General features: G+C 55.7%; 48 protein-coding genes. 21 read left to right on the top strand and 27 right to left on the bottom strand.

Going from position 1 to position 57671, the window contains the following annotated elements:
• The 3 genes from CMO10_RS17815 to CMO10_RS17825 form a co-directional block, all read right to left on the bottom strand.
• Positions 1-1385 (bottom strand): aldehyde dehydrogenase (locus CMO10_RS17815; protein ID WP_297024689.1); only part of this gene is annotated, 1385 nt, incomplete at its 3' end.
• 94 nt (positions 1386-1479) lie between these two features.
• Positions 1480-2028 carry a cupin domain-containing protein gene (locus CMO10_RS17820; RefSeq protein WP_044826816.1) on the bottom strand — a complete coding sequence of 183 codons (549 nt, stop codon included), beginning with the start codon at positions 2026-2028 and terminating at the stop codon, positions 1480-1482.
• A 41-nt stretch (positions 2029-2069) separates the two neighbouring features.
• The gene (locus tag CMO10_RS17825) at positions 2070-3452 is read right to left on the bottom strand and encodes a glutamine synthetase family protein (protein WP_297024690.1); all 1383 of its coding nucleotides are present in this window, start codon (positions 3450-3452) and stop codon (positions 2070-2072) included.
• 305 nt (positions 3453-3757) lie between these two features.
• Between CMO10_RS17825 and CMO10_RS17830 the strand changes: the two genes are divergently transcribed.
• From CMO10_RS17830 to CMO10_RS17845, 4 genes are all read left to right on the top strand, one after another.
• The gene (locus tag CMO10_RS17830; protein ID WP_297024691.1) at positions 3758-5128 is read left to right on the top strand and encodes an aspartate aminotransferase family protein; all 1371 of its coding nucleotides are present in this window, start codon (positions 3758-3760) and stop codon (positions 5126-5128) included.
• Positions 5129-5275: 147 nt separating this feature from the next.
• Entirely contained in the window at positions 5276-6625 is a 1350-nt protein-coding gene (locus CMO10_RS17835; RefSeq protein ID WP_297024692.1) for an NAD(P)/FAD-dependent oxidoreductase, read from the top strand.
• Between the two features lie 120 nt (positions 6626-6745).
• Complete coding sequence (locus CMO10_RS17840; protein WP_044826820.1) at positions 6746-7231, top strand: group III truncated hemoglobin; 486 nt, start codon at positions 6746-6748, stop codon at positions 7229-7231.
• A gap of 344 nt (positions 7232-7575) precedes the next feature.
• Positions 7576-8322, top strand: a complete 747-nt coding sequence (locus CMO10_RS17845) for a cysteine hydrolase family protein (protein ID WP_082049417.1) — start codon at positions 7576-7578, stop codon at positions 8320-8322.
• A 17-nt stretch (positions 8323-8339) separates the two neighbouring features.
• Here CMO10_RS17845 and CMO10_RS17850 read toward each other — a convergent pair whose 3' ends face one another.
• From CMO10_RS17850 to betI, 5 genes are all read right to left on the bottom strand, one after another.
• The gene (locus CMO10_RS17850) at positions 8340-9656 is read right to left on the bottom strand and encodes an NAD(P)/FAD-dependent oxidoreductase (protein WP_297024693.1); all 1317 of its coding nucleotides are present in this window, start codon (positions 9654-9656) and stop codon (positions 8340-8342) included.
• 235 nt (positions 9657-9891) lie between these two features.
• Positions 9892-11484 carry an L-serine ammonia-lyase, iron-sulfur-dependent, subunit alpha gene (locus CMO10_RS17855; protein WP_297024694.1) on the bottom strand — a complete coding sequence of 531 codons (1593 nt, stop codon included), beginning with the start codon at positions 11482-11484 and terminating at the stop codon, positions 9892-9894.
• Positions 11485-11623: 139 nt separating this feature from the next.
• Positions 11624-13309: a choline dehydrogenase gene (gene betA, locus CMO10_RS17860; protein ID WP_297024695.1), complete on the bottom strand. Its 1686-nt coding sequence runs from the start codon at positions 13307-13309 to the stop codon at positions 11624-11626.
• Positions 13310-13382: 73 nt separating this feature from the next.
• Complete coding sequence (gene betB, locus CMO10_RS17865; protein ID WP_297024696.1) at positions 13383-14840, bottom strand: betaine-aldehyde dehydrogenase; 1458 nt, start codon at positions 14838-14840, stop codon at positions 13383-13385.
• A 65-nt stretch (positions 14841-14905) separates the two neighbouring features.
• The gene (gene betI / locus CMO10_RS17870; RefSeq protein ID WP_044826826.1) at positions 14906-15496 is read right to left on the bottom strand and encodes a choline-binding transcriptional repressor BetI; all 591 of its coding nucleotides are present in this window, start codon (positions 15494-15496) and stop codon (positions 14906-14908) included.
• A 387-nt stretch (positions 15497-15883) separates the two neighbouring features.
• Between betI and CMO10_RS17875 the strand changes: the two genes are divergently transcribed.
• The 3 genes from CMO10_RS17875 (at position 15884) to choV (ending at position 18992) form a co-directional block, all read left to right on the top strand.
• Entirely contained in the window at positions 15884-16843 is a 960-nt protein-coding gene (locus tag CMO10_RS17875) for a choline ABC transporter substrate-binding protein (RefSeq protein ID WP_297024697.1), read from the top strand.
• Between the two features lie 101 nt (positions 16844-16944).
• Entirely contained in the window at positions 16945-17793 is an 849-nt protein-coding gene (choW, locus tag CMO10_RS17880) for a choline ABC transporter permease subunit (RefSeq protein ID WP_297024698.1), read from the top strand.
• 2 nt (positions 17794-17795) lie between these two features.
• Positions 17796-18992: a choline ABC transporter ATP-binding protein gene (gene choV / locus CMO10_RS17885; RefSeq protein WP_297024699.1), complete on the top strand. Its 1197-nt coding sequence runs from the start codon at positions 17796-17798 to the stop codon at positions 18990-18992.
• An 80-nt stretch (positions 18993-19072) separates the two neighbouring features.
• Here the strand turns inward: choV and moaD are convergent, their stop codons facing one another.
• Positions 19073-19324 (bottom strand): molybdopterin converting factor subunit 1, encoded by a 252-nt coding sequence (moaD, locus tag CMO10_RS17890; protein ID WP_297024700.1) that lies wholly within the window; start codon positions 19322-19324, stop codon positions 19073-19075.
• 85 nt (positions 19325-19409) lie between these two features.
• Positions 19410-20354 carry a LysR family transcriptional regulator gene (locus CMO10_RS17895; protein ID WP_297024701.1) on the bottom strand — a complete coding sequence of 315 codons (945 nt, stop codon included), beginning with the start codon at positions 20352-20354 and terminating at the stop codon, positions 19410-19412.
• A 172-nt stretch (positions 20355-20526) separates the two neighbouring features.
• On the opposite strand from CMO10_RS17895, the gene CMO10_RS17900 reads away from it, so the two are divergent.
• The 10 genes from CMO10_RS17900 (at position 20527) to CMO10_RS17945 (ending at position 31024) form a co-directional block, all read left to right on the top strand.
• A complete protein-coding gene (locus CMO10_RS17900) occupies positions 20527-21399 on the top strand; it encodes an ABC transporter permease (RefSeq protein WP_297024702.1) in 873 nt (290 codons plus the stop codon).
• 15 nt (positions 21400-21414) lie between these two features.
• Positions 21415-22212: an ABC transporter permease gene (locus CMO10_RS17905; RefSeq protein WP_297024703.1), complete on the top strand. Its 798-nt coding sequence runs from the start codon at positions 21415-21417 to the stop codon at positions 22210-22212.
• 128 nt (positions 22213-22340) lie between these two features.
• Positions 22341-23495 (top strand): extracellular solute-binding protein, encoded by a 1155-nt coding sequence (locus CMO10_RS17910; protein ID WP_297024704.1) that lies wholly within the window; start codon positions 22341-22343, stop codon positions 23493-23495.
• 105 nt (positions 23496-23600) lie between these two features.
• A complete protein-coding gene (locus tag CMO10_RS17915; protein WP_297024705.1) occupies positions 23601-24698 on the top strand; it encodes an ABC transporter ATP-binding protein in 1098 nt (365 codons plus the stop codon).
• A gap of 37 nt (positions 24699-24735) precedes the next feature.
• Positions 24736-26112: an aminotransferase family protein gene (locus CMO10_RS17920; RefSeq protein WP_297024706.1), complete on the top strand. Its 1377-nt coding sequence runs from the start codon at positions 24736-24738 to the stop codon at positions 26110-26112.
• On the top strand, positions 26109-27038 hold the full coding sequence (gene kce, locus CMO10_RS17925; RefSeq protein ID WP_297024707.1) for a 3,5-dioxohexanoate:acetyl-CoA acetone transferase: 930 nt from the start codon (positions 26109-26111) through the stop codon (positions 27036-27038). Before CMO10_RS17920 ends, kce begins: the two co-directional genes overlap by 4 nt.
• Positions 27039-27106: 68 nt before the next feature.
• A complete protein-coding gene (locus CMO10_RS17930; RefSeq protein ID WP_297024708.1) occupies positions 27107-28150 on the top strand; it encodes a histone deacetylase family protein in 1044 nt (347 codons plus the stop codon).
• A gap of 11 nt (positions 28151-28161) precedes the next feature.
• Complete coding sequence (locus tag CMO10_RS17935) at positions 28162-29307, top strand: NAD(P)/FAD-dependent oxidoreductase (protein WP_297024709.1); 1146 nt, start codon at positions 28162-28164, stop codon at positions 29305-29307.
• Positions 29308-29339: 32 nt separating this feature from the next.
• Positions 29340-30626, top strand: a complete 1287-nt coding sequence (locus CMO10_RS17940; protein WP_297024710.1) for a M20 family metallopeptidase — start codon at positions 29340-29342, stop codon at positions 30624-30626.
• Positions 30627-30676: 50 nt separating this feature from the next.
• On the top strand, positions 30677-31024 hold the full coding sequence (locus tag CMO10_RS17945; RefSeq protein WP_044826837.1) for a RidA family protein: 348 nt from the start codon (positions 30677-30679) through the stop codon (positions 31022-31024).
• Between the two features lie 78 nt (positions 31025-31102).
• Here CMO10_RS17945 and CMO10_RS17950 read toward each other — a convergent pair whose 3' ends face one another.
• Positions 31103-32335 (bottom strand): bifunctional alpha/beta hydrolase/OsmC family protein, encoded by a 1233-nt coding sequence (locus tag CMO10_RS17950; protein ID WP_297024711.1) that lies wholly within the window; start codon positions 32333-32335, stop codon positions 31103-31105.
• Between the two features lie 102 nt (positions 32336-32437).
• Here CMO10_RS17950 and CMO10_RS17955 point away from each other — a divergent pair, with 102 nt between their 5' ends.
• Complete coding sequence (locus CMO10_RS17955; protein ID WP_297024712.1) at positions 32438-32947, top strand: GNAT family N-acetyltransferase; 510 nt, start codon at positions 32438-32440, stop codon at positions 32945-32947.
• A 59-nt stretch (positions 32948-33006) separates the two neighbouring features.
• Here the strand turns inward: CMO10_RS17955 and CMO10_RS17960 are convergent, their stop codons facing one another.
• The 7 genes from CMO10_RS17960 to CMO10_RS17990 form a co-directional block, all read right to left on the bottom strand.
• The gene (locus CMO10_RS17960; RefSeq protein ID WP_297024713.1) at positions 33007-33504 is read right to left on the bottom strand and encodes a thioesterase family protein; all 498 of its coding nucleotides are present in this window, start codon (positions 33502-33504) and stop codon (positions 33007-33009) included.
• Positions 33501-34442 (bottom strand): bifunctional Delta(1)-pyrroline-2-carboxylate/Delta(1)-piperideine-2-carboxylate reductase, encoded by a 942-nt coding sequence (gene lhpI / locus CMO10_RS17965; RefSeq protein WP_297024714.1) that lies wholly within the window; start codon positions 34440-34442, stop codon positions 33501-33503. Before lhpI ends, CMO10_RS17960 begins: the two co-directional genes overlap by 4 nt.
• A 127-nt stretch (positions 34443-34569) precedes the next feature.
• Positions 34570-35421: an alpha/beta hydrolase gene (locus CMO10_RS17970; protein ID WP_297024715.1), complete on the bottom strand. Its 852-nt coding sequence runs from the start codon at positions 35419-35421 to the stop codon at positions 34570-34572.
• A gap of 255 nt (positions 35422-35676) precedes the next feature.
• A complete protein-coding gene (locus CMO10_RS17975; RefSeq protein ID WP_297024716.1) occupies positions 35677-37146 on the bottom strand; it encodes a M81 family metallopeptidase in 1470 nt (489 codons plus the stop codon).
• An 87-nt stretch (positions 37147-37233) separates the two neighbouring features.
• A complete protein-coding gene (locus CMO10_RS17980; protein ID WP_297024717.1) occupies positions 37234-38289 on the bottom strand; it encodes a TRAP transporter substrate-binding protein in 1056 nt (351 codons plus the stop codon).
• Positions 38290-38387: 98 nt separating this feature from the next.
• Positions 38388-39668 carry a TRAP transporter large permease gene (locus CMO10_RS17985; protein ID WP_044826845.1) on the bottom strand — a complete coding sequence of 427 codons (1281 nt, stop codon included), beginning with the start codon at positions 39666-39668 and terminating at the stop codon, positions 38388-38390.
• Positions 39665-40186, bottom strand: a complete 522-nt coding sequence (locus CMO10_RS17990; protein WP_297024718.1) for a TRAP transporter small permease — start codon at positions 40184-40186, stop codon at positions 39665-39667. The genes CMO10_RS17985 and CMO10_RS17990 overlap by 4 nt, the downstream gene beginning before the upstream one ends.
• A 483-nt stretch (positions 40187-40669) precedes the next feature.
• On the opposite strand from CMO10_RS17990, the gene CMO10_RS17995 reads away from it, so the two are divergent.
• A complete protein-coding gene (locus CMO10_RS17995) occupies positions 40670-41554 on the top strand; it encodes a MurR/RpiR family transcriptional regulator (protein WP_297024719.1) in 885 nt (294 codons plus the stop codon).
• A gap of 13 nt (positions 41555-41567) precedes the next feature.
• On the opposite strand, the gene CMO10_RS18000 is transcribed toward CMO10_RS17995, so the two are convergent.
• Entirely contained in the window at positions 41568-46004 is a 4437-nt protein-coding gene (locus CMO10_RS18000; protein ID WP_297024720.1) for a translocation/assembly module TamB domain-containing protein, read from the bottom strand.
• A complete protein-coding gene (locus CMO10_RS18005) occupies positions 46001-48007 on the bottom strand; it encodes an autotransporter assembly complex protein TamA (RefSeq protein WP_297024721.1) in 2007 nt (668 codons plus the stop codon). Before CMO10_RS18005 ends, CMO10_RS18000 begins: the two co-directional genes overlap by 4 nt.
• A gap of 291 nt (positions 48008-48298) precedes the next feature.
• Here CMO10_RS18005 and CMO10_RS18010 point away from each other — a divergent pair, with 291 nt between their 5' ends.
• The gene (locus CMO10_RS18010; protein ID WP_297024722.1) at positions 48299-50269 is read left to right on the top strand and encodes a GNAT family N-acetyltransferase; all 1971 of its coding nucleotides are present in this window, start codon (positions 48299-48301) and stop codon (positions 50267-50269) included.
• Positions 50270-50310: 41 nt separating this feature from the next.
• On the opposite strand, the gene CMO10_RS18015 is transcribed toward CMO10_RS18010, so the two are convergent.
• The 3 genes from CMO10_RS18015 to CMO10_RS18025 form a co-directional block, all read right to left on the bottom strand.
• Positions 50311-51528: a peptidase C39 family protein gene (locus CMO10_RS18015; RefSeq protein WP_297024723.1), complete on the bottom strand. Its 1218-nt coding sequence runs from the start codon at positions 51526-51528 to the stop codon at positions 50311-50313.
• Between the two features lie 65 nt (positions 51529-51593).
• Complete coding sequence (locus tag CMO10_RS18020) at positions 51594-52007, bottom strand: protein tyrosine phosphatase family protein (protein ID WP_044826914.1); 414 nt, start codon at positions 52005-52007, stop codon at positions 51594-51596.
• A 159-nt stretch (positions 52008-52166) separates the two neighbouring features.
• Positions 52167-52391 (bottom strand): YgaP family membrane protein, encoded by a 225-nt coding sequence (locus CMO10_RS18025; protein ID WP_044826848.1) that lies wholly within the window; start codon positions 52389-52391, stop codon positions 52167-52169.
• Positions 52392-52712: 321 nt separating this feature from the next.
• Here CMO10_RS18025 and CMO10_RS18030 point away from each other — a divergent pair, with 321 nt between their 5' ends.
• Positions 52713-53195 carry a GNAT family N-acetyltransferase gene (locus CMO10_RS18030; protein ID WP_297024724.1) on the top strand — a complete coding sequence of 161 codons (483 nt, stop codon included), beginning with the start codon at positions 52713-52715 and terminating at the stop codon, positions 53193-53195.
• 68 nt (positions 53196-53263) lie between these two features.
• Here the strand turns inward: CMO10_RS18030 and pcaB are convergent, their stop codons facing one another.
• The 4 genes from pcaB to CMO10_RS18050 all read right to left on the bottom strand — a co-directional run bounded on the left by pcaB (position 53264) and on the right by CMO10_RS18050 (position 57617).
• Complete coding sequence (gene pcaB / locus CMO10_RS18035) at positions 53264-54601, bottom strand: 3-carboxy-cis,cis-muconate cycloisomerase (protein WP_297024725.1); 1338 nt, start codon at positions 54599-54601, stop codon at positions 53264-53266.
• Positions 54602-54745: 144 nt separating this feature from the next.
• The gene (pcaF, locus tag CMO10_RS18040; RefSeq protein ID WP_297024726.1) at positions 54746-55951 is read right to left on the bottom strand and encodes a 3-oxoadipyl-CoA thiolase; all 1206 of its coding nucleotides are present in this window, start codon (positions 55949-55951) and stop codon (positions 54746-54748) included.
• A 23-nt stretch (positions 55952-55974) separates the two neighbouring features.
• Complete coding sequence (locus CMO10_RS18045; protein WP_044826851.1) at positions 55975-56748, bottom strand: CoA-transferase subunit beta; 774 nt, start codon at positions 56746-56748, stop codon at positions 55975-55977.
• A gap of 14 nt (positions 56749-56762) precedes the next feature.
• Positions 56763-57617 (bottom strand): CoA transferase subunit A, encoded by an 855-nt coding sequence (locus CMO10_RS18050; protein WP_297024727.1) that lies wholly within the window; start codon positions 57615-57617, stop codon positions 56763-56765.
• Positions 57618-57671 lie beyond the last annotated feature (54 nt).

Below are 57671 nucleotides of genomic sequence, written 5' to 3' on the forward strand. Positions count from 1 at the left end.
CCACCGTCCCAGCAATTGACCCAGACAAGACCCGAACGCAGTTTCTTTGCGGTCAGATGTGCCTTGTTGATGTCACGCGTCCAGACGGCGGCTGCCAGACCATATGGCGTATCATTTGCGGTCTGAACAGCTTCTTTCCAATCCTTGACCGAAATAACCGACAGAACCGGGCCAAAGATTTCTTCCTTGGCAATCGTCATGTCGTTCTTGATGCCGTCAAAGACGGTCGGCTCGACATAATACCCACCAGATTCGGTGCGAACGCGTTTGCCACCGGTGCGCAGAACGCCACCTTCGCTGGAACCCTTTTCGATATAACCCAGAACGCGGTTCATCTGGCTTTCATCGACAATCGCGCCCATCTGGCTTTGCGGATCAAGCGGATCGCCCGGCTGCATTTTCGCACCAGCCGCGATGACTTTTTCGATGAATTCGTCCTTGATGCTTTCTTCGACAATCAGACGCGAACCAGCCGTGCAGACCTCACCCTGGTTATAGAAGATACCACCCGCAGCAGCCGCTGCCGCAGCATCCATATCCGGGCAATCGGCCAGAACGATGTTCGGGCTTTTGCCACCGCATTCAAGCCAGACGCGCTTCATGTTCGACTGACCGGAATATTGCAAGAACAGCTTGCCGACTTCACCCGAGCCAGTGAATGTTACGCAATCAACATCTTCATGCAGGCCAAGCGCCTTGCCCGCCGTCGGACCAAAGCCCGGAACAACGTTCAGAACACCTTCCGGCAAACCGGCCTCAACCGCGATTTCCGCGACACGAAGGGCGGTCAGCGGCGATTGTTCGGCAGGCTTAAGGATGATCGAGTTGCCCATCGCCAGTGCCGGACCAAGCTTCCAGACCGCCATCATCAGCGGAAAGTTCCACGGTACGACAGCCGCCACCACACCAAGCGGCTCGCGGGTGATCATGCCAATTTCATTCGGACCAGCCGGGGAGATTTCGTCATAAATCTTGTCGATGGCCTCGGCGTACCAGCGAATGCATTTGTAAGACAGCGGAATGTCATCGCGGGCCGCCAGCGTGATCGGCTTGCCCATATCAAGGCTTTCAAGCAGGGCCAGTTCAGCCGCATTCTTTTCAAGCAGGTCGGCAAAATGCAGCAGGATCGCCTTGCGTTTTGCAGGAGCGGCTTCCGACCAGCTGCCCTTTTCAAACACGGCGCGCGCAGAAGCCACCGCGCGGTTGACGTCTTCGACGTCGCATTCGGCAACCTTGGTCAGGATCGATCCGTCACGCGGGCTGATGCAATCAAATGTCTTGCCCGAGGCCGCATCAACATAAGCACCGTTGATGAAGGCCTTGTTGCGGAAATCAAGGGCTTTGGCCTGTGCGGTCAACTGTTCAAAATTCATCGGATTGGTCATCGCAAGTCTCCTGACGGATGGCGCGTTTGGATATCTTCAAGAATGATTTTGGCGCGGGGCAGCCTTTCAGGCACCCTCACCTAACGATCTGTCATCAATATGACGGAGGCGTCGCCGCACTGACGACTTCACATTCCCCGTCACCGACATTTCGAAAACGATGCGGAATTTCCGCATTGAAGTAATAGGCATCGCCGGGACCAAGCACCTTGACCCGTTCACCGACGGTGACTTCAAGTTTGCCGCGAACAACAACACCGGCTTCCTCGCCCTTCTGGACAATCAGGTTGTCACCGGTATCCCCGCCCGCGGGGTATGTTTCATGCAGCACGCGCAGGTTACGGTCCTTGCGCGATGCCCCGACAAGACGCATCGACATCGTCCCATCAGAGAGTTCAACAAGGTCTTCTTTCCTGAAAAAGATTTCTTCACCGGTATCCAGATCGATGGTGAAGAAATCAATCAGGCTCATGGGAATGCCGGCCAGAACCTTGGCCAGACTATCAACAGACGGGCTGACCCGGTTCTGTTCAATCGTCGAGATCGTGCTGTTGGTCACACCGGCACGGCGTGCCAGTTCACGCTGCGACAGCCCGTACATGCTGCGCACCGCCTTCAGACGATCCCCTACCTTTTGCGACATTCCCGTCTTTTCCCTATTGAACTTATTATTGTTTTGTTTGGTTAGACCGCGTCGAGATACCAGCGATATTCAAGCTGGGTCACCTCGGCGAAGAATTCGTCATATTCAGCACGTCGGCAGATATCAAAGACCTCGACAAAGCGTTCGCCAAGATAGTCTTTAACGATATCGCCTTCGACAAACCGGTCGAGGGCCGAAATCATGCTGCGCGGGACGATCTTGCCACCATGCTGTTCATAGCCGTTACCAACCGTCGGCTCACCCGGATCAAGCTTGTTCTTAAGGCCGTAATGCATCCCGGCCAAAACGCACGCCAGAACAAGATACGGGTTGGCGTCCGCCCCTGATACGCGGTGTTCAACACGTGCAGCCTTCGGGCTGCCTGCCGGAATACGAAGGGCCACGGTACGGTTATTCAGCCCCCAGTTCGGCGACATCGGCGCATAGGCCTTGTTCTGGAACCGACGGAAAGAGTTCGGGTTCGGCGCAAAGATCGCCATGCTTTCAAACATGCTTTCCTGCAGGCCACCAATCGCAAAACGCAGATTGTCCGAGACTTCCTCGCCGCCAACCGGTGACAGAACGTTATTGTCGTTCTCATCACGTAGCGACACATGGATATGCAGGCCATTGCCCGCCTGATCGGAATAAGGCTTTGCCATGAAGGTCGCGGTCACACCGTGATCCCAGGCAATGCCCTTGACCACGCGCTTGAGCTGCATGGCGTGATCAGCAGCCAGCATCGGATCAGTGACATGACCAAGGTTGATTTCAAACTGCCCCGGGCCCGCTTCGGCAACGATGGTGTCGGCCGGAATGCCCTGACGGTTAAGTTCGGCAACCGCATCATGCAGAACTTTTTCGAAATCCTCGATCTGTTGCAGGCCATAAACCTGCACACCATCGGATGCAATCCCCCCACCCAACGGCTGCGGCGGTAAGGGTTCGGCGGTTTTTTCGTTCTGATCGGCAAGATAGAATTCAAGCTCAAGGGCAACAGTCGGATAAAAACCGTCTGCGGCCATGCGATCAACGACGCCCTGCAAGACATTGCGCGGATCGGCAAAGAAGCGGGTGCCATCAAGGTTGTGCAGGTTCATCATCACCTGAGCCAGCGGCAATTCACCATACGGCACACGGCACAAGGTTCCCGGGATCGGTTTTGCCAGATTGTCCTGGTCACCGCTCGACCAAAGAAGGCCCGTACCTTCGGGGTTGTCACCGGTAATATCCACCAGGCACATGGAGCCCGGCAGGGTTACACCCTCGGTAAAGCTTTTAAGGAATTTCTGTTTGCTGATTCGCTTGCCGCGAAACACGCCGTTAATGTCGGGAATGAGCAACTCAACAAGTTCGACATCCGGATTTTCTTCAAAGAAACGTTGGGCAACTGCCCTACTGTCTTCGACGAACGACTTGTTCATCGTCATATACTCCCAGAAAAGGCCTATTCTTAATCAGCTGGCATCGTGCCGCGCCGGATTGCCCCGGTCAAGCCCCTTCGTTCGATATATCGTGCAAATCGTGCAACGCACAATTTGCAGGAGCGCCGTCGGAACGTCCGCACAGAGCGATCCATATCAACCGCCAGATAACAAAAACCAACCTTGAACTCCTCAAAAAGATAGTCGAAGAATCCTCTTGCAAAGGTGTTCAAAAAAACGAACACTAACGCCAGATGTTCAACATATCGCACGAAAGCAGAGCAGCCCCGCTGCCAGGAGACGTTATGAATAATTTCGACAAAACCGCCTATTGGCAGGACATTGATCAGGCCCACCACATCCACCCGTTCACCGATACGGCGGATCTGAACAATCGTGGGACCCGCGTCATCACACGTGCCGAAGGCGTCTTTATCGAGGATTCCAACGGCAAGCGCTATCTCGATGGCATGGCTGGCCTTTGGTGCGTGAATATCGGCTATGGCCGTAAGGAACTGGCCGAAGCTGCCTATAAGCAGATGCTCGAACTGCCCTATTACAACAACTTCTTCCAGTGCGCGAATACGCCGGCGATCGAGCTTTCCAAGGTTCTTGCCGAAATCACGCCAGAAGGCCTGAACCATGTGTTCTATGCCAACTCCGGCTCGGAAGCGAACGACACGGTTGTTCGTATGGTTCACCAGTACTGGAACCTTAAGGGCAAACCGGAACGCACCCATATCATCAGCCGCAAGAACGCCTATCACGGCTCCACCGTTGCCGGTGCGTCGCTTGGCGGCATGTCGGGCATGCATTCGCAGGGCGGTGCGCTGGTGCGCGACATCGTTCATATCGATCAGCCTTACTGGTACGGCGAAGGTGGCGATCATACCCCGGAAGAATTCGGTCTGATTGCAGCCCGCAAACTTGAAGAAAAGATCGAGGAAATCGGTGCAGACCGCGTTGGTGCCTTTATCGGTGAACCGATCCAGGGTGCTGGTGGCGTGATCATTCCGCCGTCGACCTACTGGCCGGAAATTCAGCGTATCTGCAAGAAATACGACATTCTGCTGATTGCTGATGAAGTCATTTGCGGCTTTGGCCGTACCGGCGAATGGTTCGGCAGCGACACCTTTGGCATCAAGCCGGACCTGATGCCGATGGCAAAGGGCATGTCATCGGGCTATCTGCCGATTTCAGCTGTGATGGTTGGCGATCGCGTGGCGGATGTCCTGATCAATGAATGCGGCGAATTCACCCACGGCTTCACCTATTCCGGTCATCCGGCATGCGCGGCTGTGGCCCTTGAAAACATTCGCATCATGCGCGAAGAAAAAATGGTCGAACGCGTCAAGGACGAGATCGCACCCTACTTCGCCAAGGCGCTTAAAACCCTTGAAGACCATCCGCTGGTCGGTGCGGTTGAAACGATCGGCCTAATTGCCGGCATGCCGCTGGTCGATGACAAGAAAACCCGCAAAGGTTTCGACAAGCCGGGAACGGTTGGCACCATGTGCCGTGATGCCTGTGTTGCTAATGGCGTGATCATGCGTGCATGTGGCGACCGCATGGTTCTGTCCCCGCCGCTTTGCATCACCAAGGAAGAAATCGACGAGCTGATCAAACGTGCGCGTGCTGCCTTTGACGAGACCGCGAAAAAACTCGGCAAAATGTAATCAACACCTGATTACAATCGCTTAACCAAATACCCGGCATGAGCTATCATCGCCGGGTATTTCGGTTATAAAACCCACTGAACGCCCCACATCATGCCTGCCCCACAGGCAACTTACATCAGCCCCAAACACCCAAAAGAGCCCACCATGCTAAAACGCATTTATCAGCCCGCCGCCTATCGCACCGACACCCTGCCTGACAGCTATTGGGTCGAAAGCGCATCGCCCCTTCCCGCCTGTGAAACCCTGCCCGAAGAAGGTCAGCTTAAAACCGACATCGCCATCATCGGCGGCGGCTATTGCGGCCTGTCGGCAGCATTGGAACTGGCAAAAAATGGTGCGGATGTTGCGGTGTTTGATGCCGGTCGATCCGGCTGGGGCGCATCCGGGCGCAATGGTGGTTTTTGCTGCATGGGTGGCAGCGGCAAGGGATTTGGCCAACTGGCAAAAACCTTTGGCGATGATGCGGTCAAACAGTTTGCCCGCCATCAGCGCGATGCCATCAACCTGGTTGAGCAACGCCTGAGCTCCTGGAACATTGACGCCGACCGCCATTCGAACGGCGAAGTGGTTCTGGCCCACAAACCCAACCGGGTGGCGGAGCTTAAGCACGAGGCCGAGGAACTCGCCCATTTCACCAACATCAAGACCGAGTTTCTGGATCGTGATGCATTGCATGAACGCGGGCTGCATGCCGCCGAAACCTATGGTGGTTTGCATGTCAAAGCGGGCTTTGGCATCAACCCGATGAAATATGTCGCCGGCCTGCACGAACAGTGCGTGCGCGCCGGTGTTCGGATATTCGAACAGGCCACCATCGAGCGGTTTGAGGAAAATGGCGATATCTATTGTCTGCATGCCGGCAACACTCGGATCAGTGCCAACAAGATCGTCATCGCCACCAATGGCTATAGCGCGGAAAACCTGCCTGACTGGATTGGCGGGCGCTTGATGCCGGTCTTTTCCGGCATCCTGATTACCCGCCCACTCCGCGAAGAAGAACTGGCCAATCAGGGCTGGACGAGCGATCTGATGGCATTTGATAGCCGCATCCTGCTGCATTATTTCCGCAAGCTTCCCGATAATCGCTTCCTGTTTGGTGGACGCGGCGGCATTACCGCGACGCCCAAGGCCTTCGCGGCGGGCAAACGCGACCTTCTTGATAATTTCAAACGCATGTTCCCGGCTTGGGCTGATGTCGCCTTTACCCATCACTGGAACGGGCTTGCCTGCCTGTCACAAAGCTGGCGACCCTATATCGGGCGGGTTCCGGGCCATCATGATGTCTGGACAGCCCTTGCCTGGCATGGCAACGGGGTTGCGATGGCAAGTCTGGGTGGCAAGCTTCTGGCGGAACGGATGCTGGGCATCAGCGATGACGAGGATATCGGCACCGTGATGACCACACCGATGGGCAAATTCCCGATGCCGGCATTGCGCCGCGTGGCACGTTCGATTGGCTATCGTTATTACGGCCTGCACGACCGGTTTGCCTGATCAGCCCGGTTCGTTTCGGCGATCTGTTTGCGTTCGGCGATAAAGTGACATATGTCATGTCCCGGGTTCGCTTTATGAATTAAAGCAATTCCAGTTGATGCGCAGAACAGGCCAAAAATCATGTCCGAAAAACAGCCAACCCTTGCCGAAATCAAGGAACGCCGTGAAATCGCCACGCGCCGTATCAAGGAAGATACCGGCATTGATACGGACATGATCAAAAACATCGTGCATGGCTTTTACGCCAAGGTGCGTGATGACGAACTTCTTGGCCCGGTGTTTGAGGAAAAGGTTGAGAACTGGGACCATCATCTTGATCGCATGGTGATGTTCTGGTCATCGGTGGCGCTTGCCACCGGGCACTATGATGGCCGCCCGATGCAAAAGCATTTGCCGCTCAAGATCACGCGTCATCATTTTGATCGCTGGCTGCAACTGTTTGCCCAGACACTGTCAGAATATTGCGATGAACCAGCCGCCAAACATTTCATGGAACGTGCGCTTCGTATTGCGTCGAGCTTTGAAATCGGCATTGCCGCACATAATGGCGTGATCCTGTCCAAGGGCGAACGATACGATCCGGTATCAAGCTGGGAACCAAACTGATCCCCGAACGTTACGTCATCAAGGCTATTTAACCACGCCGCCCGGATTAAGGGTTGCGAAGCCTTTTGTCAGTTACATTGACAAATTGAATCGATTGCGATTTCATTTGGTTATGGGGAATGCTGGAATACTGCGAAGATATAAATCTGATCGCGACGTCCGAAGGACGCGCCGCAATGCGGCACCCGGCATTCAAACAATCGGAGCTATCTGGCCAACCACCCCGACCCTTATCGGCTCGGGTGGTGCCGCGCGTGCGGCACGGTGCCAGCAATACGTTTTTCAGTCCGGTTGTTCCCGACATTTTCGACGAGACTTGAGACGACGAAACGGAGATACCGGACATGTGGTCAGTGATCACTCTTATTGTCATTTTGCTGATTGGCGTTATCGCCTACACGATTTATGGCCATCGCCATCATCTGACCCCAAGCAAGGGCAAAAAGATCAATCTTTCAGAACGCCCCAATAGCGCGCTTCTGATTGTTGACCTGCAAGAGGATTTCACCAACGCGACCGGCAAAAATGCCTATGCCCCTGATATGGTCGAAAAGCTGATTGCAGCGATCAATGATCTTGTTCAAACCGCCAATGCCAACGGATCGCCGGTGATTTCGATCCGCCAGACCTTCCGTGGCTGGTATATGAACTTCCTGATGAAGCTTCTGAACAAAGGCCGTGGCAACCCGAAATCCAAGGGGCTCGACCTTGATGCCCGCGTCAATGGTGATATCGACCATGATATCGTCAAATCCCGCGCCGACGGCTTTAGCGAGCCGGAGCTTGACCGTGTGCTGGATCGCCAGAAGGTCGGCAAGCTGATCATTGTTGGCCTGGATGGGGATTACTGTGTCAAGGCGACCATGCAGGCCGCCCTTAACCGTGGCTACGAGGTATCGTTTAGCGATGCCACGACGCTGGCACTCAAACCCAACAGCTGGAAGAAAACCAAATCCAAGCTGACCGCGGGCGGTGCGTCTGACGGTTTGGGTGTCTCGACACCGACAGCCGATAATGACGAAAACTCTGATCGCGCTGACGAACGCGAACGAGAGCGTGAGACCGAAAATCGCAGCCGCGACACAGCGTAATTCGCGGCTGCGGCGTCTTACAGCTTGTCGCGGATCGAATACCACAGCATGGCGGCGACCAGCATCGGGAAGCGCAACATCTTTCCACCCGGGAAGATCGGCGTTTTGATATTGGCCATGACGTCAAAGCGTTCCATCGTACCGACGACCGCATCGGCCATGATCTGCCCGGCAAGCGTCGCCATCGCCACCCCGTGACCGGAATAACCGGTCGCGGTGAAGATGTTGTCATCGACCTTGGCAAAGAACGGCATGCGGTTCATGGTGATCGCAAGCGTCCCGCCCCAGCCGTAATCAATCTTCACGTCTTTGAGCTGCGGATAGACTTCCAGCATATGCGGCGAAACAAACGCCTTGATGTCACGCGGGAAGGTATAGCCATAGGTCTCCCCGCCACCAAACAGCATGCGTTTATCGGCACTTAGCCGGTAATAGTTGATGACGAACTTTGAATCTGCGACCGCAACATCATCGCGGATCAGCTCACGCGCCAGATCATCGCCCAGCGGTTCGGTGGCAATGACGAAATTATTGATCGGCATGACGCGTTTCGCCACCCGATCTTCCAGCGCATCCAAATAGCCATTGCAGCCAAGGATCATCTTGTTGGCCGTTACCACCGCGCCATTTGCGGTCTTGACAGTGACCTTGCCGGCCTGATTTTCATAGCCGGTGACAACCGCCTCTTCGAAAATGCGTGCGCCGGCACCGCGGGCCGCATCGGCCAAGCCAAGTGCGAAGTTCAGCGGATGCAAATGCCCTGCCCCCATATCAAGCGATCCGCCGTGATAGAACTCGGTTCCGACCATCTCGCGCATTTCAGCGCGGTCAACCGAGCGGATATCTTCATAGCCATATTCGGTCTGAAGCTTTTCAGCGTAGGCATGGGTATGCTCGACAAAGCGCGCACGGTGATCGGCATGCAGGATACCCGGTTTCCAGTCGCATTTGATGTCATGCTTGGCAATCAGGGCCTTGACGATGTCCTTGGACTCTTCGGCGATATTCCAGAGTTTGTGCGCATCATCGCGCCCGACCATCTTTTCAAGTTCATCCTGTTCGCGGCGCTGACCGGACCCGACCTGTCCACCATTACGGCCCGATGCGCCCCAGCCGACCCGATGGGCTTCAAGCAGGATGACGTCATAGCCGCGCTCTGCCAGATGAAGTGAAGATGACAGCCCGGTAAAGCCGCCGCCGACAACGACAATGTCGCAGGCCTGATCCCCCTCAAGCTTGGCGAATGCATCGGTCACATTTGCCGTCGCGGCATAATAGGAATCAGGATAGCGGCCTGGCCGGTCATTGGCGGTCAGCAAGTTCGGGGTGAACATGAGGAACCCTCATATTTGGTGATCAGTGGCAATTGGATGGGGGCTATCCTGCCCAATCCGGCTTGCCTATCAAGGAAAAACTGCCGTTTTTCCGGCCGTGAAACAGCTTTTCGCCGATTATGCCAAAACCATCCAAGCCAGAGCCAAAGGATTGCGTGAAGTCGTCGACAAAGCACGATACCTGCGGCGCTCATCTCCGGGCTTTTCGCACTACAGCACTTTTAAAATCAGAGTCTTATGGCTTTTGGCTGGCTGCTTCGACCATACGAAGGGCGGTTTTGGTCGCAGCACAGCCGCCACGTGCCGTACAGCGCAGGTCGGGATGCATCATGTTGCCGATCTTGACGGTCTGATCGACCAGCTCGTCATATTCCAGCACCGCATCAAATCCGGCCAGTACCGCCATCGCCGATGAAAAGGCATGCGACACCCCCGCCACATTGCGCGCATGACACGGAATTTCAACATCCCCGCCCACCGGATCACAAACAAGCCCAAGGGTATTCATCAGACACATGCTGGCCGCATCAAAGCATTGCTTGGGCGTGCCACCATAAGCCTGCGCCACCCCGGCAGCCGCCATTGCGGCAGAGGCGCCTGTTTCCACCGAGCACCCACCGCATTCGGCCGCAAACGTCCCGCGTGCAGCAAACACCGCCCCGATCAGCGCCATGGTTTGCAGCGCATCCGTCGCACCATCAAGATCAATGCCATGACGGATCAGACCATACAGCGTGCCCGGCACAACACCGGCACTGCCCGCGGTTGGGGCCGCGCACACAAGGCCCCGGTTGCTGTCACGTTCCATGGCAGACAATGCACCGGCCATCGCATCCTGCAATACCGGGCCACCAAGACCTGCAGGCAGATTGGCGTCACGCACGTTGCGCGCACGCAGCGTCAGGAAGCGCATGACATTGTCTTCGGGCTTGGCATCAAAACCCTCGGCCACGACACGCAGCATCAATTCGCAGCGTTCGCGGAACAAAGCGCGGCTGGCATTGCGCGACAGGCCAAGGCGCTTTGCCTCCAACGCCAATGCGGCATTGGCAATCGATCCGCCTTCGGCGCCATCGGCAACGGCGATTACGTCGGCACTTTGCGAAAACAGATCATCGGTGGCGCAAACAGGATATTGCGATGCCTCGGCAAAACGCACGTCGGTGATCCCGGCGCGGTTACGAAGTGCAGCCAGAAGTTCGGCATTCGGCAAGGCCTGCAGCTCGATTTCGACCCGTCCATGATCGGGTTCGACAGAGACACCAAGCAGGCTGTTTTCACCCGCGGCCAGCTCAGATGCCAACGCATCGGCATCTGCCACCGCTGCCGGCCCCCAGACAAAAACGGTCGCAGTCTTGCCCGTCATAAACAGGCGTTCGCCATTGCGACTGTCGATGTAATACATCCCGCCGCCGACCGAGGCGCCTGTATACAGGTCCGTGCGATCCGCGCCATCTGCTGTGACAACGCCGAGTTCCAGATCAACACGGTTGGGGTGGTTGTTGTTTTCAAGCTCGGTCACTTCGACCGCAAACTGGAAACCCTCCCCGCGTTCCACTCGGCCCAGAATTTCGCGATAATCCGCATCGGTCAGCTTCGCCCCCGCCAAACCGGCCGCAAAGTTTTCATCGGAGCTTTGTGCCGCATAAACCGGCGCGAACGAGCCGCGCGGGTCAAAGCGGATCACCGCATTTTTTAGGGTTTCGCCATTGGCACAGGAAAGCTCGCGCACGAGCTTTGCCATCATATAAGGCGCAGCACAATGCGAACTGGACGGCCCGCGCATGACGGGACCAATGACGGAATTAAGCAGGCTGATTTCTTGCATGATACGGCTTCTTGCATGGCGCTTCTGATCACTCGATCATCCCCTTCCCGTCGGTCGAATGCAATCATCAGAATCAAAAATCCCCGATCCATCAAAAGACAGACCGGGGAAATCATCAGACTATTTGAAATAGATGGTCTTAGCGTTGCTTGGTTTCCCATTCGGGATGCACGAAATAAGGTGCGTTCGACGGGGCCAGCGGCGTTTTGCCACGAATGATGTCAGCCGCCTTTTCACCGACCATGATGGTCGGCGCATTGAGGTTGCCGGTCACGATGGTCGGCATGATCGAACTGTCGACCACGCGCAGGCCCTCAACGCCATGCACACGGGTTTTCTCGTCAACCACCGACATCTCGTCACTGCCCATCTTGCACGAGCAGGACGGGTGATAGGCGCTTTCGGCGTGATCAGCGACCCAGGCATCAATCTGCTCATCTGTCTGGATGTCCTTGCCCGGGGCAATTTCACCGCCACTGAGATCGGCAAAGGCTTCCTGACCAAAGATTTCACGGGTCAGACGGACCGACGCGCGCATTTCTTCCCAGTCGTCCGGGTGGCTCATATAGTTCGGATCAATGATCGGGCGATCCTTGGGATTGGCGGATGCCAGACGCACCGTGCCACGCGACTTGGAACGCATCGGGCCGACATGGGCCTGGAAGCCATCTTTTTCGGCCGCCTTGGAGCCATTGTAGTTAATCGCAGCCGGCATGAAGTGATATTGCAGATCGGGATGTTTCACGCCTGCCTTGGAACGGATAAAGCCACCGGCCTCGAAATGGTTGGTCGCACCCAGCCCGGTTTTGAACAGATACCATTCAACCCCGATCTTGAGCTTGTTCCACCAATCAAGCTTGCTATTGAGGCTGATCGGTTTGGTGCATTCCATCTGAACATAAAGTTCCAGATGGTCCTGAAGGTTCTCCCCAACACCGGGCAGATCATGGACAACATCAATGCCATGTTCGCGCAAGTGTGCTGCCGGACCAATCCCCGAAAGCATCAGGAGCTTCGGCGAGTTGATCGAACCGGCCGAGATAATGACTTCGCGATCAACGACGGCGCGCTTGTTTTCACCCTGATGGGTGAAGTCGAGACCAATGGCACGTTTTCCTTCGAAAACAACACGTTGCGCGAGAGCGTTATGATAAACAGTCAAGTTCGGACGCTTCATCGCCGGATGAAGGTAAGCACGCGCGGTTGACCAGCGACGGCCCTTATAGACCGTCATGTCCATGGTCCCGAGACCTTCCTGGCGATAGCCATTCTGGTCGGGGGTGAATTCATAGCCGGCCTGCTGGCCTGCCTTTATCCATGCCTTGTGCAGGTCGTTCTGACACGCCCCGGTGGTCACATGCAGCGGGCCATCCCCACCGTGATATTCATCCCCGTCGGTGTCTTCATTGCGGGTATCGGCACGACGGAAATATGGCAGGCAGCGCGCATAGTCCCATTCCTTGAGTACTGCGTCTTCTTCGGCCCAGCGATTGTAATCAAGGGCGTGACCACGCACGTAAGCCATGCCGTTGATCGAGCTTGAACCGCCGTAAACGCGCCCGCGCGGGGTTTCCATGCGGCGGTTATTGAGGTTGGGCTGCGGCGTTGTCCAATAAGCCCAGTTATAGGTTTCCGACTGCATCGGATAGGAAAGCGCGGTCGGCATATGGATACGCCAGTCCCACCAGTGATCCTTCGGTCCGGCTTCGACAACCAGTACCTTCACTTCCGGGTCTTCGGTCAGTCGGTTGGCAAGCACAGCCCCTGCCGAACCGGATCCGACAATCACGTAATCATATTTTTCAGTGGTCGTTGGGGTCGTCATTTCTGATCCCTTGTTTGGTCGTGCTGTGTGGGCAGCCGGTGAGTTTGTGGCGATGGTCTTTGGTCAAAACCCCTTAGTAAGGGGCCTCGACATCGCCGGTTTCGACATAAACGGATTTGATGCGGGTATAATATTCAATTGCCGCACGGCCGTTTTCGCGGCCAACGCCCGATTTCTTGACACCACCAAACGGCATCTCGATCGGGGTAATGTTATAGGTGTTGATCCAGCAAGTGCCGGCCTCAAGCCGCGCAACAACGCGATGGCCACGCGACAGGTCCTTGGTGAAGACACCCGCGGCCAGACCGTATTCGGTATCATTGGCGCGCTTGATAACTTCGTCTTCGTCGCCAAAGGTCAGAACCGACATCACCGGACCAAAGATTTCCTCGCGAACAATGGTCATGTCGTCAGAGCACCCGGTAAAGACGGTCGGGGCAACAAACAGCCCGCCTTCCGGCATGCCATCCGTCACAGCATGGCCGCCAAGAACGCATTTCGCACCCTCTGCCTTGCCCTTTTCGATATAGGACATGACCTGTTCATACTGTGCCTTGGTCACGATCGGACCGACCTGGGTTTCAGGCTTTTCCGGATCGCCCAGAACCAGATCCTTGGAGCGCGCAATCAGTTTTTCGATGAAGGCATCGGCAACGCTTTCATGCACAAACAGACGCGTCCCGTTCGAGCAAATCTGACCTGATGAATAGAAGTTCGCCATCTGCGCACCCGAAACGGCGTTATCGAGATCGGCATCTTCAAACACGATCATCGGCGACTTGCCGCCAAGCTCCATGGTGACGGCCTTCATGCCACCTGCGGCAACGGATGCCACCTTGGCGCCGGTCGCGGCCGATCCGGTCAGCGAAACCTTGTCAACGCCCGGATGTTCGACCAGCGACGCACCACATTCGCGCGCACCCTGCACGACGTTGTAAACACCATCGGGAAGACCGGCTTCCTGAAGCGCCTCTGCCACTGCAATGGCGGAAAGCGGGGTCGTTTCGGACGGTTTGTAGACAACTGCGTTGCCGCATGCCAGCGCGGGTGCAGCCTTCCAGCAGGCGATCTGGATCGGGTAGTTCCAGGCACCAATGGCGCCACAGACACCAACCGCTTCGCGGCGGGTATAGGCGAAGTTGCCGGCAAGATCGATATGCTCGCCCGCAAGGCTTCCGGCGACACCGGCGAAATATTCCAGGCATTCAACACCGGAAATCACATCGACAATTTCGGTTTCCTGAATGGCACGGCCCGTGTCGCGGGTTTCAACCAGTGCCAGTTCATCATTGCGATCCCGCAGGATCTGGGCGGCCTTGAACAACACCCGTGCGCGTTCGGCAGCCGGGGTATTTTTCCAGATTTCAAACCCTGCGCGCGCAGCCTTGACCGCGGCATCGACATCAGACGCCGTACTTTCATTGCCCTTGGCGAGAACCGTGTTGGTCGCGGGGTTCAGCGTTACCATTTCCGCGCCCGATCCTTGGGTCTTCTTGCCGTTGATGAAATTCTGGATTTGATAAAGGCTCATCTTAAAACTCCTGCTGGCTGCACGTTTGGTCGGCAGCCTTGAACGTTTTTATGGTTCGATTGCATTTAACGGGCTGGCGAGTTCGCCAGATACAGCCGCAAGGTGCCCAGCACCATTTTGCGCGCCCCGCCAATATCGGCTTTGCCGCGTGACAGGCCGGTGCGCACCCAGATCCCGTCAACCATGGCAGCAATCGCCGCCGAAATATCATCGGCGCATTCTTCGGTCGTCAGCTGGCGCAATTCATGGCGAAGGTTTGAAGCCAGTCGCTGAAAATAGATATTATTCAGGCGACGCAGTGCATCCGAAAACGGCACCTGTGCCCAGAAGGACAGCCAGGCCACCGTCACCTGCGGGGTAAACTGTTCTTCGTTGAAGTTGGTATTGATGATGGCTTCAAGACGATCAATCGGCGTTTTGGCAGTAGCCAGACGCACCAGATAATCGTTGCGCAAATCCTGCATAAGCGAGCGCATGGTTGCTTCGAGCAACGCGTTCTTGCCACCAAAATAATGGGAGATAATCCCAGACGACATCCCTGCGGTTTTCGAGATACGGGCGATTGTCGTATCGGCGAATCCGTGGCTATGAATGGTTTCAATGGTCGCGTCGATCAACTGCCTGCGGCGTACAGGCTGCATACCAACTTTGGGCATTAACTCATCCAATCCTCTGCGTTGCGAAGGCTTTAGAAGGGTTTAACGCCGGAGCAACAGCATAAGACGCAGTTTTTAGTCCTTCGCAATTGACGTAACCAGAATATGCTGTAATTTAATTGAACAATCAATCAATAAAAACACGCCGACATGAGCGGCGCGTTTCTCAGGGCTAAGAACCTTTGCTGCGCGGCCATTCGGCTGTTTTTGTGATTATTCCGGCCCATTCATCACGTTCGGGGGAACGTGGTTGATGGCTCTGGGCGAGTGTTGGCGACATGTTTGTTGCGTTGATGTTCGTCTGGCCTCCGGAACCGAGCGTATTCTGCTGACCGGCGCAATCCGGTCAGCAGTCACATTAGGTTTATACAAGGGAGAACCAGAAGCATGACCAATCTTTCCACGTTCGGCCGCCTTCTTGGCAGCACCATCATTGCAACCACCCTTCTGGGTGCAGCAGGTGCCAAAGCAGCCGATAGCGATGCCTGCAAAACCGTGACCTTCTCTGATGTTGGCTGGACCGACATCACGGCCACCACGGCAACCGCATCGGTGATCCTTGAATCACTCGGCTACACGGCTAAAACCGAACTTCTGTCGGTTCCGGTCACCTATACCAGCCTTGCCAATGGCGACGTTGACGTCTTCCTGGGCAACTGGATGCCGACCATGGCTGCCGACATTCAGCCCTATCTCGACAAGGGCACGGTTGTTTCAACCGGTGCAAACCTTGAAGGTGCGAAATACACCCTGGCTGTGACCAAGGCTGCATTTGACGCGGGCCTCAAGGACTTTGCTGATATCGCCAAATTCAAGGACGAACTTGATGGCGAGATCTATGGCATTGAGCCGGGCAACGATGGCAACCGTCTGATCCAGGACATGATCGATGGCAACCAGTTCAGCCTTGGCGAGTTTGAACTCGTTGAGTCCTCCGAACAGGGCATGCTGGCCGAGGTAAAGCGCAAATCCTCGCGCGATCAGTTCATCGTCTTCCTGGGTTGGGAACCGCACCCGATGAACGCGAAATACGACATGGCCTATCTTGATGGTGGCGATGACGTGTTTGGCCGGAACTTTGGCGGTGCCACGGTTCATACCAACCTGCGTGCCGGTTACACCGACGAATGCCCGAATGCCGGCAAATTCGTCACCAACCTTGAATTCAGCCTCGCCATGGAAAACGAAATCATGGACGCGATCCTGAACGAGGGTACCGACCCGGCCGAAGCAGCAACTGCATGGCTGAAAGCCAACCCGGATGCAGCTTACGCATGGCTTGATGGCGTGACCACCTTTGACGGTGGCGATGCCAAGGCAGCGCTGAAATCCGGTCTTGGTCTTTAAGCACCGCGATTGATTTTACCGATGCGCCCGCAGTTGGCTTTTGGCCGGTGCGGGCGCGTTGGATGTATTTTTCTTAATTCTCATTGAACGGATATTTTCGCATGGAATGGCTCACGGAAACGAAGATTCCGCTGGGACAGTGGATATCGTCCCTGATGGATGCGCTGAACGAACATGCCGATTTCGTTTTCTATACCGTTTCGGATGTTCTTGAATTCATTATCGAAAACACCATCGATTTTCTGGTGTGGCTGCCTGCCCTTCTGATTATTGCTGTCTTCGGGGTACTTGCTGCTGTTTTGCACAAATCATGGAAACTGACGGCCTTTACGGTCCTGTCGCTTTTGCTGGTGGTCAACCTTGGCTACTGGGAAGAAACCATGGAAACGCTGGCACTTGTCCTTTATGCGACGCTGTTTTGCATGTTGATCGGTGTACCGCTTGGCGTGGCATCGGCCCACCGCCCGTGGCTGCATCAGGCGATGCGTCCAATCCTTGATCTGATGCAGACGATCCCGACTTTCGTGTATCTGATCCCGACCCTGATCCTGTTTGGTCTTGGTGTGGTGCCCGGTCTTATTTCGACCATGATCTTTGCCATCGCAGCCCCGATCCGCCTGACCCATCTTGGTATTTCCAACACGCCCAAGGCACTTCTGGAAGCCGGTGAAAGCTTTGGCTGCACGCCGCGCCAACTGCTTTTCAAGGTTGAGCTGCCATCGGCCATGCCATCGATCATGGCGGGGCTGACCCAATGCATCATGCTGTCGCTGTCGATGGTGGTGATTGCGGCCCTCGTCGGGGCGGATGGCCTTGGCAAGCCGGTTGTGCGCGCGCTTAATACCGTGAATGTCGCGCAAGGGTTCGAAGCCGGTCTTGCGATTGTGATTCTGGCCATCGTGCTTGATCGCATTTGCCGTCGTGACCACAAAGAAAAGTCGGGGCAGTGATCATGAGCAATGCTGTTGAATTCGATAATATCGACGTGATCTTTGGCAACCGTCAGGCAGAATCCTTAAAACTGCTCGACGCTGGCAAAACCCGCGAAGAAATCGCGGCTGCCACCAACAATGTCCTTGGCGTTGCCGATGTCAGCTTTAACGTCCCGGAAGGCGAGATTTGCGTCCTGATGGGGCTTTCGGGATCGGGCAAGTCGTCGCTTCTGCGCTGTGTAAATGGCCTTAATGCCGTTTCGCGCGGATCGCTTCGCGTGCGCGATGGCGAGGACATGGTCGATGTCACGAGCTGTGATTCCGCAACCCTTCGCAACCTGCGTCGCAAAAGTGTCGCCATGGTCTTCCAGCAATTTGGCCTGTTCCCCTGGCGCACGGTTGAAGACAATGTCGGCTTTGGACTTGAGCTTGGCGGTATGGGCCCGACGGAACGCCGCGAGATTGTGCGTGAAAAGCTGGCACTTGTCGGCCTTGATCAATGGGCGACGAAATATGCCCATGAACTTTCGGGCGGCATGCAGCAGCGCGTCGGCCTGGCGCGTGCCTTTGCCACCGATGCGCCGATCCTTCTGATGGATGAGCCGTTCTCGGCCCTTGATCCGTTGATCCGTAACCGTCTGCAGGACGAGCTGCTTGACCTTCAGGAGAAGCTCAACAAAACCATCCTGTTTGTCAGCCATGACCTTGATGAGGCGATGAAGCTTGGCAATTCGATTGCCATCATGGAAGGCGGTTATGTCGTGCAGCACGGCACGCCTGAAGACATCGCGCTGCGTCCGGCCAATGATTATGTTGCCGACTTTGTCGCCCATATGAACCCGGTCAACATCCTGCGCGGCCGGGCGATCATGCATCGCTTGGACAGCAGCCAGAAATCCGGCACCACCGAGTTCCTGATGGAAGATGCAAATATCCGCGTGACACTTCTGGATGGGGTTGTGCAGTCGGCCAATAATGGCGAACGCGGCGAGCTTAAGCTGATCAATTATGACGGCACCCTGCCCGACGCGCTGGGTGCAACCGATAACTCGATCGTCTTTGTTGCACAGGATGATGTGCTGCTGAAGGATCTGATTGAAATGCGCTCTGTCACGCAGAACCCGGTGATCCTGACCCGTGATGGCAAGGTTTCCGGCACACTGGGCCGCAAGGAGTTCTTTGACAGCCTGACCCAAACGTCTTCGGCAGCGGATTGATTGTCAGGCAATCGAGATCGACAATAAAAAGGCGGCCCTGATCGGGGCCGCCTTTGTTTTATCTGCTAACAAAGCCCGGATTAGCCACCGGTGACCGGCGGAAACAGGGCAATTTCGGCGGCCTTGGTCACGTCTGTTTCGGGGGTGGCGTATTCCTGATCCACCGCAACACGAATGATTGCGGGATCGGCGAGCGCGTTGGCGAAGTTTTCGCCACGGCCGGGCAGCCATGCCAGCAGATCGGCAACCGTTTTAACAGATTCCGGCAACTCAACGGTTTCTTCCGCCATTCCGATGCGGTCCTTGACCCACGAAAAATAGATCAGCTTCATCTCAAATCCTGACAGCAAACTTCAATTTGCCCGCATGCTTGCGCAGACGCGCTCAGCAGGCAAGTCTCAATCGTGTGAACGCACATTATGGATAAACAAAATAACCATCCGGCGCCGCATCAAGGCGCGCGGTCAGGTTTTCAATAAAGAACCGTTCCGCCCGGCTGAGCGACATGCGCGGGTTGGTAACAAGGTAGATATCAATCGCTGGTGGTTCGATATAGGGCGGCAAACGCCAGAGTTGCCCACGATCGGTCGCACTTTGCACGACATGGATCGGCAGCGGCCCGATGCCAAGCCCGGCATTGATCAGACGCCGGACTTCTTCAAGGTGCGGACTGACGGCAACGACCTTGCCCTTCATGCCTTCCTGCGCGCGCAGGACTGCAACCGGGGCGAGTGCGTCGGTGAGCTGGTCGGTTGCGAACGAAACAAAGGCTTCGCTGCGCAAATCGGCCAGGGTCAGGTCCTTTTTGCCAAACAGATGATGGGTCGGGCCGCAGAAGAAACCGAAATGTTCGCGATACAGACGGCGGTATTCCAGCCGTGGATGGCGTTCCTTGACCAGACAGATGCCAAAACTTGCCTGTTGCGACAGGACCTGATCCACCACATTGACCGAGGTCGCGACATCGATTTCATAGGTGACTTCCGGGTGGGATCGATTGAATTCAAAAAGCGCATCATCAAGTGGCGGAAAGACAACATGACTGGCCAGCCACATGTGCAAATGCCCGGTCAACTGATTACCGCTATCTGACATCACATCGGACAAGCGCCGGATGGCACCGCATATTTCGCGGCATTCGTGATAAAGCGCCAACCCCTGTTCAGTGACTTCAAACCGGCCGCGTTCGCGGTCAATCAGACGCGCGCCAATCTGATCTTCGAGCCGTTTAAGCGCGTTACTGACGCTGGGTTGACGCAGTAACAAGCGGTTTGCTGCCCCGGTGATCGAACGTTCCTCGACAATAACGGTGAAGGTATGCAGCAAGTTCCAGTCGAACTGCCGGCGCATTAACTCGTTCATTCCCCTTACCTTTCCGCCATTTCCGACAACACACATAGTTATTGGCTATGGGATCTATTCTACTTATCTATTTGCGCTATGTGCAAGTCTGGGTTGGAATGCCTCCAACAAATTTCTCAACGGCCAAATAACCGGGTGCGGCAATGACCGCAGATAATAACGGGAGGCATAAATGGCCGCAGATGTCGCCGGAGCCCGAAGGACTCCGTGGGTACTGCTATCACCATCACTGGCAACCATCAGCCTGCTGCTGATTGTGCCAATGCTGTTCATTGTCGTTTATTCGTTCTGGTTGCGTACCGCGACCGGTGCGGATCAGGTCGGCTTTTATCTTGATAACTGGATTGAGGTGCTTGGCGATCGTTTTTATCGCGACATCCTGTTCCAGACCTTCCTGATTGCCTTTTACACCACGGTTATTTGCGCGCTGGTCGGCTATATCCCGGCCTATTTCGTGGCCAATACGCGCATGAAGTCCAAGGCATTTTTGCTACTGTTGCTGATGCTGCCGTTCTGGATCAGCTACATCATCCGCACCATGTCCTGGATCAACATTCTGGGCACATCAGGTGCGCTCAATACGCTTCTGATTTCCATGGGCATCATCGATGACCCGATCCAGATGCTTTATAACCAGCAGACCGTGGTTCTGGGCCTTGTGCATTATCTGCTGCCCTTCATGATCCTGAATGTCTATGTCAGCCTTGATGGCATCGACAAGAACCTGACCGAAGCGGCCCAAAGTCTTGGCTGCACGGGATTTCAGGCCTTCCGCGAAGTCACCCTGCCGCTTTCCCTTCCAGGTCTGGCAGCCGGGTCGTTGCTGTGCTTTGTGCTGGCGGCGGGCACCTATATCACCCCGATTGTTCTCGGTGGGCCGCGGGATGCGATGTTTGCCAACCTCGTGTTTGAAGCCATCGTCACCCAGCTCAACTGGCCGCTTGGCTCGGCACTCTCGCTCGTCCTGCTGGCCCTTCTGGGCGCACTGGTCGTCATCTACACCCGCTATCTCGGCATCGATCAGATCGCCAAGAGCTTCAAGTAAGGGAGGTATATGATGATGTCTGGTTGGTCAGTGATCCGAATTGCCACGATCCTTGTTTATCTGTTCCTTTTTGCGCCGGTTGCGGTTGTCATTCTGTTGGCATTCAACGCCAATCAGTTCGGCAGCTTCCCGATCGAGGGGTTTTCATTCCGCTGGTTTGAAGCGCTTTGGAACAATGATGCGATTGTGCGGGCTTTCAAGACGTCGCTGTTGCTGGGAGTACTCACCGCAGCGATTTCGACGACGCTTGGGACCCTCGCAGCACTTGCCATGGTCAGATACGATTTCCCGGGAAAACGGACTATTTCAACCCTTTTGGTTGCCCCAATCCTGATCCCGGAAGTCGTTCTGGCCGTGGCACTCCTGCTGTTTTTGCAGTTTCTTGCCATGCCCAAAAGCTTTGGGCTTCTTTTGATGGGCCATGTGGTCTTTACCCTGCCCTTTGTTGTGCTGGTGGTTCAGGCGCGGCTTGTCTCCATCCGCCGCGACGTCGAAGAAGCCGCCATGAGCCTTGGCGCAACACCGGTGCAGACCTTCTTTGAAGTGACCCTGCCGCTCATGTTACCTGCCGTCATGGCCGGGATGCTGTTTGCCTTTACCATTTCATTTGATGACATCACCGGAACCCTGTTCTGGAAGCCCGGCGGTGTTGAAACCGTTCCCACACAGATCTTTGCCATGCTGCGCAATTCCATCAGCCCGGAAATCAACGCCCTTGGTGCTGTGATGGTGATCTTCACCATTGCCTTGCCGCTGGTTGCGGCATCGATTGCGCGCGTCATGGCGATGCGCAAGGCCGGGGCATCAAAATAGACCGAGCACGCCACGAAGACTTTTTGCAAAACGCGGTTCGCCGCCAAAACCAATAACAAGAACACCACGAATTCAACGACCAAGAACAAGACCGATCAACGGATAATCGTATTATCAGGAGGCCTTAAATGGACGATACCAAACGTTATGAACGCCTACTTACCCGTTTCCGCGATGGCGACATCAGCCGCCGCACTTTCCTGACCGCACTGGGTGCGGCTGGTGTCACTGCCGGCATCACCGGCGGCCCGATGGGCATGCTGGCCCGCAAAGCGATGGCAGCAACCCCGGAGCAGGTCCGCTTTGATGGCTGGGGCGGCGTTGTTTCCGAGGCATTTGAAAAATATGCCTTCGCGCCCTACACCAAGAAAACCGGTATTGATGTGGTTTCGGGCACCTTTGGCGGTGCGGACGAATATATCGCCCGCGTCAAAGCCAGCCAGCCGGGTGAGTTTAACCTTGCCCACCTTTCGGGCGTGTTTGACTATGCGCGCTATCATGGTCTGGAGCTGACCTCGGAACTGAACGAAGCAAACATCCCGAACCTTGCAAACGTCATCCCGACCCTTGTCGAGCCGCTGCGCAAGATCACCGGCGGCACGATTTCGGCAGTTCCGTATGACTATGGCACCACCGGCATTGCCTATAACCGCAAATATATCAGCGATGACGAAGCCAAGGCCAAGGGTGCCAAGCTGATGGTCGATGAAGCCTATAAAGGCAAAATCGGCGGCTGGGGCGAATGGAAAACCCGTATCTGGTATGGCGCGCTTCAGTCCGATCAGGATCCGAACAACATCAAGGACATTGATGCGGTTTGGGACATGATCCGTTCGCACCGTGACCTGGCGCTGAAATACTGGTCTTCGGGTGCGGAACTGATGAGCCTTCTGGCCGAAGAAGAAATCTATGTCACCGAAGGCTGGTCGGGCCGCATCAAGGCGCTGCAGGATCAGGGTCATGACATCGGTTATCTTGATCCGGCTGGCGGTCTTGGTTGGCAGGAATGCCTGTTTGTGCTGCGTGGCAGCCCAATGGCCGCGTGTGAAGAGCTTCTGAACTTCATGCTTGAGCCGGAAGTGGCGATTGCCGTTGCCGAAGGTCAGAGCTATCCGCCGGCACTGGATCCGCAGAAGATCGATCTGGGTGAAATCATCCCGACGCTTCCGGCATTCGATCCGAGTGGCACGCTTTCCTCGCTCAGCTTCTTTGATCCGGCTTACTGGAACGAAAACGAAGCCGACTGGTCGAAGACCTTCTCGCGTGTGCAGCGCGGCTACTAAGCCCCGCCTGCATATCGGAACCTGTGTCCTGGCCGCGCACAACCGGCCAGGACACCTTTGCCGCCAATCGTCGGGTGCGGCCCAATTCAGACAGGGACTTTAACAATGGCAGACACGAAAAACGCCGTTGAACTGCAAAATGTTGTCAAACGGTATGGTGAATTCACCGCAGTGAAACGCATGGATTTGACCGTGCCGGACAACAGCTTTGTGACTTTCCTTGGTCCGTCGGGCTGTGGCAAGACGACGACGCTGCGCATGATTGCGGGCCTGACCGACATCACCGAGGGTGATCTGATGATCCGTGGCAAACGGGTCAACAGCCTGCCGATCCACAAGCGCAATCTGGGCCTTGTGTTTCAGAACTATGCCCTGTTCCCGCACAAGACGATTTTCGACAACATCGCCTTTGGCCTGAAATACCGCAAGGTGTCCAAGGCCGACATAAAGGACAAGGTCAACAAGGCGCTTGATCTGGTCCAGTTGCCCCATGTCGCAGACCGTTATCCCAATCAGCTTTCCGGTGGCCAGCAGCAGCGTATTGCGCTGGCGCGCGCGATTGTGATTGAGCCTGATGTTTTGCTGCTTGATGAGCCGCTTTCGGCCCTTGATGCCAATCTGCGCGAAGAAATGCGTGTGGAGCTCAAACGTATTCAGCGCGAGCTTGGTGTTGCCACGGTCTTTGTCACCCATGACCAGTCCGAAGCCCTTGCCATGTCTGACAAGCTGGTTGTGATGAATAATGGCTTTGTCGAACAGGAAGGCGCGCCCGAGGAGGTTTACAATAATCCGGCATCGGCCTTTGTTGCGGATTTCCTTGGACATTCCAATATCATTGCTGCCAACCTTGGCAGCCCGGATGCCGCCTTTACCCAAGTGGCACTTGAAAGCGGTGAAACCTTGCTGACCACTGACGAGCAGACCGTGAAAGCCAAGGGATCAAAAGACGTACGTGCCGTGATCCGGGCCGAGAAAATTGGCCTTTCCGAACAGAACGGCGCCACCGACGGTGTGATCGCCATCCCCGGCAAGGTCAAAACCGTTGACTATCTGGGCCAACAGGCCCGTTACTTTGTCGAGGCCAATGGCCGCGACTGGCAGGTCATCAATCCGATTGATGCCCACCCCCATCAGGAAGGGGCCGATATCTTCATGCATATCGCCGCCCGAAATTGTGTGTTGTTGCCCGGCCATCAGGACTGAACGTCCAATTTGCAGCCGGTTCAGGAGAGCCACCAGAATGACGCTTGATCCCAAAAGCTCCGTCGGACACAACCGGGAGTCCCGCCTGTTTTATCAAAGCCGGTCCCGCCGCCCGCTGATCGACCGATCCGAAGGCGTTTATATGTGGGATGTTGACGGCAAACGCTATATCGATGCGTCGAGCGGTGCGATGGTCAGCAATATCGGCCATAGCGACCCGCGCGTGGTTGCGGCCATGATGAAGCAGCTTGAAAAGGCAAGCTTCGCCTATCGCCTGCATTTCGAAAATGATGCGGCCGAAGACCTGGCCATGCGCCTTGCCGAACGTGCGCCAGGTGATCTTGAGCGCGTCTTCTTTGTTTCCGGTGGGTCCGAGGCGGTTGAAAGCTGCATCAAGCTTGCGCGGCAATATGCGCTGGCCAATGGCGAAGCGCAGCGCACGAAAATCATTTCACGCTTTCCGAGCTACCATGGCGCAACACTGGGCGCGCTTGCCATCACCGGCTATACGCCGATGCATGCGCCGTTCGCGCCGATGATGGTGGATCAGCCGAAAATTCCTGCCCCGACCTGTTACCTTGATCGTGATGATTTGAGTGATCATGAGCGTGGCATCAAATATGCCAACATGCTTGAAGCCGAAATCATCAAGCAGGGCCCGGAAACCGTTCTTGGTTTCATCATGGAACCGGTTGGCGGGGCGGCTACCGGCGCACTCGTTGCCCCGGACAGCTATTATGGCCGCATTCGCGAGATTTGCGATCAGTACGGTATTCTTCTGATCTATGATGAGGTCATGACAGGTGCCGGTCGTACCGGTAAATATTTCGCAGCAGAACATTGGGGCATCGTGCCCGATATCCTTGCTGTTTCCAAAGGTCTGGCCGCGGGTTACGCACCGCTGGGTGCGATGATTGCCCCGGATCGTATCGTTGGTCCGGTTCTCGATCATGGCGGGTTTATTCACGGTTATACCTATGCCGGGAACCCGTTGGCGTGCGCTGCGGGCAATGCCGTTCTTGATGTGATTGACGAAGACAATCTGCTTGAAAATGCCGCGACCAATGGTGCGGCACTCAAGGATGAACTGACCAAGCTTGCCGAAGAGTTCCCGATGATCGGTGATGTGCGCGGCAAGGGATTGTTGCTGGCGATGGAACTGGTCAAGGATCGCAACAGCATGGAGCCGCTTGAGCCCAAACACATGGCGGCCGCGCGCCTTGTTGATATCGCCTATGACCTGGGCCTGATCATTTATTGGCGCCGCACGCGTGGCGGTTATCGTGGCGATCATGTCATGATCTGCCCGCCAATGATCATCACCAAGGAACAGTTTGCCGATATTCTGGTGCCACTGCGCCAGGCACTGACGGAACTGCAAGACGAACTCGTGATCGCAGGAGCCTTCGCATGAGCCGCAAAGTCATCATCACCTGTGCGATTACAGGATCGGTTCATACCCCGTCCATGAGCCCGAACCTGCCCGTCACACCTGATGAAATCGCCCAGCAGGCGATTGATGCCGCCAATGCCGGGGCATCGATCCTGCATCTGCATGCGCGCGATCCCAAAACCGGCTTTCCAAGCCCGGATCCGGATGTGTTCATGCAGTTCCTGCCAAAGATCAAGGCAGCGACCAATGCCGTGATCAACATTTCGACTGGCGGCGGCATGAACATGAATGTCCGTGACCGCATCCGGGCCGCGCGCGAAGCCGCACCGGAGATGGCGTCGCTGAATATGGGCACGATGAATTTTGGCCTGTTCCCGGCCCTTGCCGGGCGCACCGAATGGAAACATGACTGGGAACCGGAATTCCTTGAAAGCAGCCGTGACTTTGTTTTCAAGAACACGTTTTCAGACATCGAAACCATTCTGGCCGATCTGGGCGAAGCCAACGGCACCCGGTTCGAGTTCGAATGCTATGACGTCGGGCATCTTTATACCCTGGCGCATTTCGTTGATCGCGGCCTGATCAAGGGCCCGATTTTCATTCAATTCGTGCTGGGTGTTCTGGGCGGCATCGGGGCCGATCCCGACAACCTTGCCCATCTGAAACGCACCGCAGACAAGCTGTTTGGCGATCAGTACCAGTTTTCTGTTCTGGGTGCCGGGCGCCATCAGATGCCACTTGGCAGCATGTCTGCCGCCATGGGTGGCAATGTGCGGGTCGGGCTTGAGGACAACCTTTATATCAAAAAGGGCGAACTCGCGCCGGACAACGCATCGCAAGTGCGCAAAATCCGCGAGGTGCTTGACGGGTTGTCGCTTGAAATCGCAACCCCGGACGAAGCACGCGCAATTCTCGGTCTGAAAGGCGGCGACAAGGTCGCCTTCTAGGATCGGGATCAGACAACCGAACGACAACGCCACCACCGTTTGACCACATGATGTGAAAGGCGGCAGCGATGATGCATGCCTATTTCTCAGACGATCAGCTTCGCCATCACGGCAAGACCTTCATTGTCGCGGGCGAGAAAAAGCCGATCCCCGAAGTCCCCGAACGTGCGGAAATTCTGCGCGGTGCGGTCGCGCGCCTCGGTCTTGATCTTCATGCCCCGAATGATGCCGGATTGGCCCCGATTGCCGCCATTCACGATGCGCAATATCTGAACTTCCTGCAGACCATCCATGATGAATGGAAGGATGTCGGCGGTGCGCAGCAGGTCATCCCAAACATCCACCCGTTTGATCGCACCGGCCCCTACCCGCGCCATCCTGCGGGCAAGGCTGGCTTTCATCTTGGCGATACATCCTGTCCGGTGTCTGTCACCACATGGCATTCCGCCTATGCCAGTGCGCAAACAGCAATTGCTGCGGCCCGCCATGTACGTGATCAGGGTGCCAACACCGCCTATGCGCTGTGCCGTCCGCCCGGACACCATGCAAGTGGTAACATCGCAGGCGGCTTTTGCTATCTGAACAACAGTGCGATTGCCGCCGAGGAGCTCCGCCGCAAATATGACCGGGTCGCGATCCTTGATGTCGATCTGCATCATGGCAACGGCACCCAGCATATTTTCTATGACCGATCTGATGTCATGACCCTGTCAATCCATGCCGATCCCATGGATTTCTATCCGTTTTATTGGGGGCATGCTGGGGAATCCGGCGAAAAGGAAGGGCTTGGCTTTAACCATAACCAGCCCCTGCCCCTTGGCAGCGGTGATGATGTGTTCCTTGATGCGCTTGACCGGTCATTGGCAAAGATTGACGATTTCGGTGCGGATGCGGTTGTCATTGCGCTTGGCCTTGATGCATCGCGCGATGATCCGTTTGGCGGGCTGACCGTCAGTCCCGATGGTTTTGCCCGGATCGGAGAAAAAATCGGCACCCTTTCCTGCCCCACCGTTCTCGTGCAGGAAGGTGGTTATGTTAGTGAAACGCTTGCAGAAAACCTTTATCAATTTATCAGCGGCTTTGACGCGACCACCAAGACCAACACGATTTAAGAAGGCCCCACATGACCCATTCAGACATCCTGATCATCGGCGGCGGTATCGCCGGAATGTCAGCAGCATTCTTTTTGGCCAAGGCGGGTAAATCCGTCACGGTTTTGGAGCGCGAAGACCAGCCGGGCTATCACAGCACCGGCCGGTCTGCCGCCCTTTATAGCGAGACCTATGGCCCTAAAATCATCCGCAAGATGTCAACGGCCAGCCGGGCTTTCTTCATCACCCCACCGGACGGCTTTACCGAAAACCCGATCTTGACCCCGCGTGGCATCATCATGACCGCAGCCCCGGGCGAAGAAGCCGAACTTGACGCCATCCTGACCGAGGGGCGCGCCAATGGTGCGAACTTTGTTGAACTCACCCCGGATGCGCTCAAGGAAATCGTGCCGGTCATTCATACCGATCGGGTTGCCAAGGCCGCCTATGAGACGGATGCCATGGACATTGATGTGCATGCGCTTCACTGGGGCTTTATTCGCCAGTTCAAGGCACTTGGCGGTACGGTCATCACCAAGGCCGATGTCAGCGCGATTGGCAAAGCCGACGGGAAATGGCAGGTCACGCTGAGCAAAGGCGATGTTTATAGCGCTGATATCGTTGTCAATGCGGCGGGGGCCTGGGCCGATGACATTGCTACCAAGGCCGGTATCAAGCCGCTTGGCATCGTGCCCAAACGCCGCACCGCAGTGATGGTTGATGTGCCAGCAGACGTCAAACCGCATGGCTGGCCGCTGGTCGCAAGCCTTGATGAGACGCTTTATTTCAAGGAAGATGCCGGTCGTTTGCTGGTATCCCCGGCCGATACCACGCCGACCGAGCCGCATGATGTGCAGCCCGAAGAACTGGATATCGCGATTACGATTGATCGCCTGATGACGGCGACCAGCATCGAAGTCCGCCGCCCGGGTGAAAGCTGGGCCGGGTTGCGCAGCTTCTTTGCCGATGGTGATCCGGTTTCAAGCTTTGATCCGGCAGATGACAATTTCTATTGGTTGGCGGGCCAAGGTGGCTACGGTATTCAGACCGCACCGGCCATGGGCGAATATGCCGCAAGCATCATCACCGGCAAAGGTGTGCCGCCGCAGATGGAAAAGCTTGGCATTAGCGAAGATGCGCTTTCCGCCACCCGCCCCACCCTTGTGAGCGGCAAGTAACGCTTGGCATTGACCGATCAGGAGAAAGACCAATGAGCCAGTTTGATCGTAAAGCCTTGCGCGAAGCGGTTTCAAAGCGCACCCAAAGTGCGATTGATGATTTGTGCGCGCTTGTGCGCCATGATAGCCAGCTTGGCAACGAAGCATCCGCGCAAGACTGGATTTCAGACAAGTTTGCTGCGATGGGGCTCGATGTCGAACGGGTCAAGATCGACATCAATGCGTTGCGTGATCAGCCGGGTTTTTCCCCGCCGGTGATTGATGGCTATGACGGGCGTGAAAACGTTGTCGGCCTGCATCGCCCGCAAAACCCGACGGGGCGCAGCCTGATCCTGAATGGTCATATGGATGTCGTTCCGACCGGACCGGCCGAACAATGGCGCCACGGGCCATTCACCCCGCATGTCGAGGATGACTGGATTTACGGCCGTGGTGCCGGTGATATGAAGGCCGGGATCATTGCCTATTGCCAGGCACTTCAGGCACTGCACGATATCGGGCTTGAACCGGCAGCCCCCGTTATCTTGCAATCGGTGATCGAGGAAGAATGTACCGGCAACGGCGCACTCGCCTGCCTGCATGCGGGCTACAAGGCCGATTGCGCCATCATTCCCGAACCGTTTAACCAGACCCTGATGACGGCCCAGCTTGGTGTCATGTGGTTCCAGATCCATGTATCGGGCAGCCCGGCGCATGTTCTCGATACGTCGGCTGGCAGCAACGCGATTGAATCTGCCTTTGGTTTCTTTGAGACCTTGAAGGAAGTCGAGGAAATCTGGAACCATCCGACCCATCGTCACGCAGCGTTTGGTGCGCATGTCCATCCGGTGAACTTCAATCTGGGCAAGATTGAAGGCGGCGAATGGGCATCTACCGTGCCGCCGGTTTGCACGGCGGATATCCGGGTTGGTTTCTATCCGGGTATGGAACTTGAAAAGGTTCGCGAAACCATCGAGGCTGTCAAACAAAGCGCGCTTGATAACCACCCGGCCTGCAAGGGTGCGAAGATCGAGATCACCTATCGCGGTTTCCAGGCCGAAGGCTGCGAGATGGATATCAATCATCCGATGATGTCGATGATTGGCGATATCCATCAGGAAGTGACGGGCAAGGAGATCAAAAATCTTGCCTCGACCGCGACGACCGATGCGCGCTTCTTCCAGATTTATGGCAATATCCCGGCCACCTGTTACGGCCCAAAGGCCGAACGCATTCACGGGATTGATGAACGGGTTTCGATTGCATCGATGATGGAAGTCACCGAGGTATTGGCCCTGTTCATTGCCGACTGGTGCGGCGTGCAAAAGCGTGCTAGCTAAAAACCAATTCGAATAATTTATTCAAGCCGATTGATACCAAGGAGAGTTTCATGAGCATTCAGCGTCTTCACACCGGCCCGCGTATGAGCCAGGCCGTTGTCCATGGCAACACCATCTATCTGGCCGGTCAGGTTGGTAATCCCGACAGCGACATCACCAACCAGACCAAGGAATGCCTTGAAAAGGTTGATACCCTTCTGGCCGAATGCGGTTCGAGCAAGGAAAACATCCTGTCGACCACCGTCTGGCTTGCCGACATGAAAGACTTTGCTGCGATGAACGCGGTTTGGGATGCATGGGTCCCGCAGGGTCACACCCCGGGTCGCGCATGTGGCGAAGCAAAGCTCGCTACCCCGGATTATCTGGTTGAGTTCATCGTGATTGCGGCCAAGCCGTAAGTCACTTTGACGCATCAGAAAAAACGCCTGGCGCGGGAAACCGGTCAGGCGTTTTTCATTTGTGCAGTACCCTGCAAACTATGCCCGATCCTCGCGGGTGACGATCAGTGATGTCGCCTCAAGCGTTCTGTGCACCGGGCATTTATCGGCAATCTCGACCAAACGTTGCCGCGTGGCGTCGTCCAGATCACCAGTAAAGCGAATGATGCGTTCGAACCGGTCGATCTTGCCACCTTTGGCGGCATGTTGTTCGCCGCATTCCGCGCAATCATCGGCGTGAACTTTCTGATGCAGGACTTCGGCCCGGATGGAATCAATATCGATCCCCTTATGATCGGCATACATCCGGATCGTCATCACCGTGCAACTGCCAAGGGCCGTCGAAAGATAATCATAGGGCGACGGCCCGCTATCCAGCCCGCCGACTTTTTCCGGTTCATCCGCCAGCAGACGATGTTTACCCGCCAGCACCATCGACTGGAACTTGCCAAGGCCGGTTTCACGCACAATGACACCTTCGCTAAGCTCCGGCGTTGTTTCCTTGGCATCGGGCAGATAGCGTTTCGCCCAGGCAGCAATCACGGATGCGGCGTAGGCCGCATCCGCTGGATCGCGCAGCAAATGATCGGCCTGATCAAGCGAGACAAAGCTTTTGGGATGCTTGGCAGCATCAAAAATCTTACCGGCATTTTCAATCCCGACCGTCTGATCAAGCGGTGCATGCATGACCAGAAGCGCCTTTTTCATCTTGACGACCTGGGCCGCCAGATCATAACCGCCAAGGTCATCAACGAACTGCTTGCGGATGACGAACGGCCGCCCGCCAAGGCAGACTTCGGCCTCGCCCTTTTCACGGATATCATCAAGATGATCGGCGAAATTATGGGTGACATGCGTTACATCCGATGGCGCGCCGATGGTCGCAACCGCGGTTGCTTCCTTGATGCGATCGGCCACGGCCAACACCGCAGCCCCGCCCAATGAATGCCCGATCAGGAGTTTGGGGGCTTCGAACTCATCGCGCAGGAAGTCGGCCGCGCGTTCGAGATCATCAAGGTTTGAGGTGAAGTTGGTCGAGGCGAAATCACCGCCCGAACCACCCAAGCCAGTAAAATCAAAGCGCAGCACACCGATGCCTTCGACTGTCAGCGCCTCGGCAATTTTGCGGGCCGCGATCAGATCCTTGGTACAGGTAAAGCAATGGGCAAACAGGGCATAGGCCTTGACCGGTCCGGTCGGCAAATCAAGCCGTGCGGCCAGTTCGGCGCCATGCGCCCCTTCAAATGTCAGCTTTATCGGTTTTCCGGGCATCTTAATCCTCCTGACCTTTGCGGGGTAAAATCATACTGCTATTTCAAATCACTGCCGATAGGATCGCATGCAGGGTCGCACAGTAACACGGACAGTTCAGTGATGATTGTTCAAACCGAACGCACAATTTTGCGAGAAGCAAATCATGATGACGCGCCGTTCATTCTGCAATTGCTGAATGAACCGGGCTGGCTTCGGTTTATTGGCGATCGTGATGTTCATGATCTTGCGGCCGCGCGCAATTATATCGATCAGCGTTTTCGCGAGAATTATCAAAAACTCGGTTTCGGGATGTGTGTGGCGATTGAAAAATACAGCCAAAGCCCGATTGGCCTGATTGGCTTTGTGAAGCGCGATACGTTGGACGCGCCGGATATCGGCTACTCCGTAAGCGAGGTCCATCAGGGCAAAGGTTATGCCTTTGAAGTTGGCTCTGCACTGATCAAACACGGCTGGAACGCATACGGGTTTGAGAAGATTTATGGTTACTGCCTGCCGGACAATGTGGCTTCCGTGCGCATGCTTGAAAAGCTTGGCCTGACCTATCTGCGTGATCAGGATGTCAATCAAACCGGTGAGATGTGCAGGGTTTATGTGGCGACCCGGCCTTGAGACACATCGCAAAGACCAAAACAAAACCCCGCAATCTGATGATGCGGGGTTTTGTGTCACTACTTGCGTCGAATGCCGATCTTGCGCCCGACCCCGGACGGGATGGGCAAACCTGCATGGGCTTGCTTGATCTTGTTGAGCGTTTCCATGATGTCATCGGGGAACGGGGCAGATCGCCGTTCCTGCATGTTGATATGCATGGTGATGATTTCATTGGTCGAGGCCAGCCAGCCCTCAGTGCCATGACGCATTTCGTGATACATGTGAATGCGCTTCTGATCGCAATCCAGCACCCGGGTATGGATCACAAACGGATCACCCTGATGGATTTCGCGATCATAGGTCACATGCATTTCAAGTCCGAAAGTCGATCCGCCGCGCCGTTCGGGATAGGTATATCCCATCCCCACCGCATCAAGAAACGCCATCGATCCCAGATCAAATGCGACCACGTAATAGCCAACATTCATATGGCCGTTGAAATCAATCCATTCGGGTTTGATGTGCCCGCGAAAGGCTTCTAGCGGTTCGGGCGCAAACAGATCGGTGCTGATCATTTTTCGACGGCCTTTACCACCGCGACGGCGGCAACAAAATCTTCAAGCGAATGCCCGACAGATTTGAATACGGTGCATTCCGCATCAGTTTCACGGCCTTTGACCTGCCTGCGGGTCAGGCCAAACAGATCACCAATGATGTCGGATTTGGAAATCGCGCCGCTGTCGATGGCTTGCACAACGTCACCACCTTCGGCACTGGCCCCTTCGAAACTGTCGACATAGATGCGGCACTTAGCCATGACCGCATCATCGGTTTCGCGCATGGTCGGCTTGAACGCGCCAACCAGATCAACGTGGGTGCCTTCACGCAGCCAGTCGCCCCTTACCAACGGTTCGGTCGAAAGCGTTGCGCAGGAAATCAGATCGGCGGATTTGCATGCGCCTTCAAGATCGTCTGTACCCTTGGCGTTAAAGCCAAGCTCGGCAATTTCGGCGGCGAGTTTGGCGGCCTTGTCGGCATTGCGATTCCAGATCGTGACATTCTTGATCGGGCGAACCGATGCATGGGCCTTGATCAATTGCGGCGCCATTGCGCCTGATCCAACCATCACCATCTCGCTGGCATCCTTGCGCGCCAGATAGTCACATGCCAGTGCGGATGCGGCAGCGGTACGGCGCGTGGTCAGTTTGGTGCCATCAATTACCGCTGACGGCTGCCCGGTCACGGCATCAAGCAAAACATAGGTTCCGGAAACGGCCGGCAGATTGCGCGCCGAGTTGCCCGGCACGACAGCGGCGATTTTCACACCGGCTGCGCCATCCTTTTGCCAGGCCGGCATAATCAGGAAGGTTGCGTCATCCTCGTTACTGCGTTCCATGTTGAAATGGCTGCGCAGCGGTGCCTCACAGCCTTGTTCAAACCCGTCACGAAGGGCTTCGACCAGATCGCGGGGCGAGACAAATTTTTCGATATCGTCGGCGGTAATGAAACGCATGGGCCTTCCTGTAGAACTGTTTTTCATTTCAGTGCGGTAGCAGGCATGTTTTATACCACGTCGCAGCCCGCACGTCACAGGAAGACCAGTAGATTTTTATGCTGTTTTGAAGGGAAATCAGCGCGATTTACGGCAGCAAAAACCGTTTGAGCGTGCCAAACAGCGATCCGGTGCCCAGAAACAGTTCTTCAAGCACGGTAAAGTGGTTCGCACCCCACGCCTTATAGACCGAAACCTTAAGCCCGGCACTGCCGCAATAGGCACCATAAGCATCACTTTGGCGCACAAATTCCGGGCTTTCATTGCCGCCCACAACCACCATCAGGCGGGCGTCCAGCGGCACGGCATCGAGCATCGGCGAATTATCCGCCGCCGATGCTTCATCAAGGCGGATATCCTCATTGAGCGTCGTATGGCGTACCGGTTCAAGGTCAAAGACACCTGAAATCGGCACGATCGCCTCAAACGGCATTTCATCACCGATGGTTTCCAGCCAGTCATGGGTGGCAAGGCGCGCAACGATCTGGCCACCGGCAGAATGGCCGGAAATCGAAATGCGGTCACGGTCGCCGTTAAATTCTTCGATATGCTGATAGATATAGGTGATGGCGCGTACGGCTTCTTCGGTGATGTCGGCCACCGTCACATCCGGGCACAGATCATAGTTCGGGCAGATCACTGTGAACCCTGCCGCCACGAGATCACGCGCGACAAAGGCATAATCCTTTTTGTCCTGGCTGCGCCAATAGCCGCCATGGAAAAACACATGCACCGGTGCACCCGGATCGGATGCCATGAAGACATCCATGGTTTCCTTTGGCCCCTTGCCATAGCGGACATCAAGCTTGCCGCCATACTGGGCACGGGTTTCGTCAGACAATTTAACGAACCGTTCGAAATGGGTCATGAAGTCCGGCACGGTTTCGCGCGGATTATATTGCCATTCAAGCTCTGCTGCTGTGAAACCGCCCCAAGTCATGGGAACCTCATTCTTACCGGTGAAAACGACCTCGCCCTCAATGATCTTTCTTTAATTTTGGACTGTTTGCAAACACTTCCAAACAGGCGGTGCTTTTAATCAGAAACACAATAGAAGCTGCAGACATAAAAAAAGAGCCACGACCGGACGCAAAGTCCAATCGTGGCCCAATCCTTGACCAGTCATTCGCAGGGAGACTTCGACGGTTCGAATGTGTGGCTTTGAACCGCTTGTAACTGGTGCAAGGTAAACGGTTTAACCGGCCTTCTTGCCAAACGGATCTTCGACAATCGGCCACAAGTCACGGGTCAAATAGCGATATCCGTTGGTTTTCGGATCGGACGGGTACGGCCCGTGCACATCGACATAAATGATCTCGCCCGCGATTTTGGCGAAGGCGTCATAAAAGTGGTTTGTTGATTTGATAAACAGATACTTCTTTGATTTCGGATCGATGCCCATGTTCGAAAACAGGCTGGGATCAAAGCTTTGCGAACGGTTGGTGTTGAGGATGACTTCGCCACCACCGGGCAATTCAATGACGGCACAATCGCCAAGCGGCACGATGCTTTCACCGAAATACTGCCAGGCATTGCGTTCAAGCTTTTTGACCCGAACTTCGGCATCAATCGGGCTTCCGGCGCGTGATCCGGTCTTGCCACCAAAACGAAGCGGCAATGTCGCCCCCTCACCCGCGGAAAAGCACGTACGAACCGCCATTGGATCCCAAAGGGTGCCAACCGCAAAATCGGCCAAGCCACGTTCGATCACGGTGCGCAGCAATATGGTGCTGTCGCCCGGCACACCGCCGCCCGGATTGTCCCAGACATCGGTCAGAACAATCGGTTTGGCGTCCGATGCCAAGGCCTGATCAAGGGCCTCGTCCGGTGTTACGAATGTCGGGCGGGTGGCCCCACGGAAGCCAAACAACTCAACCCCCAGGTTTCGTGCTATCTGTTCGGCTTCCGCAGGGTTATCGTTGGTGGTGACAATCACCTTGGCCCCGAGATCGGGCACGTCACCAGCCATAAATCCGTGAATGAAGGATACCGACAGGATATCACCGGTTCCTTCCATATCCTTGGCACGATCAATGAAAGAACGCATCGGTTCGCGCGATGTCGGCAGCACCTCGATCATATGGCAGTCAAAGACTGCCTTGGTCGGCTTGATCTCGCCGCGCAAAGTGCGCAGCACAAGATCAACAACTGCCCGTCCGGTTTCAACAAAATCGGTATGCGGAAATTCCTTGAACGCGACGATGATGTCGGCACTGTCGACGCGAAGAGCCGTCAGATGGCTGTGCGGATCAAAACTTGTGCCGATCACGACATCCGGGCCAACCAGTTCACGAATGCGCGCAAGAAGATCGCCTTCGCAATCAAGATAATCCTGGGCGACCATCGCGCCATGCAGACCCAGGATCACACCATCCACCGGCATGGCCGCGCGCAACTGCCCCAGAACTTCATCACGCAGCTGTTCATAAGTCGCGCGGTTGACGAGCCCACCCGGCTCGGCCCAGGTGGCGGTACCTTCGATCAGATCCCAGCCTTCCTTGGCGGCGCGCAGGCGGCCTTCGGTAAAGACGGCACTGCAAAGCGTCGGGGTGACGGGATGCTGACCCGGCGGTGCGTAAAAGCTTTCCTGAAAATCGGAAAAATCAGTGCGCAAAGGTGAAAAAGTATTGGTCTCGGTTGCAATCGAGGCGCAAAAAATCCGCATGGCCCGTGCCTTTGTTATTGGTCTTTTGATATCAGCTAATGAATTCCGAAGGGGCGAGATCCCCGCCCCTTCGGCAGTTGGAATGGCTTATTCCATGTAGCGGTTGGCGTTGGCCTTCTCGACTTCTTCTTTAAACAGGTTCAGAAGTTTCACGCCTTCATCGCCAAGGCTTTCCTGAACGTGCTGGACCACGACCGGCTGGGTTGCCTCTTTGAACTTTTCACGGTCTTCAGCCGACAGGGCGGTGATTTCCATTTTGTCCTTAAGACCGGCCAGACCACGATCAGAAGCCTCGATCACGCGCGACACACCGCGGCTGGCAACCACACAAGACTGGGCAGCATAGCGGATGATTTTCTGCTGTTCGGCGGTCAGGTCATCCCAGAATGCCTTCGAAAGCATCATGGTATATGGCGAGAACAGGTGGTTGGTAAGCGTCAGATACCCCTGCACTTCGTTGAACTTGGCAAAAGTCACGGTCGGAACCGGGTTCATCTGGCCATCGATTACGCCGGTCTGAAGGCCAGCATAAACTTCGCCCCATGCCATCGGATATGCTTCGGCGCCAAGGGCCTGCATGATTTTCTGATGCGACGGCAGCGACATGGTACGAATGCGGATGCCTTCGAAATCTTCAAGGGTTGCAATCGAATGCTGCGAGTTGGTCACAGCAAAGAACCCGCCGGTATCAGGGAAGCCAAGCACCTTCACATCGCCAAGCTCGCTTTCGATGTCGCTTGCAAGGGTCTCGCCAAACGGACCGTCAAACACATCATAGGTCGACGCGTTGCTATCGAATGCAAAAGCAAGGTTCAGAACGTCAATGCGCGGATAATAAGATGCCAACGCACCGGTCGAGGTCAGCGTGCCCTGGATCAAACCATCGCGCACCATCTGAACATGTTCGGCCGCCGAACCAAGCTGGTTGGACGGATAGACTTCAACTTCGATTTCACCATTGGTGTCGGCTTCGACAATGTTGGCGAACACCGCAGTGCACGCATGTGCCGGGTTTTCAAACGGGTCGGTCTTGTTGTCGTGCGCGAATTTGAGAACCTTGGTCTCGGCAAACGCCATGGACGTGCTGCCCATCAGCATCGCGGTTGCAAGGGCGGCTGCGCCCAAACGCTTTACGGTTTTCATTGATACCTCTCCTTGATGTAACGACTTTATGGTGTCCGGCATTGTTGTGATGTGTGCCCCGGCCCGGACTGACCGGGGCTGTCTTTCATCCCGCCGGCCTAGCGGAAGCCAAGCAATCGCGGGATCACGAGTGCAAGGTCCGACCAGAAGGCAAACAGGAACAGCACGCCCAGTTCGGCCAGAAGAAACGGCCAAAGTTGTGCGGCAATCTTTTCAAGTTTTTCACCGGTGACTGATGACAGAACAAACAGACAGGCCCCGACAGGCGGCGTCATCAGCGAGATGTTGAGCGCAAGAATAAAGATGATCCCGGCATGGATCGGGTCCATCCCGATCTGGATGGTCAGCGGCACCAGAACCGGGGCCAGAATGATCAGGATGGCGTTGATATCCATCACCATACCGATCATCAGAAGCAGCCCAACAATCATGAAGATCACGATATAGGGGTTTTCCGAAACGCCCAGCACCATGGTCGCGACTTCTTGCGGGATGCGATTGAAGCTCAGCCACCAACCAAGGATCGAGGCAAAGGCAATGATGACAAAGATCACCCCGGTCACACGTGCTGTACGCACCAGCATCCTGAAGAAATCAGCAAAGCTCAGCGCACGATAGACAAACACGCCAATAAACAGGGCATAGGCAACCGCGACCGATGCGGCTTCTGTCGGGGTAACAATACCGCCAAGAATCCCGCCCAGAATGATCAATGGCATGATCAGTGCTGTGATCGATGATTTGAAAATCTTCCAGACTTCCAGAAGCGATGCGCGGCGTTCGTTTTTCGGCAGGTTCTTGGAACGTGCGGTCACGGCAATAACCGTCATGCAGATCAGACAAATCATGAGACCGGGCAAAATACCCGCGGCAAACAGCCCGCCGATCGAAACGCCCATCAGCGATCCATAGACAACCATCAAACCGGATGGCGGGATGGTCGGGCCGATGATCGACCCCGCCGCTGTCACGGCACAGGCATAATCACGACGATAACCACGTTCGACCATGGCCGGCACAAGCGTCTTGCCAAATGCGGCGGCATCTGCGGTCGCCGCACCAGTCAGACCGGCAAAGAAGACGGACGCCAGCATATTGGTGTGCGCCAACCCGCCGCGCATATGCCCGACAAGGGCTTGCGCGAATTTCACCAACCGGCTGGTAATGCCGATATGGTTCATGATTTCGCCCGCCAGAATAAAGAACGGCATGGCAAGGAAGGGAAACACATTCAGCCCGTTAAAGACCTTGCTTGGGCCCTGGGACAGGAACATCCCTCCGCCCATGTCAAACAGGCCGACAACACCGGCAACACCAAGGGCAAAGCCGATCGGCATGCCCAGCACCATCAGGACGACAAAGATAATGGCGACGATCATTCTGCGCCCTCCGCAAGATCAACCGGAACGAAACGGCCCTGATCACGCAAGGCAACAAGAAGAAGCTGAATAGCGGCAAGCAATGCCGATACCGGGACTGCCGCATAAGGCAGCGCAAGCGACATACCAAAGATCATCGCCTGACGGCGCATACCGCCTTCGGCAAAATCAAATCCGTAAATTGCAAGATACAGGAAGGCCGCAAGTGCGATCAGATCGACAAGAAACAGGACGGTGCGCTGGATCGGCATCGGCAGGGACAGAACAAACATGCCAATACCGATATGTTCGCGCCGCGCGATCCCGGCCGAAATCGCCAGAAGGGCAGCCCAGATCATCAGGTAACGCGCCAGTTCTTCTGGCCAGGGTAACTGCCAATGAAAGATGTATCGATCAACAACGCCCAGCCAGACATCAAGGACCAGAACAAGCATCAACACGGCAATGATGCGTTCCACGCCCCAGTTCAGGGACCGGCTCAGGGTTGCTGCAATGGTTTCAACACGGCGTAATGCCATCTTCGCCAAACTCTCCGCTGATGAATCTTTTATGTAATTTTTCTACATACTGATGCTCATTTTGTAGTTTGTCTACATGATTTACCTCCTTAGTTTCATTTTTCGCATGCATTTGCGTTATTATCGATGCTATAAGTAGCTTAACTACATTTTGCACTATCGAAATCAACACCGAAATCGGCCACCTTCAACCAGAGAGATTTTTCAATTTATTCAAGGCCAAAGCCGCCATTCCCGATCAACTCCAATTGGCGCTCAATAGCGTAAACACCGACCGTCGCCGCCAATAACTACATGGTCAATTTCGGTCGGGTTAATATCGAAGGACGTGATCGTCATTTGTTGCGTGCACAGGACGATTTCAATCGAATGCAATCGTTGGGCTTGAAACAGAAGTGATCGCCTGCAATCGGAAATAAGGCTATTTATCAATCGGGTGTCGTTCCTGCATCCGCAACCAGAGAGACGAAACGGATGGATTCCATGCAACAAACTGCCGACATCATCAGCCTTTTACGGAATCAGTCCGGCAAGTTCCCGAACCGCGAACAGCTCGTTGCCGACTATGTCAGTTCGCATCTGGAAGATGTCACGACCATTGCCCTGTCTGATCTTGCAAAGAACGTCGGGGTCAGTGAACCGACGGTCATCCGTTTTTGCCGGACACTCGGCTGCGACGGGTTTCGCGATTTTAAAATTCGTCTGGCGCAAAACCTTGCCGTCAGTATTCAGTATCTGACATCCGAAGATATTTCGGATGACACCACGGCCGCAGACGTTCTTTCAAGCCATGTTCTGGGCGTTATCATTGATAACTTGCGCCTGTTAAGGGATCAGATTGCGTCTGCCGAAATCGATCAGGCGGCAGACATCCTGGTCAAAGCACGACAGGTTGCATTTTTGGGTGTCGGGGGTGGTTCGACCACGGTGGCATTTGATGCCGCAAACCGTTTCTTCAGGCTGGGCATCCCGGCGCAATCACAAAGTGACGGCTATTTGCAGCGCATGCTGGCCTCAACGCTTGGCGCTGATGACGTTGTCTTTGCCATTTCCACCAGTGGCCGCCCAACGGAACTCATCCATTCTGCGGCAATCGCCCGCCAATATGGTGCAACAGTCATTTCCCTGACCAATCCGGACAGCCCGCTTGCAGCCGAAAGCGATCTTGTTGTCTCGATCAATATGCCTGAGAACCCGGATATCTATAAACCGACCGCGACACGCCATGCCTTTCTGGCAACGATTGACGTGATTGCAACTGCGGTCGCACGACGCATGCCCGATCAGGCCAAGGAAAAGCTGAGACGCATTCGTTCGTCCCTGCTGACCCTTAATCCCCCGACCGGACGCCAGCCGATTGGCGACTAAGGGACTTCTGCATCTAGTAATCAAGCCTGTACTGAACGCCAGCCTTGCTGTCGATTTCGGTACTTTCGCTGGTCACGCTGATATTCGGCGTGACTTCGATTTCGACTTCAACACCGCTTGATCCCGGGGTGGAGCCGGCCTTGGTGCCGACATAGACACCTTCAGTCAGGTATTTACCAACCTTGACCTCCGGCCCGTTTTCACCGCCACCGACGCGCAGAACGTCCGCCCCGATGAAACGTCGGATACTGCCGACGACATCAAGACCACTCCCACCGCCTGACAGCTCATTGACGGCGCTGGCCAGTTGAACGGCCTCGACCGCAGACAGGCTGCCCTGCGATTTCCCAAACAGGACCTGCGACAGAATTTCGTCTTCCGGCAGTGACGGGTTGGACGTCAACACCAGTTCCGGATCACTTGACGGGCCTTGAAAACCGGCGGTCACGACGAGGTCTTCGGTGGTGTAAACCCCCTTGATATCAAGCATCGGATCGGGTGGCGATGCCCCTGCAAAGGTGATTTGGGAATCCCGAATAACAAAGGTCTTGCCGATCACATCCAATTGCCCACGGAGTGCAGACAACTGCCCAGTAATGCGCGGATCATCGGTCGTGCCGGCAATTTCAAGCCGCCCGCCCCATTCGGAATCAAGTCCCTTGCCACGGACAAACAGGCGGCCGGGAATATCGACCGTGACATCAAGATTGCCGCTAAAGCCGTTATCGGCTTCCTCAGCCTCTTGCTGGCTTTCGGTTTGTGACGCGTCAGGCAGGTTCTCGATCTCAATCGTTGGAACAGATTCCGGCAACGCCAAGGTCAGATCGACCTCGCCACGCTGAACGGTAACTGTACTTTGAATGTCGGCTTCGGATTGCGAACCGGTGACGCTGGTTTGGACATCGGCCCAGAATTGCAATTCATCCTTGCGTGACAGGGCGACATTGCGCAAATCCGCCTCGACGTCATAGCGCACTTCCCCACCATCAAGCAGATCAAGATCAACCGACGCATCAAGCGTGCCATTACCGCCATCGGTTGCCGTGATGGACGGAATGGAAAGGCCTGCCTGATCAAACGTGCCCTGCAGCGTTATCTGATCAAGGATCGTGCCGTATTCAAGGTTTTCATAGCGTCCATCAGATAGCGCCATATCACCGTTCCAGCGAATGTCATCCAGCGTACCATCGACATCAACCGCAAGCTTGATCTTGCCCGACATCTGGTGATCCGGCGCCGGGACATAAGGCCAGAATTCGGCAATCTGTCCATTTAGCCGTACGCGTCCTGCCACTGGTGCGCCAAGATCCGGGCTGAATTCCTGTTCAAGCACGGAAATCGCAAGCGGTACATTCCCCTCGGCTGACAGGGCCTCGATATCACCATTGCCAAGCGATGCCTGACCGGCAAGTTTTCCTTCGGCAAGCGCGATATCAAGAAGCATCTCAAACGGCTTAAGGTCGGCGACCGCCTTTGCCGTAATGCCGGAAATGCGCCCACGCACCTCGGCATTTGGCAAGGTCCCGCGCGTTTCGCGCAGGTTCGCATCAAGATTTGCCGTACCACTCAACCCGTCAAAGCCGGATATCCGCCCCCAAGGGCCAAGCTCAACATCATTGAGGTGCAGTTCGCCGGAAATCGATCTTTGCGCTGCTTCCTGATCAAGGGTTGCAACCAGATGCCCTGTCCCGACAGTAAGGTCGGCATCAAGTTGCTGCCGGCCATTTTGGCGCAGGGTGAATTCCAACGGTTTGCGCAGGCCAATTGTCTGATCACCGATCACGGCATCCAGACGGCTGGCGGTAACCACGATATCATTGCCAAGCGACAGATCCGCAACCAGATCAGTTTCAAGCGGCACATTGCCCTGATAGAGCCCGGTGCTGTTCATGGTAATGCCAAGCGCATCCAGCCCGCCGTCGACCTCAAGCGCCACCTTACTAATCGCAACCGTGCCCGCCGTGATATCGCGCCCTTCAAGATCGGCGGTGATTTCCGGGGTTTCAAACGCATTGCCAATTGTTGCGGTCAGTTCGACATCTTCGATCATTGTCGGATTGGCATCATCACCGCCAGCCATGCGCAAGCCCCGGGCCGATGCGTTTGCCGTGATGCTTTGACGGCCGTTTTCCGGGCGCAGCGCAATATCAGCGGCGAGAGTTCCGTTGATAAAGCTAGCCCCGAACTGATCGAGCCATTCGGCATCCAGATTGGAAAGCGCAAAATCACCACGCATCGGAATGCTGTAATCGGGCAAGGAAAGATCGCCATTTAGCGCGATATGTTCGCCCTTAAGCGAGATCGCCTCGACCCGCAAAGCATCGTCGGGCAGGACAATATTCGCGCTGACCTGATACGGGCGATTGCCAAAGGTGAACTTGCCGGTATTGCCGATCGACAGGACGGCCTGATCCGACCAGCTCATGCGACTGGCAAGGACGACATCGGAAAATGACTGGCCTGAAACGTCAACGCTTGGCACCCGCAACTCGATCATTCCCGCCGGTGCGGCAAGGTCCCCGTCAAGATTGGCCGTCAGCTTCGCCGGTGCCATTTCCATGCCGAGATCCGGCGGCACAACGTTTGGTGCAATATCAAGCGTGCTTTCAAGGGCGAGTTTCTCGAACGCCTCGGTGATGCGAAGGGTCAATGGGCCGTTAATCATCGCAGTTTCAAGCGCGCTGACATCAACAGTCAGATCAAGATCAGGTGCCAGCGTGACAGTGCCGGTAATTCTTGGATCCGTCCCGACAATGCGATCAAGATCGGCAATGCCAAAGCCTGACTGTGTGGCTGAAATCTCGACCCCGGTTTCAAGGCCGTTTGCTTCGGACCAGGTCAGATCGGGCAATGCCACCTGCCCCTGCCCACGCAGATCAAGCCCCGAAATAGGGGCAAAAATCGCGAGATCGCGGATATCGGCAACGAGGTCAGAGGTGGTAACAACCAAATCCTCGCTGATATCCGCCTGCCCGCGCAGCGTCATTTCCGGCACATTCAGCGCCAGATTGCGGATCGCGATATCGGCAAAGTCCGGTGACATCTGCACATCAAGCGACAGATCCTGATTGGCGCCCAAGAACGCGCCGAGGCCGGCATCATCCCAATCCGTACCAGACGTCGAAAGCGCAAGCACTGCGTCAAGCGGATCATCAGGATCATCGGGTGCTGCCATATCAGCCTGCAAGGCGACATCGGCAATGCGTGAAACCGGCGTTTTCACATCCCGGCCATTCACGCGCACTGACACGGCTGGCATCGCAAGATCGCCATTGGCCTGAAGCGATAGCCCAAGTTCTTCCCACGACACGGCATCATCCAGAAGTGCAGACATTTCGGGATCAACATCGGCAGCCAAATCGGCCGTGATCAGGCTTTCATCAAGATCAAGTTCGGTTGAGCCAGATAGTGACAGCACATCTGCCATCGCAATCGATAGGCGATCAAATGCAAGGGTCTGGGCCGATTGATCAAACGCCCCGCCAATGCCAAGGGTGATGTCCTTGCGCAAGGACGCAGGCAGCTGTTCACGCACGCGTTCCTGTGGCGCAACCGCACCATCAAGACCAAATGCCAGAACATCCGATGACAGTTGCACGGCGATATCGCTTTGAAGTGCGGCATAGCCCGCAGCCGAGAGGTCAAGCGTGCCTTTCCAGTCATCGGCCGGGCCATCACCGCGCAGGGCAATATTGATATCGGTTGCCGTTGCCGGATCAACACCGGCCAGTGTCATGACAAGCCCGTCATGACCCAACGCGCCATCTACCTCGGCTGCCAGTTGTTGCCTTGGTCCATCAAAGGAAAGATCAAGCTTAACCTTATCGGTGCCACCGTCGCGCGGCTGCAAATCAAGGAAGGCCGTCGCAGACAGGTTCGTTCCGACCTTTGCCCGACCGCTTAGGCTGTAAAGGAAACTCTTGCCAGTCAGTTGGTCAACAATGGCAATTTCGCCGAGTTCAAGCGCATCGAGCGACACAGCAAGCGGCATCGCAAAACCACCGCCTTCGGTCTCTTCTTCCGGGGCGGGTTCGGAACCCGTGCCATCTGGCAATATGATATTGGCCGTCGCCAAACTGACGCGATCAATTTGCAAGCGCCCGGTCAGAAGTGCCGACGGCGACCAGTCAAAGGCGATATCACTGAGATCAAGATGAAGACCGTCTGTGTCCCGATCCATGGTGAGCTGATCAAGGCTCAACCCGGTCCAGAGACTGCCTTCAATCCGACCGAGCGCGAATTCGCTGTCGGTTGCCACAGACACGGTTTCATTGATCATGGGCGTCGCCATGCGCAAAACCGGTCCTGTGCCAGCCACCGCAATCACGCCAGCCAGTCCAAGCACGGTTCCACCAACACCATAGGCGGTATAACGCAGCCATTTCCGGTTTTGACGGCGCGGCGTGGCAGGTTTGGGGTCAATCGGTGGTGAAGTATCAGACCCGGTCAAAATGCCTGCCCCAGACTGATATAGAACTGATAGTCGTCATCAACATTGTCACGTTTATCAAGCGGCACGGCGACATCAAATCGCAACGGTCCGACCGCCGTGTAATAGCGGAAGCCAAGACCAGCCGCCCACAAAAGATCAATGTCTTCCGGCTCGGATCGGGCGTAGACGTTGCCGCCTTCGATGAACGGCACGACACCAAAACTTTCAGTGACGCGGGCGCGGAATTCGGCACCGAGCTCAAGCACCGCACGCCCACCCAACGGATCATGTTCGTCATCAAGCGGCCCGACCTTTTGGTATTCATAGCCACGGATCGATCCGCCACCGCCGGAATAGAACCGCTTGTTCGATGGCAAGCTGCCACGTTCCTCGCCAATGATGGTCCCGGTGCGTGCACGGGCCGCGAAAACGTAGTCGCCATCATCATCGACCGACAGATATTGCGACCCGGCGAGTGACACCGTGGTGAAATTGGTGTCCTTGTCCGTCAGGCCCATATAGGGCGAGACATTGACTTCAAACCGGTTGCCTCGGGTCGGGTCAAGCGGGTTGTCGGTATTGTCATGACGCAGGATCCCGCGCAGACCGGCAAGGTAGAATTCCTCGTTCGGGGAGTCTGATCCGGTCAGGTCGGAATATTCAGCGGTCACACCAAACGTTCCCGTCCAGTTTTCCCAAAGCGGCCGTTCGATACCGGCAAAGCTGTCGAGGGTTGAGCCGCTATAGGCGTCGGTATCGTTATTCTTGGCATTGGCCTCGGCAACGAATGACTGACGGCGTTCAAGGAATTGCGGTTTTTTGAATTCGGCCGACAGGCCCTGCTCAAGGCTTGATACATCAATGCCGAGCCGCAGGCGTTCCCCTGCCCCAAACAGGTTGCGGTGTTCCCAGAACGCATTGGCGCCGGGGCCTTCGGCGGTTGAGAAATCGACCCCGCCACCGATGGAGCGCATCTTGCGTTCAACAACATCAATCTCGACCGGGACTTCGCCGTTTTCCTTGACGGGCCCTGCGACCTTGACGATCACACTGTCAAACAGGTTGGTTTGTGCAAGATCACGACGCGTGGTGCGCACCTGATCGGGGTGATATTGCTCGCCCGGTTCCCAGCTGTGATAACCCGCGATGAAGTCGGCATCGACATCCTGCGCACCGTTCACCGTGATATCGCCAAACTTGGCCAATGGTCCGGTATTTAAGGCGTAATTGATGGTGATCGTCTTTTGCGCAGTATCGGCCATGACGGTGCGTTTTCCAGCTTCGACCAGCGGATATCCCTGTTCGCGCAAAATGTCGACGGCGTATTGCTCGCCCAGAATGATCGGCTCAGCGGTGGCGCGCTGCCCGATTTCAAGATTGGTCTTTTTAAGCTCTTCGTCTGTCGCGTGACGTTCCACCACCCGGTCGGGGCGCGTGATCACAAGATTGACCGCAGCGATCAGATAAGGCGTACCGACATCAATGTTATAGGTCAGCACCAACGGGGTGGGCTGATCTGATTGTGGCTGATCGGTTGTTGGCTCCAGCACATCATTACCGGACTGACCATCAACCGGATCGGACCCCGGCTCGGAGTTGGCATCGGGCGCGGGGCTTTCGGTTGCCTTTTCCTTGATATCAAAGGTGATCTGACCGTCATAAAAGCCGTTTGACCGAAGGACCGCCTGAAAACGTTCGACATCATCCTCTGCCCGGCGCTGCAGGCCTGCGCGCGATGCGGTCGGGCGCGATTGCAGTCTGCGTGCGGTACTCACCGCTTCCAGGGCAGCAATCAGGTTTTCTTCCTGTGGATCAATGCCGGTGATTTCGACTTCATAGGGGATGGTTGATTGCAGATCATCTTGCACAATCTGGTTGTCAGACCCGCTTCCGAACCCGAGCACACCGTTCAAGCCTTCGTCTGAAGCGCATGCCGACAGCATCGTTCCCGCCAACAAAAGCGGAACGACTGCAATCCGGCGCCCGGCGAACGGGACTTTTTGTTGGATGCGCTTATTCAAACCATCGTGCCCTTGAACGGTTCACTTCCCCAGGATGATACGTGTGAACCTGATTTTTTGATCGTCTTTTCCATATAGGTTCAAACGATCAGGATCATTAAATGTTTCACAGCAGTCTTTTGAAAACACCATATTTTCATTCGTCGCGCTGGTCGAGTGTGACCTGTGCCATCATCCATGAAAAAATGGCATGGCTATGAACGATAAATGCGCTTGTGACATTTTATCTTTGAGCGTACCGGGAGTTGAGCGCAACATGTTTGCCACACCCCATCGCACGAGAGCCGCACAGTGACTTCGAGCCAGACCAATACTGTCATTATCCGTGCCGCCGTTCGCGCCGACCTTGATGGGCTTTGCGCCCTTGAGACTGGCAATTTCGAAAGTGACCTGATCTCGCGCGCATCTTTCTCGCGCTTCCTGCGTCAGGCCAGTGCGCGCCTCCTTGTTGCGGATGCCGGCGATGCCGATCATCCCGAGATTGTCGGCTATGGCTTGCTGTTGCTGCGCACCAATACGGTGACGGCGCGGATTTACTCGCTGGCAATAGCAAAAGACTGGCGCGGCAAGGGCTTGGGCACACAACTTCTGGCCGGGCTTGAAAACCTTGCGATGGATGCGGGATGCACGCGCATGCGCCTTGAAGTGCGCATTTCCAACGAAACCGCGCGCAATCTTTATGAACGTCATGGCTATGTCCAGATTGCCGAACTTCCGGGCTATTACGAAGATGGTGGTGATGGCATCAGGCTTGAACATGCGCTTTATGACGGCGAAGGCACTGTCACCCCGGCTGTTGCCACCGGTGCGCCACTGATTCTGGTTGATCGTCTGTCGGATCAACGCTTTGCCGTGTCGGGTGCACGTGTGATGCGGGTCCGCGATTATCTTGCCCTTGATCACGGGGTGCGCAACCGGCGTGTCATCAACCTTTGCCAGTCCTATGAATATCTGTCGCGCGGGTATTATTGCAGCTTGCTGGCCGCAGCCCGGGCAGAACGTGTCATTCCCGAGGCCGATGTTCTTTTGGACCTGAACTGGAAACGCTTGCAGAAAACCGCACGTTCCGAGCTCAGCCCGCAAATCATTGAGGCACTGGAAAAATCGGGCCAGACACCGGAACAGGCCCCGGATCATATCGATGTCTATTTCGGGCGCACGGCAAACAAGAAATTCCGGCAGATCGGCGAACGCGCCTTTGATCAGTTCCGCTGCCCGATCCTGCGCCTGCATCTTAATCGGCAAGACCGCAAGATCCTGCGCGAAATCGAAGCCCCATCGCTCAATCAGCTTGATGACAGCAACCTTGCCGAGTTCGAAGCCGCCTTGCGTGCCTATCTACGCGGGCGTGTGCGCAAACAGGGCAACGTCACCCCGCCGACCGCCCTTGTCGCGATCCTGCATGACCCGGATGAAGTCCTGCCCCCGTCAGACAAGGAGGCGCTGGCCAATTTCGTGCAGGCCGCATCCGACCTTGGGGCGAAGGCCGAGTTGATTACGGCAAAGGATTTTCATCATCTTTCGGAATTTGATGCCCTTTTGATCCGAGAAACCACGGCCCTTGATCACCATACCTATCGCTTTGCCAAGCGTGCGGTGAAGGAAGGCATGCCGGTGATTGATGATCCGGACTCGATGCTGCGTTGTACCAACAAAGTCTACTTGGCCGAGTTGCTGCGCACCCACCGTATCCCGGCCCCAAAAAGTGCGATCTTTGACAAACGCCGCATTGCCGAGATCGGCCAGCAGTTCAGCTTCCCATCGGTTCTGAAGGTGCCGGATGGTTGTTTCTCGCGCGGGGTGCGCAAGGTGAAATCACCAGAGCACCTTAATGAAGTTGCGACCGAGATGTTCAAAAACTCCGAACTTCTCGTCATTCAGGAATATGTCGAAACCACCTTTGACTGGCGTATTGGTGTTCTGGGTGGTGAGGCTATTTTTGCCAGCCGCTATTTCATGGCGCCGGGCCACTGGCAGATCGTCAAACATGAAGATGACGGCAAAAGCTTTGAGGAAGGCGGATTTGAAACCTTGCCCGTCGAACAGGCCCCGGCCGACATCGTCGCTACGGCCCTTGCGTCTGCCCGCCTGATGGGTGATGGCCTTTATGGTGTGGACGTCAAGGAAACACCGCACGGCCCGATGGTGATCGAGGTGAATGACAACCCGAATATCGATGCCGGTGTCGAAGACGTAGTGCTGGGCATGGATCTGTATCGCCGGATCATTGCCCATCTTCTGGGCAAGATCGCGCGGCCATAAGCGGATTGCAGTGGATTGCAGACACATAAAATGGCCGGGTTTTACCCGGCCTTTTTGTCAATGAAGACAGCGGCTTGCAGCTTGTCGCGACCATAGCGCGCCATCAGATCGAATTCCTGGCGCAGGATGGGGACGGACAGGCAATCGCTTCCGGTAAAGGGCTCATGGTCCTCGCCAATGTCGGGATCGCTGATATAGACGAACCGGTCATCAAAGCCCGACACCACCACCCAATGCGGGATCTTGTCACCGTAAATGCGGTACTGGCTGATCAGAACCAGTGCCATCTTGCCTTGTTTGGTGCGCTCTTCGATCTCGGCCACACCAAACGGGCCGGTCGTCACCGGAATACCAGCGTCAGCTGCCTGACGGGCAAAGTCGTAATGCACCAGTTCGACCACTTCACGGTTTTTCGGCTTTCGAACGGTATCGACAAATAAGGGCCCATCGCGGCTACTGAGGACCTCGGCGTCAAAGCCGCGTTTGTGTGCCGCAAGCGCCAACCCAAGCGGGCCACAGCCACCATGCCCGGATGTCATAAATATCGTGGTCGCTTCACGCCACAGCGCGATTTCAAGATTGCGATCAAGTTCGATGTCCTGATCCAGCGCATTCATCGCCATCATCAGGGCCGCCGGACCACAGGTGAATGGCAAGGTCTGGTGATAGAAATGGATCGGCGATGGCAGACGCATGGCGTTTGGCACCAGCACCTTTTCCATGCGAAGGGCGTTGCTATGATCGGGATAGTAATCGGGATAAAGGGCGAACTCGCGGTAGCCGTTTGCAGCAAACAAGCCGATCGCATGCGGGTTTTTCTGACTGACTTCAAGACGCAGGATCGGCGCACCGAAATCAAGGCTGAGTTCCTCGGCCTGAGCGATCAGGGCGCGACCAATCCCCTGCCCGCGTTGATCGAGTGACACCGCCATGGAATAAAGCCGCGCAAGCGCGACATTGCGGCGAAAGATCACCAGCGCATAGCCGACAACGGTCCCTTCACCGGTTTCGGCCACAGTCAAACGTGCGGTTTCACTGCCGATAAAGCGTTTGAAGGCACGCCGGTTCAGTCGGTCAACGTCAAAGGACCGGTTTTCAATTTCGCACAGCGCATCAAGATCATCGCTCTTGGCCGGTCGAAATCGGATGTCTGGGAGTTGGTCTGCGTTTGACGTCATACCGGTATCACTTGATAAAACCATGCCAAAGACAGCATGCGCGGACATATCGTCATGAAACGCACCAAAGGTATAGTGCAATTTATGCGATGCTCACTGCGTTTTTTGCACAGCAACGCACCGCATAACCTGCACATTCAAACGGCTTAGCCGCGTGCTGCAATCCGTGGGGCGAGCGGGGCCATATCATAGCCGGCATCAGCCGCAGCCTTGATGATGTCACCTGCCGGCATTTGCCCGGCATTGGCCAGCGACCAAAGAATGGTGCAACGCGTGCCACTGCGGCAATAGGCGAAGACGGGCTTCTCGGCGGCTGCCAGATTGGCGCCAAAGGCGTCTGCATCCGCATCGGAAACATTGCCACTCGCAACCGGCTGGAAAATCGCCTTCATACCGGCGGCTTCGGCCTTGGCAGCAATTTCAGAAAAAGAAGGCTGTCCCGGATCTTCGCCGTCCGGACGATTGCAGATGATGGTTTTGAACCCGGCCGCAGCGATTTGGTCAATCGCCTCAAGCGGCATTTGCGGGGATACAGTCAGTTCATCACTCAGGCGTTTCATTTTTATATTCCGTTCGTCGTTGCTGGTCGCCGCGCCCGATTGGTCAGGCATCAACAGCACATATACGCAGCATACCGTACAAAGGTACGGATGCCAGCATAACGTTCACACAACAACAGATCGAACGGAATATTCCGGTCTCAAACGCCGTTTATCGCGCTATTTCGAAAGCGGGCAGGTCCGCAGACCAAACAGCATGTAAAGCGGGCAGAAGCGCAAAGCCGCCGTCACCAGCATGACAACGCCAGCAGCAATCATCACCCAACCATATACGCCATAGGCCATGCCACCATCTTCGGGGCCTGCTGAAACAAACGGCAGAGCCAGCAAAACAACACCGGCAATTGCACGTACGAGGCGGTCCAGAGTTCCAACATTTGCCATATATTCCTCCTTGGGAAAGGTTATTGCTTGTCCTCATTACATAACATTATGAACTATTGTTCTTCATTGATAAGAATCAATGCGCCTAACCGTTGGTGCGTAAATTATCCAAACGAATAGAAGAAGCCTTGCCTTTGCGATTTGACCGTGCAAAAAGCGATCAAAATCAAAAACATCAGGGAAATCGTTCGTGTCTTTTCACGTCTTCACCAGCTTGCGTTCAACCGCGAGATACAATGATTTGTCCAAGCAGATCACGGGGCAATTCACGCGATAAAAGATCGTTGCGTTTCAACCTGTTAAAGCACAGGATGGCATATCGTGATCACCATCCGACCTTTTCAAGATAGCGACGCCCCTGCCCTGATTGCGGTTTTCCATCGCGCAGTTCACGAACTGGCAACGCGTGCCTATGGCCCGGAACAGATTGCCGTCTGGTCCGAACTCTGCCCGACGCCAGAACAACTGTGCGAAATCATGAATGATGGCCGCGTCACTTTTGTTGCGACCAACGAAAATGACGAACCGGTCGGCTTTACCGATGTTGAAGCCGATGGCCATATCCGGTTTCTGTATGCCAGCCCGGACATTGCGGGCACCGGCCAGGTTCAGACACTTTATGACGCGCTCGAAACCAAGGCCATGGAACTTGGCATCGGCAAGCTTTACTGCGAGGCCAGCGAGCTGGCGAAGTCGTTTATGCTGAAACAGGGTTTTTCCGTCGTCGAACGGCGTGACTTCGAACTGCGCGGTGTACCGATCCATAACTATGCCGTTGAAAAACGTTTGCGGCCCCGGACCTGACGCCCATCCTTACCCCAACGCGCAACACCGTAATAAAAAAGGCTGCCCGTCGGCAGCCTTTTCTTTGCTTAATCGCGCAATCCACGCCGTGCGGAACTCAGCACCCGATCAATAAACAGATCGGCCTGACCGATATAGTTCACCGGATCGCGAACCTGATCCCAATCGACCGGCGCGTCAGTCAGTTTCGGCAGTTCGTCAAACAGATTGCTCTGATTGGCCGCCGAATTGGCAACGGCTTCCTTGACCAGCTTGTCCGCCGCATCCCGACCAATGTGATCAGCAAGGGAAAATGTTGCGGCCTCTGCCAGCATGGCACCACGCGATAGCTCAAGGTTTTCGGCCATCCGTTCCGTATTGATTTTAAGGTCCGGCGCCATCTCAACCGCTTGTGCCAAGGCCGTACCAGTCGCCATCATGATTTGTGGCAGGGTCAACCATTCCAGAAGCCAGCTTGCCCCGCAGCGTTCATGATCATGCAGTTGCGACTGGGCAAAGGTGCCAAGCTGCCCGGCATTGAAACGCGCAAGAGTAACCAGCATTTCTGCCTGCACCGGGTTGGACTTGTGCGGCATGGTCGATGATCCACCGCCCTTGCCCGGCTGGACTTCGGCAATTTCGGACTGTGCCAGCAGGACCAGATCCTGCCCCATTTTACCAAGCGCACCGGTCAGGGATGTCAGTTGGCTGGCGAAATCGACAAGTCCATCGCGCTGGGCATGCCAGGGCATATCGGCCAGCGGAAGATCAAGTTCCTCGGCGAGATTGCTTTCGACTTCCGGGGCCTTGTCCCCGATGGAGGCCAGTGTTCCCGCCGCCCCGCCAAACGAAACGCGAAGCAAATCGGAAGCCAGGCTTTCGATCCGGCGATCAATGCGCACAAGTGGTGCCAGCCACCCGGCAGCCTTAAGACCAAATGTTGTCGGCACAGCCTGTTGCGAACGGGTGCGCCCGATCATCACCGTTTTGCGATGGGCATCGGCATGGGCCGAAAGCGCCTTGGCGAGCTTGCGAATACGGCGGCGAATGATCGCAATCGCATCGCGCAGCTGCAAAACAAGGGCGGTATCAACCACATCCTGACTGGTGGCACCGAAATGAACATATCGTGCATCTTCACCGCCAATTTCGGCCTTAAGCGCCTTTACAAGGGCTGGCACAGGCACACCAGCACTTGCAGTTCCGGCCGCAAGAGTGGCTGGGTCCGGGGTAAAATCGCGGCAGACTTCGGCGATGCGCGTGGCACTTTCCTTGGGGATCAGGCCTGCGCGTGCCTCGGCCGCGGCAAGGGCCGATTCAAAAAGCAGCATCGATGAAATCTGTGCCCGGTCTTCAAACAGGGCGGCAATTTCCGGATCGGAAAACAGATTTCCAAGCAAGGCCGAGTCAAAAGGCGAAACGCTCATCAGGGGTCATCCACCGTTCAAACAGGTGTAAATTCAATATGGTCCAGTCTCGCGCCAGCAACCATATTGGTCAATAACGCAAAAAGAAGCCCCTGCCCGTTAACCGGTACAGGGGCACCTTTCAAAAATCAATCGCCATCAGGCTCAGACAGCTTCAAGCGCAATCGCGATGCCCTGGCCAACGCCAATGCACATGGTCGCCAGCGCACGCTTGCCACCGCTGCGTTTCATCTGAAGGGCTGCGGTGCCGGTGATACGTGCACCAGACATGCCGAGCGGATGTCCAAGCGCAATCGCGCCACCATTCGGGTTCACACGTGCATCATCATCGGCAATGCCAAGATCACGAAGCGTCGCCAACCCTTGGGATGCAAAGGCCTCGTTCAGTTCGATCACGTCGAGCTGATCGGTCGACCAGCCAAGGCGTGCGAGAAGCTTTTTGCTTGCCGGGGCCGGGCCAAAGCCCATGATGCGCGGCGCGACACCGGCGGTCGCACCTCCAACAACGCGTGCAATCGGGGTCAGGCCATATTTCTTGACCGCGGCTTCTGATGCGACGATCAGCGCTGCGGCACCGTCATTCACACCTGATGCATTGCCTGCCGTGACCGAGCCGCCTTCGCGGAACGGGGTCGGCAATTTGGCAAGTTTTTCGGCCGTGGTACCCGGGCGCGGATGTTCATCCTTGTCCACGACAATAGCATCGCCTTTACGCTGCGGTATGGTGACCGGGGTGATTTCCTCGCCCAAGTTGCCATTTTCCTGTGCGGCGACCGCCTTATCCTGCGAACGAGCAGCAAAGGCATCCTGATCTTCGCGCGAGATGTTGAAATCCTCGGCAACGTTTTCGCCGGTTTCGGGCATGGAATCCACGCCGTACTGTTTCTTCATCACCGGGTTCACGAACCGCCAGCCAATGGTGGTGTCATAGATTTCCGCATTGCGCGAAAAGGCCGAAGACGCCTTTGGCATGACAAACGGCGCACGTGACATGCTTTCAACGCCGCCAGCAATCATCAGTTCGGCTTCGCCCGACTTGATCGCGCGCGCCGCCATAATGATCGCATCCATGCCCGAACCGCACAGACGGTTGACCGTGGTGCCAGTCACAGTTTCCGGCAGACCAGCCAGAAGTGCGGACATACGCGCAACGTTGCGGTTATCTTCACCAGCCTGGTTGGCACAGCCAAAGACGATGTCGTCAACAGCGGCAAAATCCAGATCCGGGTTACGATCCATCAGCGCTTTTAGCGGAATGGCACCAAGATCATCGGCACGCACCTGCGACAGGCTGCCACCAAAGCGGCCAATCGGGGTGCGGATGTAATCGCAAATATATGCGTCAGCCATTTCTAAGATCCTTTTTATTGCTCTTACTGCTGGTCCCCATGGGCCTTAGCAGTACGAGCATGCAGTTCACGCAGAACCTGCAATTCTTTCTCGGACGGGATCGCAGTTTCGGCGACTTCGTCGGCGAACTCAACATCCCAACCGGTATTTTCGATGATTTCTTCGCGGGTTACGCCCGGATGGATCGACGTCACAACGAATTGCTTGCCGACCGGATGCGGTTCCATGATGCAAAGATCGGTAATCAGACGCGACGGACCTTTCGTATCAACGCCGTAAGATGCGCGGTCATCACCACCCTTGCCATGACCAAGCGATGTCACGAAATCGATCTTGTTCACGAAGCCGCGTTTGCTTTGCTTCATGACGAGGAAGACTTCACCACAGCTGGTCGCAATTTCCGGCGCACCGCCACCGCCCGGCAGACGGACCTTGGGGTTGTCGTAATCACCGATGACGGTGGTGTTGATGTTGCCATACTTGTCGAGCTGGGCCGCACCAAGGAAGCCAACCGAAATCTTGCCGCCCTGCAGCCAGTAGCGGAACATTTCCGGCACGGCGACGGTGTTCACAGCGGTTTCGCAAAGCTCGCCATCACCGATCGACAGCGGCAGGACATCCGGCTTTGTACCGATCGTGCCACTTTCATAGATCAGGGTAATGTCGGGCGCATGGGTCAGGCGCGCAAGGTTACACGCAGCTGACGGCATACCGATGCCAACAAAGCACACATCGTCGTTCTTAAGCGCGCGTGCGGCGGATACCGTCATCATTTCAGTCGGGGTATATTCAACCATGATTTTTCCTCCGCTTAGCCTTTGTTTGCTTCACGCTTGGCCGCGAAATCTTCGGGACCGCCGTTAATGACATGCTCTTCGATCCAGGCCTGGAACGCTTCGCGATCACGGGCAATCGGATCCCATGCCTTATAGAACGCGTTGTCGCGCTTGTAGTAGCCTTGGGCATAAGACGGATGCGCCCCGCCCGGCACTTCGACAATTGCGGTCACCGCCCAGTTCGGCAGCATGACAGCATTGGGCGAGATATCGCCGAAATCATCGACAATCTCTTCGACGGTGATGATCGATTTCTTTGCTGCCAGAACGGCTTCTTTCTGAACACCGACAATGCCTTCAAACAGAACGTCGCCCTTTTTGTTGGCTTTCTGTGCGTGCACCACGGTGACATCCGGGCGGATCGCCGGAACAGCCGCCAGGCTTTCACCGGTGAACGGGCATTCGATGAACTTGATGTTCGGGTTTACGCGCGGCAATTCCGCCCCGCGATAGCCCTTGAACACTGCGCAAGGCAGGCCAGCAGCACCCGCGTCATAGGCATTTGCCATCGCAGCGTGGCTGTGTTCTTCGATCTCGAGCTTGGTCGGCCATTCCTTCTCATAGGCATCGCGCAGACGGTGCAGCGAGCCGACGCCGGGGTTACCACCCCAGGAAAAGATCAGTTTTTTGGCACAACCGGCACCGATCAGCTGATCATAGATCATATCGGGCGTCATGCGGATCAGGGTCAGGTCCTTGATGCCCTGACGAATGATTTCGTGTCCGGCAGCATGCGGGATCAGATGGGTGAAGCCTTCCATCGAAATGGTGTCGCCATCCTTGACGCAGGATGCGACCGCCTCTTTAAGCGACATGAAACGTGCAACCACGGCAAAACTCCTGTGGTATCAATCCAAAACAATACGAATGCTGGGCAACTGCCG

The sequence above is a fragment of the Thalassospira sp. genome (assembly GCF_002709775.1).
Taxonomy (GTDB): domain Bacteria; phylum Pseudomonadota; class Alphaproteobacteria; order Rhodospirillales; family Thalassospiraceae; genus Thalassospira.

Excerpts from the sequence above, each read along its gene's own strand:
- CMO10_RS17820 (WP_044826816.1), bottom strand. The coding sequence starts at position 2,028 with ATGTCGCAAAAGGTAGGGGATCGTCTGAAGGCGGTGCGCAGCATGTAC.
- CMO10_RS17825 (WP_297024690.1), bottom strand. The coding sequence starts at position 3,452 with ATGAACAAGTCGTTCGTCGAAGACAGTAGGGCAGTTGCCCAACGTTTC.
- CMO10_RS17830 (WP_297024691.1), top strand. The coding sequence starts at position 3,758 with ATGAATAATTTCGACAAAACCGCCTATTGGCAGGACATTGATCAGGCC.
- CMO10_RS17835 (WP_297024692.1), top strand. The coding sequence starts at position 5,276 with ATGCTAAAACGCATTTATCAGCCCGCCGCCTATCGCACCGACACCCTG.
- CMO10_RS17840 (WP_044826820.1), top strand. The coding sequence starts at position 6,746 with ATGTCCGAAAAACAGCCAACCCTTGCCGAAATCAAGGAACGCCGTGAA.
- CMO10_RS17845 (WP_082049417.1), top strand. The coding sequence starts at position 7,576 with ATGTGGTCAGTGATCACTCTTATTGTCATTTTGCTGATTGGCGTTATC.
- CMO10_RS17850 (WP_297024693.1), bottom strand. The coding sequence starts at position 9,656 with ATGTTCACCCCGAACTTGCTGACCGCCAATGACCGGCCAGGCCGCTAT.
- CMO10_RS17855 (WP_297024694.1), bottom strand. The coding sequence starts at position 11,484 with ATGCAAGAAATCAGCCTGCTTAATTCCGTCATTGGTCCCGTCATGCGC.
- betA (WP_297024695.1), bottom strand. The coding sequence starts at position 13,309 with ATGACGACCCCAACGACCACTGAAAAATATGATTACGTGATTGTCGGA.
- betB (WP_297024696.1), bottom strand. The coding sequence starts at position 14,840 with ATGAGCCTTTATCAAATCCAGAATTTCATCAACGGCAAGAAGACCCAA.
- betI (WP_044826826.1), bottom strand. The coding sequence starts at position 15,496 with ATGCCCAAAGTTGGTATGCAGCCTGTACGCCGCAGGCAGTTGATCGAC.
- CMO10_RS17875 (WP_297024697.1), top strand. The coding sequence starts at position 15,884 with ATGACCAATCTTTCCACGTTCGGCCGCCTTCTTGGCAGCACCATCATT.
- choW (WP_297024698.1), top strand. The coding sequence starts at position 16,945 with ATGGAATGGCTCACGGAAACGAAGATTCCGCTGGGACAGTGGATATCG.
- choV (WP_297024699.1), top strand. The coding sequence starts at position 17,796 with ATGAGCAATGCTGTTGAATTCGATAATATCGACGTGATCTTTGGCAAC.
- moaD (WP_297024700.1), bottom strand. The coding sequence starts at position 19,324 with ATGAAGCTGATCTATTTTTCGTGGGTCAAGGACCGCATCGGAATGGCG.
- CMO10_RS17895 (WP_297024701.1), bottom strand. The coding sequence starts at position 20,354 with ATGAACGAGTTAATGCGCCGGCAGTTCGACTGGAACTTGCTGCATACC.
- CMO10_RS17900 (WP_297024702.1), top strand. The coding sequence starts at position 20,527 with ATGGCCGCAGATGTCGCCGGAGCCCGAAGGACTCCGTGGGTACTGCTA.
- CMO10_RS17905 (WP_297024703.1), top strand. The coding sequence starts at position 21,415 with ATGTCTGGTTGGTCAGTGATCCGAATTGCCACGATCCTTGTTTATCTG.
- CMO10_RS17910 (WP_297024704.1), top strand. The coding sequence starts at position 22,341 with ATGGACGATACCAAACGTTATGAACGCCTACTTACCCGTTTCCGCGAT.
- CMO10_RS17915 (WP_297024705.1), top strand. The coding sequence starts at position 23,601 with ATGGCAGACACGAAAAACGCCGTTGAACTGCAAAATGTTGTCAAACGG.
- CMO10_RS17920 (WP_297024706.1), top strand. The coding sequence starts at position 24,736 with ATGACGCTTGATCCCAAAAGCTCCGTCGGACACAACCGGGAGTCCCGC.
- kce (WP_297024707.1), top strand. The coding sequence starts at position 26,109 with ATGAGCCGCAAAGTCATCATCACCTGTGCGATTACAGGATCGGTTCAT.
- CMO10_RS17930 (WP_297024708.1), top strand. The coding sequence starts at position 27,107 with ATGATGCATGCCTATTTCTCAGACGATCAGCTTCGCCATCACGGCAAG.
- CMO10_RS17935 (WP_297024709.1), top strand. The coding sequence starts at position 28,162 with ATGACCCATTCAGACATCCTGATCATCGGCGGCGGTATCGCCGGAATG.
- CMO10_RS17940 (WP_297024710.1), top strand. The coding sequence starts at position 29,340 with ATGAGCCAGTTTGATCGTAAAGCCTTGCGCGAAGCGGTTTCAAAGCGC.
- CMO10_RS17945 (WP_044826837.1), top strand. The coding sequence starts at position 30,677 with ATGAGCATTCAGCGTCTTCACACCGGCCCGCGTATGAGCCAGGCCGTT.
- CMO10_RS17950 (WP_297024711.1), bottom strand. The coding sequence starts at position 32,335 with ATGCCCGGAAAACCGATAAAGCTGACATTTGAAGGGGCGCATGGCGCC.
- CMO10_RS17955 (WP_297024712.1), top strand. The coding sequence starts at position 32,438 with ATGATTGTTCAAACCGAACGCACAATTTTGCGAGAAGCAAATCATGAT.
- CMO10_RS17960 (WP_297024713.1), bottom strand. The coding sequence starts at position 33,504 with ATGATCAGCACCGATCTGTTTGCGCCCGAACCGCTAGAAGCCTTTCGC.
- lhpI (WP_297024714.1), bottom strand. The coding sequence starts at position 34,442 with ATGCGTTTCATTACCGCCGACGATATCGAAAAATTTGTCTCGCCCCGC.
- CMO10_RS17970 (WP_297024715.1), bottom strand. The coding sequence starts at position 35,421 with ATGACTTGGGGCGGTTTCACAGCAGCAGAGCTTGAATGGCAATATAAT.
- CMO10_RS17975 (WP_297024716.1), bottom strand. The coding sequence starts at position 37,146 with ATGCGGATTTTTTGCGCCTCGATTGCAACCGAGACCAATACTTTTTCA.
- CMO10_RS17980 (WP_297024717.1), bottom strand. The coding sequence starts at position 38,289 with ATGAAAACCGTAAAGCGTTTGGGCGCAGCCGCCCTTGCAACCGCGATG.
- CMO10_RS17985 (WP_044826845.1), bottom strand. The coding sequence starts at position 39,668 with ATGATCGTCGCCATTATCTTTGTCGTCCTGATGGTGCTGGGCATGCCG.
- CMO10_RS17990 (WP_297024718.1), bottom strand. The coding sequence starts at position 40,186 with ATGGCATTACGCCGTGTTGAAACCATTGCAGCAACCCTGAGCCGGTCC.
- CMO10_RS17995 (WP_297024719.1), top strand. The coding sequence starts at position 40,670 with ATGCAACAAACTGCCGACATCATCAGCCTTTTACGGAATCAGTCCGGC.
- CMO10_RS18020 (WP_044826914.1), bottom strand. The coding sequence starts at position 52,007 with ATGAAACGCCTGAGTGATGAACTGACTGTATCCCCGCAAATGCCGCTT.
- CMO10_RS18025 (WP_044826848.1), bottom strand. The coding sequence starts at position 52,391 with ATGGCAAATGTTGGAACTCTGGACCGCCTCGTACGTGCAATTGCCGGT.
- pcaB (WP_297024725.1), bottom strand. The coding sequence starts at position 54,601 with ATGAGCGTTTCGCCTTTTGACTCGGCCTTGCTTGGAAATCTGTTTTCC.
- pcaF (WP_297024726.1), bottom strand. The coding sequence starts at position 55,951 with ATGGCTGACGCATATATTTGCGATTACATCCGCACCCCGATTGGCCGC.
- CMO10_RS18045 (WP_044826851.1), bottom strand. The coding sequence starts at position 56,748 with ATGGTTGAATATACCCCGACTGAAATGATGACGGTATCCGCCGCACGC.